The 57,671-nt window shown below is 53.6% G+C and carries 47 protein-coding genes, 4 tRNA genes and 3 rRNA genes (1 of these 54 cut by a window edge); 16 read left to right on the top strand and 38 right to left on the bottom strand.

Features of this window, described 5'->3' with window-relative positions; translation table 11 throughout:
* From SP99_RS04130 to dnaQ, 3 genes are all read right to left on the bottom strand, one after another.
* Positions 1 to 4,692 carry the start of an Ig-like domain-containing protein gene (locus SP99_RS04130; protein ID WP_047957796.1) on the bottom strand. Its footprint begins 8,394 nt before the window's first position, so 4,692 of the gene's 13,086 nt are visible here — the first part of the coding sequence; the start codon lies at positions 4,690 to 4,692; the stop codon falls past the left edge of the window.
* 478 nt (positions 4,693 to 5,170) lie between these two features.
* Positions 5,171 to 5,247, bottom strand: a tRNA-Asp gene (locus SP99_RS04125).
* A 132-nt stretch (positions 5,248 to 5,379) separates the two neighbouring features.
* A complete protein-coding gene (gene dnaQ / locus SP99_RS04120; RefSeq protein WP_045285097.1) occupies positions 5,380 to 6,111 on the bottom strand; it encodes a DNA polymerase III subunit epsilon in 732 nt (243 codons plus the stop codon).
* Between the two features lie 64 nt (positions 6,112 to 6,175).
* Between dnaQ and rnhA the strand changes: the two genes are divergently transcribed.
* A complete protein-coding gene (gene rnhA / locus SP99_RS04115) occupies positions 6,176 to 6,643 on the top strand; it encodes a ribonuclease HI (protein ID WP_025757603.1) in 468 nt (155 codons plus the stop codon).
* Here the strand turns inward: rnhA and SP99_RS04110 are convergent.
* A complete protein-coding gene (locus SP99_RS04110) occupies positions 6,628 to 7,359 on the bottom strand; it encodes a class I SAM-dependent methyltransferase (protein WP_025757605.1) in 732 nt (243 codons plus the stop codon). The genes rnhA and SP99_RS04110 overlap by 16 nt on opposite strands.
* A 32-nt stretch (positions 7,360 to 7,391) precedes the next feature.
* Between SP99_RS04110 and gloB the strand changes: the two genes are divergently transcribed.
* Both gloB and mltD read left to right on the top strand, forming a co-directional pair.
* Positions 7,392 to 8,150, top strand: coding sequence for a hydroxyacylglutathione hydrolase (gloB, locus tag SP99_RS04105; protein WP_047957795.1), 759 nt, complete (start codon positions 7,392 to 7,394; stop codon positions 8,148 to 8,150).
* 68 nt (positions 8,151 to 8,218) lie between these two features.
* Positions 8,219 to 9,583 carry a murein transglycosylase D gene (gene mltD, locus SP99_RS04100; RefSeq protein WP_032672480.1) on the top strand — a complete coding sequence of 455 codons (1,365 nt, stop codon included), beginning with the start codon at positions 8,219 to 8,221 and terminating at the stop codon, positions 9,581 to 9,583.
* A gap of 52 nt (positions 9,584 to 9,635) precedes the next feature.
* Here mltD and SP99_RS04095 read toward each other — a convergent pair whose 3' ends face one another.
* The 3 genes from SP99_RS04095 to SP99_RS04085 all read right to left on the bottom strand — a co-directional run bounded on the left by SP99_RS04095 (position 9,636) and on the right by SP99_RS04085 (position 12,597).
* Positions 9,636 to 10,409 (bottom strand): class I SAM-dependent methyltransferase, encoded by a 774-nt coding sequence (locus SP99_RS04095; RefSeq protein WP_047957794.1) that lies wholly within the window; start codon positions 10,407 to 10,409, stop codon positions 9,636 to 9,638.
* A gap of 75 nt (positions 10,410 to 10,484) precedes the next feature.
* A complete protein-coding gene (locus SP99_RS04090) occupies positions 10,485 to 11,285 on the bottom strand; it encodes an endonuclease/exonuclease/phosphatase family protein (RefSeq protein ID WP_024909448.1) in 801 nt (266 codons plus the stop codon).
* 136 nt (positions 11,286 to 11,421) lie between these two features.
* Positions 11,422 to 12,597, bottom strand: a complete 1,176-nt coding sequence (locus SP99_RS04085; RefSeq protein ID WP_047957793.1) for an MFS transporter — start codon at positions 12,595 to 12,597, stop codon at positions 11,422 to 11,424.
* Positions 12,598 to 12,701: 104 nt separating this feature from the next.
* Between SP99_RS04085 and yafC the strand changes: the two genes are divergently transcribed.
* On the top strand, positions 12,702 to 13,607 hold the full coding sequence (yafC, locus tag SP99_RS04080; protein WP_025757612.1) for a DNA-binding transcriptional regulator YafC: 906 nt from the start codon (positions 12,702 to 12,704) through the stop codon (positions 13,605 to 13,607).
* A 29-nt stretch (positions 13,608 to 13,636) separates the two neighbouring features.
* Here the strand turns inward: yafC and dkgB are convergent, their stop codons facing one another.
* From dkgB to gmhB, 8 genes are all read right to left on the bottom strand, one after another.
* On the bottom strand, positions 13,637 to 14,440 hold the full coding sequence (gene dkgB / locus SP99_RS04075) for a 2,5-didehydrogluconate reductase DkgB (RefSeq protein WP_047957792.1): 804 nt from the start codon (positions 14,438 to 14,440) through the stop codon (positions 13,637 to 13,639).
* Positions 14,441 to 14,602: 162 nt separating this feature from the next.
* A tRNA-Asp gene (locus SP99_RS04070) sits at positions 14,603 to 14,679 on the bottom strand.
* Between the two features lie 56 nt (positions 14,680 to 14,735).
* Positions 14,736 to 14,851 (bottom strand): 5S ribosomal RNA (gene rrf, locus SP99_RS04065).
* Positions 14,852 to 14,920: 69 nt separating this feature from the next.
* Positions 14,921 to 17,824 (bottom strand): 23S ribosomal RNA (locus SP99_RS04060).
* Between the two features lie 170 nt (positions 17,825 to 17,994).
* Positions 17,995 to 18,070, bottom strand: a tRNA-Ala gene (locus SP99_RS04055).
* A 36-nt stretch (positions 18,071 to 18,106) separates the two neighbouring features.
* Positions 18,107 to 18,183 (bottom strand) — tRNA-Ile (locus SP99_RS04050).
* A 70-nt stretch (positions 18,184 to 18,253) separates the two neighbouring features.
* Positions 18,254 to 19,793: ribosomal RNA gene (locus SP99_RS04045) — 16S ribosomal RNA — on the bottom strand.
* The 16S, 23S and 5S rRNA genes sit together here with 3 tRNA genes alongside, the layout of an rRNA operon.
* A 372-nt stretch (positions 19,794 to 20,165) precedes the next feature.
* Positions 20,166 to 20,732: a D-glycero-beta-D-manno-heptose 1,7-bisphosphate 7-phosphatase gene (gene gmhB, locus SP99_RS04040; RefSeq protein ID WP_025756838.1), complete on the bottom strand. Its 567-nt coding sequence runs from the start codon at positions 20,730 to 20,732 to the stop codon at positions 20,166 to 20,168.
* A 188-nt stretch (positions 20,733 to 20,920) separates the two neighbouring features.
* Here gmhB and metN point away from each other — a divergent pair, with 188 nt between their 5' ends.
* From metN to proS, 6 genes are all read left to right on the top strand, one after another.
* Positions 20,921 to 21,952, top strand: a complete 1,032-nt coding sequence (gene metN / locus SP99_RS04035; RefSeq protein WP_047957791.1) for a methionine ABC transporter ATP-binding protein MetN — start codon at positions 20,921 to 20,923, stop codon at positions 21,950 to 21,952.
* The gene (locus SP99_RS04030) at positions 21,945 to 22,598 is read left to right on the top strand and encodes a methionine ABC transporter permease MetI (protein WP_003856130.1); all 654 of its coding nucleotides are present in this window, start codon (positions 21,945 to 21,947) and stop codon (positions 22,596 to 22,598) included. The genes metN and SP99_RS04030 overlap by 8 nt, the downstream gene beginning before the upstream one ends.
* A gap of 40 nt (positions 22,599 to 22,638) precedes the next feature.
* Positions 22,639 to 23,454: a methionine ABC transporter substrate-binding lipoprotein MetQ gene (gene metQ, locus SP99_RS04025; RefSeq protein ID WP_025756836.1), complete on the top strand. Its 816-nt coding sequence runs from the start codon at positions 22,639 to 22,641 to the stop codon at positions 23,452 to 23,454.
* Between the two features lie 106 nt (positions 23,455 to 23,560).
* Entirely contained in the window at positions 23,561 to 23,965 is a 405-nt protein-coding gene (gene rcsF / locus SP99_RS04020) for an Rcs stress response system protein RcsF (RefSeq protein ID WP_025756835.1), read from the top strand.
* A complete protein-coding gene (gene tsaA / locus SP99_RS04015; RefSeq protein ID WP_025756834.1) occupies positions 23,962 to 24,669 on the top strand; it encodes a tRNA (N6-threonylcarbamoyladenosine(37)-N6)-methyltransferase TrmO in 708 nt (235 codons plus the stop codon). The genes rcsF and tsaA overlap by 4 nt, the downstream gene beginning before the upstream one ends.
* A 112-nt stretch (positions 24,670 to 24,781) precedes the next feature.
* On the top strand, positions 24,782 to 26,500 hold the full coding sequence (proS, locus tag SP99_RS04010) for a proline--tRNA ligase (protein ID WP_045285883.1): 1,719 nt from the start codon (positions 24,782 to 24,784) through the stop codon (positions 26,498 to 26,500).
* Between the two features lie 48 nt (positions 26,501 to 26,548).
* On the opposite strand, the gene nlpE is transcribed toward proS, so the two are convergent.
* The 3 genes from nlpE to SP99_RS03995 are packed head-to-tail and all read right to left on the bottom strand — an operon-like array spanning position 26,549 to position 28,246.
* Positions 26,549 to 27,247, bottom strand: a complete 699-nt coding sequence (gene nlpE, locus SP99_RS04005) for an envelope stress response activation lipoprotein NlpE (RefSeq protein WP_047957790.1) — start codon at positions 27,245 to 27,247, stop codon at positions 26,549 to 26,551.
* 34 nt (positions 27,248 to 27,281) lie between these two features.
* Positions 27,282 to 27,704 carry an alternative ribosome rescue aminoacyl-tRNA hydrolase ArfB gene (gene arfB, locus SP99_RS04000; RefSeq protein ID WP_047957789.1) on the bottom strand — a complete coding sequence of 141 codons (423 nt, stop codon included), beginning with the start codon at positions 27,702 to 27,704 and terminating at the stop codon, positions 27,282 to 27,284.
* The gene (locus SP99_RS03995; protein WP_025756831.1) at positions 27,701 to 28,246 is read right to left on the bottom strand and encodes a YaeQ family protein; all 546 of its coding nucleotides are present in this window, start codon (positions 28,244 to 28,246) and stop codon (positions 27,701 to 27,703) included. Before SP99_RS03995 ends, arfB begins: the two co-directional genes overlap by 4 nt.
* A 196-nt stretch (positions 28,247 to 28,442) precedes the next feature.
* On the opposite strand from SP99_RS03995, the gene SP99_RS23050 reads away from it, so the two are divergent.
* A complete protein-coding gene (locus SP99_RS23050; protein ID WP_008501889.1) occupies positions 28,443 to 28,643 on the top strand; it encodes a YaeP family protein in 201 nt (66 codons plus the stop codon).
* Entirely contained in the window at positions 28,630 to 28,890 is a 261-nt protein-coding gene (gene rof, locus SP99_RS03990) for a Rho-binding antiterminator (protein ID WP_047957788.1), read from the top strand. Before SP99_RS23050 ends, rof begins: the two co-directional genes overlap by 14 nt.
* A gap of 28 nt (positions 28,891 to 28,918) precedes the next feature.
* Here the strand turns inward: rof and tilS are convergent, their stop codons facing one another.
* The 20 genes from tilS to rpsB form a co-directional block, all read right to left on the bottom strand.
* Positions 28,919 to 30,208 (bottom strand): tRNA lysidine(34) synthetase TilS, encoded by a 1,290-nt coding sequence (gene tilS, locus SP99_RS03985; protein WP_047957787.1) that lies wholly within the window; start codon positions 30,206 to 30,208, stop codon positions 28,919 to 28,921.
* 58 nt (positions 30,209 to 30,266) lie between these two features.
* Positions 30,267 to 30,656: a VOC family protein gene (locus SP99_RS03980; protein WP_025756828.1), complete on the bottom strand. Its 390-nt coding sequence runs from the start codon at positions 30,654 to 30,656 to the stop codon at positions 30,267 to 30,269.
* Between the two features lie 65 nt (positions 30,657 to 30,721).
* A complete protein-coding gene (locus tag SP99_RS03975) occupies positions 30,722 to 32,854 on the bottom strand; it encodes a lysine decarboxylase LdcC (protein ID WP_047957786.1) in 2,133 nt (710 codons plus the stop codon).
* Positions 32,855 to 32,953: 99 nt separating this feature from the next.
* Positions 32,954 to 33,913, bottom strand: a complete 960-nt coding sequence (gene accA / locus SP99_RS03970) for an acetyl-CoA carboxylase carboxyl transferase subunit alpha (RefSeq protein ID WP_025756826.1) — start codon at positions 33,911 to 33,913, stop codon at positions 32,954 to 32,956.
* Positions 33,914 to 33,925: 12 nt separating this feature from the next.
* Entirely contained in the window at positions 33,926 to 37,408 is a 3,483-nt protein-coding gene (dnaE, locus tag SP99_RS03965) for a DNA polymerase III subunit alpha (protein WP_047957785.1), read from the bottom strand.
* Positions 37,409 to 37,446: 38 nt separating this feature from the next.
* Positions 37,447 to 38,043: a ribonuclease HII gene (rnhB, locus tag SP99_RS03960; protein ID WP_025756824.1), complete on the bottom strand. Its 597-nt coding sequence runs from the start codon at positions 38,041 to 38,043 to the stop codon at positions 37,447 to 37,449.
* Positions 38,040 to 39,188 carry a lipid-A-disaccharide synthase gene (gene lpxB / locus SP99_RS03955; RefSeq protein WP_045285879.1) on the bottom strand — a complete coding sequence of 383 codons (1,149 nt, stop codon included), beginning with the start codon at positions 39,186 to 39,188 and terminating at the stop codon, positions 38,040 to 38,042. The genes rnhB and lpxB overlap by 4 nt, the downstream gene beginning before the upstream one ends.
* The gene (gene lpxA / locus SP99_RS03950) at positions 39,188 to 39,976 is read right to left on the bottom strand and encodes an acyl-ACP--UDP-N-acetylglucosamine O-acyltransferase (protein WP_025756822.1); all 789 of its coding nucleotides are present in this window, start codon (positions 39,974 to 39,976) and stop codon (positions 39,188 to 39,190) included. Before lpxA ends, lpxB begins: the two co-directional genes overlap by 1 nt.
* Before the next feature lie 3 nt (positions 39,977 to 39,979).
* Positions 39,980 to 40,435 (bottom strand): 3-hydroxyacyl-ACP dehydratase FabZ, encoded by a 456-nt coding sequence (fabZ, locus tag SP99_RS03945; protein WP_010426706.1) that lies wholly within the window; start codon positions 40,433 to 40,435, stop codon positions 39,980 to 39,982.
* Positions 40,436 to 40,537: 102 nt separating this feature from the next.
* Positions 40,538 to 41,563: a UDP-3-O-(3-hydroxymyristoyl)glucosamine N-acyltransferase gene (gene lpxD / locus SP99_RS03940; RefSeq protein WP_047957784.1), complete on the bottom strand. Its 1,026-nt coding sequence runs from the start codon at positions 41,561 to 41,563 to the stop codon at positions 40,538 to 40,540.
* Between the two features lie 3 nt (positions 41,564 to 41,566).
* Positions 41,567 to 42,061, bottom strand: coding sequence for a molecular chaperone Skp (gene skp / locus SP99_RS03935; protein ID WP_023334576.1), 495 nt, complete (start codon positions 42,059 to 42,061; stop codon positions 41,567 to 41,569).
* Between the two features lie 121 nt (positions 42,062 to 42,182).
* Positions 42,183 to 44,600 (bottom strand): outer membrane protein assembly factor BamA, encoded by a 2,418-nt coding sequence (bamA, locus tag SP99_RS03930; RefSeq protein WP_045285877.1) that lies wholly within the window; start codon positions 44,598 to 44,600, stop codon positions 42,183 to 42,185.
* Between the two features lie 31 nt (positions 44,601 to 44,631).
* Positions 44,632 to 45,984, bottom strand: coding sequence for a sigma E protease regulator RseP (gene rseP, locus SP99_RS03925; RefSeq protein WP_025756819.1), 1,353 nt, complete (start codon positions 45,982 to 45,984; stop codon positions 44,632 to 44,634).
* A gap of 11 nt (positions 45,985 to 45,995) precedes the next feature.
* A complete protein-coding gene (gene cdsA, locus SP99_RS03920; RefSeq protein ID WP_025756818.1) occupies positions 45,996 to 46,853 on the bottom strand; it encodes a phosphatidate cytidylyltransferase in 858 nt (285 codons plus the stop codon).
* 12 nt (positions 46,854 to 46,865) lie between these two features.
* Positions 46,866 to 47,624 carry a (2E,6E)-farnesyl-diphosphate-specific ditrans,polycis-undecaprenyl-diphosphate synthase gene (ispU, locus tag SP99_RS03915; RefSeq protein ID WP_025756817.1) on the bottom strand — a complete coding sequence of 253 codons (759 nt, stop codon included), beginning with the start codon at positions 47,622 to 47,624 and terminating at the stop codon, positions 46,866 to 46,868.
* A gap of 186 nt (positions 47,625 to 47,810) precedes the next feature.
* Positions 47,811 to 49,010 carry a 1-deoxy-D-xylulose-5-phosphate reductoisomerase gene (gene ispC, locus SP99_RS03910; RefSeq protein ID WP_025756816.1) on the bottom strand — a complete coding sequence of 400 codons (1,200 nt, stop codon included), beginning with the start codon at positions 49,008 to 49,010 and terminating at the stop codon, positions 47,811 to 47,813.
* 95 nt (positions 49,011 to 49,105) lie between these two features.
* Positions 49,106 to 49,663, bottom strand: a complete 558-nt coding sequence (frr, locus tag SP99_RS03905; protein WP_008501909.1) for a ribosome recycling factor — start codon at positions 49,661 to 49,663, stop codon at positions 49,106 to 49,108.
* A 167-nt stretch (positions 49,664 to 49,830) separates the two neighbouring features.
* Positions 49,831 to 50,556: a UMP kinase gene (gene pyrH, locus SP99_RS03900; RefSeq protein WP_003856194.1), complete on the bottom strand. Its 726-nt coding sequence runs from the start codon at positions 50,554 to 50,556 to the stop codon at positions 49,831 to 49,833.
* A 151-nt stretch (positions 50,557 to 50,707) separates the two neighbouring features.
* A complete protein-coding gene (gene tsf, locus SP99_RS03895) occupies positions 50,708 to 51,559 on the bottom strand; it encodes a translation elongation factor Ts (protein WP_008501911.1) in 852 nt (283 codons plus the stop codon).
* A 117-nt stretch (positions 51,560 to 51,676) separates the two neighbouring features.
* Positions 51,677 to 52,402: a 30S ribosomal protein S2 gene (gene rpsB / locus SP99_RS03890; RefSeq protein ID WP_013095653.1), complete on the bottom strand. Its 726-nt coding sequence runs from the start codon at positions 52,400 to 52,402 to the stop codon at positions 51,677 to 51,679.
* Positions 52,403 to 52,723: 321 nt separating this feature from the next.
* Between rpsB and map the strand changes: the two genes are divergently transcribed.
* The 4 genes from map (at position 52,724) to SP99_RS03870 (ending at position 57,615) form a co-directional block, all read left to right on the top strand.
* The gene (gene map, locus SP99_RS03885) at positions 52,724 to 53,518 is read left to right on the top strand and encodes a type I methionyl aminopeptidase (protein ID WP_013095652.1); all 795 of its coding nucleotides are present in this window, start codon (positions 52,724 to 52,726) and stop codon (positions 53,516 to 53,518) included.
* Positions 53,519 to 53,581: 63 nt separating this feature from the next.
* Positions 53,582 to 56,257 carry a bifunctional uridylyltransferase/uridylyl-removing protein GlnD gene (glnD, locus tag SP99_RS03880; protein WP_025756815.1) on the top strand — a complete coding sequence of 892 codons (2,676 nt, stop codon included), beginning with the start codon at positions 53,582 to 53,584 and terminating at the stop codon, positions 56,255 to 56,257.
* Positions 56,258 to 56,289: 32 nt separating this feature from the next.
* The gene (dapD, locus tag SP99_RS03875; protein WP_008501915.1) at positions 56,290 to 57,114 is read left to right on the top strand and encodes a 2,3,4,5-tetrahydropyridine-2,6-dicarboxylate N-succinyltransferase; all 825 of its coding nucleotides are present in this window, start codon (positions 56,290 to 56,292) and stop codon (positions 57,112 to 57,114) included.
* 111 nt (positions 57,115 to 57,225) lie between these two features.
* Entirely contained in the window at positions 57,226 to 57,615 is a 390-nt protein-coding gene (locus SP99_RS03870) for a DUF3461 family protein (RefSeq protein ID WP_008501916.1), read from the top strand.
* Positions 57,616 to 57,671 lie beyond the last annotated feature (56 nt).

Raw genomic sequence — 57,671 nt, 5'->3', positions numbered from 1 at the left:
GCTCAGATCGCCACGGCTGGACCCGACATCATCCGTCGCAACACCTATCACCGGTTTTTCCGGTGCCACGGTATCGACAGAGATATCAAAGGACGGAGACGTGACGTCGTTACCCGCAGGATCGGTTGAAACTACGGTCAGGCTGTGATCGCCATCGGCCAGATCCTGTTCAGGGGTGAAGGTCCAGTTGCCGTCCGGATCCACCACGGTGGAGCCCAGTACATCGTCGCCATCCTTGATGGTCACAGTGCTGCCTGGCTTACCTTTACCGCTCAGTTCAGGACGCGCGTCATCGGTGACGGTGCCTGGTTTCAGGTTGCCCACGATCGGGCCCTGATCATCCACCACTTCACCCACGGTAACCTGGTTTGGATCCGGATCGACGGTGAAAGAGATCCCCGGAGACGGTTCACTGGTGTTGCCTGACGGATCGGTTACGGTTGTGGTGATTTCGTGATCGCCTTTGTCCAGCGGTTTCTCTGGCGTATAGGACCACTTGCCTTCGTCATCCACAATAACGGAACCAATCTTCTCGTCGTTATCGTAAATATCCACCGTGCTGCCCGGCTCGGCTTCGCCGCTCAGGGTTGGAGACTGATCGTCGGTGGTGTCGCCGGAACCTACCGGTCCCTGCTTGTCGCCCACGTTATCGTTGATAACGATATTTTCCGCCGGAGCCGGAGCCGCGGTGTCGATAACAATCGGGAAGCTGCCGCTGGTGCGCGCGTTGCCCGCTGCGTCAGTCGCAGTGACGGTGAAGGTGTGCTGACCATCCGCCAGCGCGGTATCCGGGGTGAACACCCACTTACCGCTGCTGTCCGCCTTGACGGTACCAATCACTTTCCCGTTGTCGAGGATAGACACAACGTCGCCCGGTGCAGCGCTGCCGCTCAGGGTTGGGGTGGTGTCGTTGGTGGTTTCGCCTTTCTGCATTGGGCCGACGTGCGGCTCGGCGTTGTCCACCACGCTGTTGATGGACGGCTCGGTGCTGACCGGGATCAGAACAGTGATATCGTAAGGCGGTGCTTCACCCGCGACGCGGTTGCCAACGCCATCCTGGGTTTCCAGCGTCAGCTGATTAAGCCCTTCCACCAGCGGGGTATCGAGCGCCAGCGTCCAGTTGCCTTCATTGTCGACCACAGCTGAGCCCAGCAGATGTTTGCCGTTAGCATCCGTGCTGTAAACAAAGACGGTGCTGCCCGCTTCACCAATACCATTGATAACCGGTTTGCTGTCATCGGTGATTTCACCGCTGGCGACATTGCCCTGACGACCGCCGACATCGTCCATTACGGAAGTAATGCTCAGCACATCGCTGGTTGCCACCGGTGGCGTGTAGTCAGTCACCAGCACAAAATCATCCGATTCCGGGCCGGTGTTGCCCGCTTCATCCGTTGCGGTGGTGGTGATATGGTGTTCACCCTCTGGCAGAGGTGTGGTTGGTGTGAACTGCCAGGCGCCTTTATCGTCCGCAATCGTCGAACCGATGTGCTCGCCGTTGTCATAAATATCGACACGGCTGCCCGGCTCTGCGGTACCGTTGAAGGTTGGGTTTGCATCATCAGTGGTACCGCCGTTGCTCAGATCGCCACGGATTGTACCCACATCATCCGTTGCCGAACCCAGCACAGGTTTTTCCGGCGCGGTCGCATCAACGGTAATATCAAAGGACGGAGAGGTCACCTCGTTTCCGGCCGGGTCTTTGGAAATCACGGTCAGGCTGTGATCGCCATCGGCCAGATCCTGTTCAGGGGTGAAGGTCCAGTTGCCGTCCGGATCCACTACGGTGGAGCCCAGCACATCGTCGCCATCCATGATGGTCACGGTGCTGCCTGGCTTACCTTTACCGCTCAGTTCAGGGCGAACATCATCGGTCACGGTGCCTGGCTTCAGGTTGCCTACGATCGGCCCCTGATCATCCACCACTTCACCCACGGTAACCTGGTTTGGATCCGGATCGACAGTGAAAGAGATCCCCGGAGACGGTTCACTGGTGTTGCCTGACGGATCGGTTACGGTTGTGGTGATTTCGTGATCGCCTTTGTCCAGCGGTTTCTCTGGCGTATAGGACCACTTGCCTTCGTCATCCACAATAACGGAACCAATCTTCTCGTCGTTATCGTAAATATCCACCGTGCTGCCCGGCTCGGCTTCGCCGCTCAGGGTTGGAGACTGATCGTCGGTGGTGTCGCCGGAACCTACCGGTCCCTGCTTGTCGCCCACGTTATCGTTGATAACGATATTTTCCGCCGGAGCCGGAGCCGCGGTGTCGATAACAATCGGGAAGCTGCCGCTGGTGCGCGCGTTGCCCGCTGCGTCAGTCGCGGTAACGGTGAAGGTGTGCTTGCCATCCGCCAGTGCGCTATCCGGGGTGAATGCCCACTTCCCGTTGCTGTCCGCCTTGACGGTGCCAATCACTTTCCCGTTATCGAGGATGGAGACGGTATCACCCGGCGCCGCGCTACCGCTCAGGGTCGGGGTGGTATCGTTGGTCGACTCGCCTTTCTGCAGCGGGCCAACATGTGGCTCTGCGTTGTCCACCACGCTGTTGATGGATGGCGCGGTACTGACCGGGATCATGAGGTTGATGTCGTAAGATGGCGCATCGCCCGCTACGTGGTTACCCGCCGGATCCTGTGTCTCCAGGGTCAGCTTGTTCAAACCTTCCGTCAATGGGGTGTCAGGCGTCAGGCTCCAGGTGCCATCGCTGCCCACAACCGCTGTACCAATCAGGTGTTTGCCGGAAGAGTCGGTAGTGTAGACAAAGACGGTGTTCCCTGCTTCACCGATACCGCTGATGAGCGGTTTGCTGTCATCGGTGATTTCACCATTGGCCACATTACCCTGACGATCGCCTACGTCGTCCACTACCGCGGTAATGTTCAGAACATCTGCTGAAGCATCAGGCGCGGTAGTGTCAACTTCAAACTCCAGCGCTTCCGAGGGATCGCTGGTGTTGCCTGCCTTATCCGTTTGCGTAACGGTGATGCTGTGATCGCCTTCACCCAGAGGTTTCTCTGGTTTCAGCGTCCAGTTGCCTTTATCGTCAATGACGGTTGTGCCAAGCACTTCGTCACCATCATAGATGGTCACGGTATCGCCAGGTTCGCCTTTACCGCTGAATACCGGACGGGTTTCGTCCGTGACGTCACCGCCTTTCAGCTGGCCCGTAATCGGCCCGGTATTATCCTGGGCATCGGCCATATCCGGTTTAGCCGGAGGTGTGGTATCGACAATAATCTGAATAGGGTCAGATGGATCACCGACATTACCCAGCGGATCTTCCTCAACGACGACGACATTATGTTCACCCTCGGCAAGTTCATCCTTAGGTGTAAATGACCACTTACCTTCGTCGTCGACGATAACCGAGCCAATCTCTTTATCATTATCTTTGATAACAATGGTATTACCCGGGGTTCCCTCGCCGCTGAAGGAAGGCTGACTGTCATCTGTCACATCACCCGGTTTAAGAGGGCCTGTTACTGGACCGGTATTGTCAATGACATCAGGCGTTTCGGCTTTTCCTGGAGGTTCGGTCAGAACCATAAATTCACGATCGTCCGAAGGCTTGCTGACGTTACCCGCTTTATCCGTCTGGCTGACCGTGATGCTATGGCTGCCATCCGCCAGGTTTTCGGAAGGTTTGAAATACCAACGACCATCGTCGTTAACGGTGGTTTCGCCAATCTTTTTACCGTTATCGTAAATGGTGATCGTCGCGCCCGCTTCACCGGTGCCGCTCATTTCCGGTTTTGGATCGTCGGTGTAGGCGTCTTCAAGGATCTCGCCGGTGACTTTACCCACTTTATCCATGATGTGTTCAATCGTCGGCGCCTTTGGCGCGATCGTATCGACGACGATGACAATCGGATCTGACGGAGGACTCGTGTTGCCGTCAGGATCTTTTTCTACCACGCTCAGCTCGTGCTCACCTTCACCCAGTGGCTTATCAGGCGTATAGCTCCACTCCCCTTCATCATCAACAATGACTGAACCAATTTCTTTGCCATTATCAATGATATGAATAGTATCACCAGGCTTTCCTTTACCGGTCAGCGTTGGCGTTGAATCATCAGTGACATCGCCTGATTTCAACGGTCCTTTGATTGAACCTTCATCATCCATAGCGTTGCCGATGCGCGGCTTATCAGGCGTGGAAGAGTTATCACCGTCGTCCTTATCCATCTCAGACAGCGCGAAAGCAGCCCCTACACCCGCAGCAGCAAGCGCAAACCATCCCAACATGCCAAACAGCATGTCGTTGTCGTCATCCGGCGCCGTCAGAAGCGGGCCACCCGCTCCCAGCGGTTCGCCCCCTAACGCCACAGGAGACATGCTGCCATCCGCCATCAGATAACCGGTGTCGTAGCTGTCACCAGACAGCGGGACATAGGCGTAGAGTAATCCATCTTCCGCCATGCCCATCAGCACCGGATTAGTTGGATCACCATTGAAGTAATCTTCAATAATTATGCTTGGCTGTGTATCGCCTTCCTGAATAATGTGCAGTGCTTTGTCTACGCGCTGCAGCGTAATATTTTCTGGTGCGAAGTCGTCGTTAATATTTTTCAATACATATTTATTGCCGGGGATAAGTTTCACCTTAACCGTCCGGCCTGCTTCTGCCGTCAACAACCGAGTTTTTCCGTCTCCGTTATTGACCGCTAAAATGACTTTATTATCCGTCATACTTAAAGTCCTTGGTAAATTTCACTCGCTAAATTAAGGATATATAAGCATTTTTACTGATACACCCTGCACTGCCTTACTTTGATGCCTTTCTGAATAATTCATGTCCATAGGGTCCATCGACATGATGCTTCAAAATATCATGTCTGGGTTCTTTATATGGTTAGGAATAAACTACGTAGCACTCTACGCAGCAATAGGAATAGTTAACATCAATGCAGGAGTTATTAAGAGAGTCAGGAAGAATGACAGAAGAGAATAATTTACCCTGAAGAACTTACACTAAAAGAATAATAAATCAAAATAAATATAGTCATAAAAATAGCAGAAGCGGATATTTTAATAAAAATGAACAGAATAGAGGTGCAGCCATTCGCCGCATGCGGACGACAACAAGACGGATAAAAGAGAGAAAAGCGAGACTGAGAAACGCAGAAATGAAAAAGGCCCACGTTATAAATAACGTGGGCCTGAATAGTGGCGGAACGGACGGGACTCGAACCCGCGACCCCCTGCGTGACAGGCAGGTATTCTAACCGACTGAACTACCGCTCCACTGTTCCCGTTTGGGGAACGAGGCGCATATTACGGTGTGCCTCCGATCCCGTCAATGCTTTTTCTCACGTTTTGAATCGTTTGCTGCAAAAATCGCCCGAACGATGATTTTACAGGCATTCTGGCGCTTTTTCAGGCGCGCCACATACAGCTTCCGCCTTTCTTCTGCACCAGATCCAGACGGGATTCGTGGTTAAGCAGCTCTTCATCGCTGGCTAAAACAACCCGCAACCGACTGGCCTGGCGAACGACGCGCTGAATACCCGCTTCGTCCTGCGTCTGCTGGGATTCGTTTTCCATGCTGAACTTCATTGACGTCTGGCCACCCGTCATCGCCAGATAGACATCAGCCAGGATCTGGGCATCGAGCAACGCCCCGTGCAGCGTTCGCTTGGTGTTGTCTATCTCATAGCGCGAACAGAGTGCGTCAAGGCTGTTACGCTTGCCGGGGAACATTTTCCTCGCCAGCGCCAGGCTATCGGTGACTTTGCAAAACGTATTCGTTTTCGGAATATCGCGCTGGAGCTTACTAAACTCATAGTCCATAAAGCCGATATCGAACGAGGCGTTGTGGATGATGAGCTCAGCGCCTTTGATATACTCCAGAAACTCGTCCGCCACCTCTGCAAAGGTCGGTTTATCCAGCAAGAACTCATCGGCAATACCGTGAACGCCGAACGCTTCGGGATCCACCAGCCGATCGGGTTTCAGGTAGACGTGGAAGTTGTTCCCCGTCAGACGACGGTTCACCACTTCAACGGCACCGATCTCGATGATCTTATGCCCTTCGTAGTGCGCGCCGATCTGGTTCATACCGGTGGTTTCGGTATCGAGGACAATCTGGCGAGTAATTGCAGTGCTCATAGCGGTCATTTATGTCAGACTTATCGTTTAACTGAACGTTTCAAATACAGGAAGTCTACCAGAGATGCGTAAACAGGTAGAAATTTTCACCGATGGATCTTGTCTCGGCAACCCAGGGCCTGGTGGCTACGGTGCGATTATGCGCTATCGCCAGCATGAAAAAACTTTTAGCGAAGGCTATTTCCTGACCACCAACAACCGGATGGAGTTGATGGCGGCCATTGTGGCGCTGGAGGCGCTAAAAGAGCATTGTGACGTGGTGTTAAGCACCGACAGCCAGTACGTGCGTCAGGGGATCACCCAGTGGATCCACAACTGGAAAAAACGCGGCTGGATGACCGCCGATAAGAAGCCGGTCAAGAATGTCGATCTCTGGAAACGGCTTGATGCCGCGCTGGGGCAGCATGAAATAAAGTGGGAGTGGGTGAAAGGCCACGCCGGCCATCCGGAAAACGAACGCTGCGACGAACTGGCGCGGGCGGCGGCGGCCAACCCCGCTCATGAAGATGCGGGCTATCAGCCCGACGCCTGATCGTTTTTTTTGTACTGTCGCGTGGCGCCCACGGTCTGGCGGATGGGCGTTTTCGATTTGCTCTGCTTCATCGGATTAAGCGTGAGGGGAATGGTTCGCTTACGCGCGACGATAAACTGCAAACAGCCCAGTGCAGGCAGATGGGTGCTCAACACGACGCCCCCCTGCCGCGCCCAGGGCAGCACCTGAAAACCACCGTAGCTGAGCACTTCAAAATTCAGCAGTGAAAGCCAGTCAAGCTGGCGCATCATGGTGAACATCCGGCTGTTGTAAGGTGGGGTGCGGCGCAGCACCGGCACCAGCTTACGCAGCCCCATCAGACTCAGCGGATTGAAGGCGCTAAGTACCAGCCAGCCGTCATCAATCAGCACGCGATCGGCTTCGCGAAGCAGACGATGCGGGTCGCTGCACCAGGGTAACGTGTGCGCGAGCAAACACGCATCAACGGATTTTTCGGCAAACGGCAGATGCAATGGGTCGGCCTTCACCTGAACCGGCGATCCGCCGAGAGAGACATTGACCTGATGCGAGATAGCGCAGCTTTCGGTATTGATTTCCGCGCTGAGATTGCCAATCTTAAGCAGGTGAAAGCCATACATTTTCGCGAGCCAGGGCCTGAGCTGCTGTTCTAACGCCTCGCGATAGTATTCACCCCAGGGCAATTCCGCCCAACGTTCCGGTGCTGCGACAGTCTGAGGTATCCTTGCCGGTTTCATCAACACACCCGCCACGCTATAAGAGGTAATGTATGAATCTTATCAGTATTCCTGCTTTTGAGGACAATTACATCTGGGTTTTGGTTGACGACCAACGTCGATGCGTCATTGTCGACCCCGGAGAGTCCGCCCCCGTTTTGTACGCTATTAAGGAAAATGGCTGGCAACCTGAAGCCATTCTGTTGACCCACCATCATCACGATCACACTGGCGGTGTTGGCGAGCTTCGCGCCCGTTTTCCGCATCTTGTGGTTTACGGACCGGCAGAGACACAAGATAAGGGAACCACGCACGTAGTCGAAGAGGGCAAAAATATCCTCATCGGCGAGTGGGAGTTTTCTGTATTTGCTACACCAGGTCACACTTCAGGACATCTGTGTTTCTACAGTAAACCTTATCTGTTTTGCGGCGACACGCTGTTCTCCGGAGGCTGCGGAAGACTCTTTGAAGGCACACCAGCCCAAATGTATCACTCTTTACAGAAGATTAGCGCCTTACCTGACGACACCATTATTTGTTGCGCGCATGAGTACACATTAGGAAATATGAAGTTTGCTGTTAGCCTGTTACCGGAGGATCGGGCGATTCAGGATTATTACCACAAAGTGAAGGAGTTACGTGCAAAAAACCAAAATACACTCCCCGTAATTCTGAAAAATGAGCGCCAGATTAATTTATTTTTACGAACAGATGATCTTGATTTAATTAATAAAATTAACCAAGAAACAAATTTGCAACAACCAGAAGAGCGATTTGCATGGTTAAGGTCAAAGAAAGATAACTTCAGATAATTGCGGGTTGCCTTTTCAAAAATTCGCCGTTATCATCGCTCGTCTTTTAAGCAACTATTGACACACACATGAAGGCAAAAGCGATATTACTCGCCTCTGTCCTGCTTGTAGGTTGCCAGTCGCAGAACGGCAGCAACGTACAACAGCACGCACAGAGCCTTTCTGCAGCTGGTCAAGGGGAAGCAGGGAAGTTTACAAGTGCAGCGCGCTGGATGGACGATGGGACATCTTTCGCGCAGGATCAAGACTTGTGGACCTCTATTGGCGACGAGCTAAAGATGGGAATTCCGGAAAACAGCCGGATTCGCGAACAGAAACAGAAGTATTTAAGAAATAAGAGCTATCTCCACGATGTAACGTTACGGGCAGAGCCGTATATGTACTGGATAGCCGGGCAAGTTAAAAAACGTAACATGCCTATGGAGCTGGTACTCCTACCCATAGTGGAGAGCGCTTTTGACCCACACGCAACGTCTGGCGCCAATGCCGCAGGCATTTGGCAGATCATTCCGAGCACCGGGCGAAACTATGGTCTGAAACAGACCCGCAACTATGATGCGCGTCGCGATGTTGTCGCTTCCACGACAGCCGCTCTCGACATGATGCAACGTCTGAACAAGATGTTTGACGGCGACTGGCTGTTAACGGTCGCAGCGTATAATAGTGGCGAAGGTCGTGTACTGAAGGCAATGAAAGCGAATAAAGCACGGGGTAAATCCACCGATTTTTGGTCGCTCTCACTGCCACAGGAAACAAAGATTTACGTACCGAAGATGCTGGCATTGAGTGATATTCTCAAGAACAGCAAGCGTTACGGTGTACAACTGCCAACACCAGACGAAAGTCGTGCACTGGCGCGCGTTCGCCTCAGCAACCCGGTTGATATTCAACAGGTCGCTGATATGACGGGTATGTCGGTCAGTAAATTGAAAACCTTTAATGCTGGCGTTAAAGGCTCAACCCTGGGGGCAAGTGGCCCACAGTATGTAATGGTTCCGCAGAAGCATGCTGAGCAATTACGCGAGTCTTTAGCTTCGGGTGAAATCGCCGCCGTTCAGTCAACGCTGATCGCGGATGCATCATCCGTCAACAGCCGCAGTTATAAGGTTCGTTCAGGTGATACGCTTTCGGGTATTGCATCACGTCTTGGCGTGACGGCAAGCGATCTGCAGCAGTGGAATAACCTGCGCAGTTCAGGCCTGAAAGTCGGTCAAACGCTGACGGTAGGTGCAGGGAGTAGCGCACAGCGTCTCGCCAGCAACAGCGATAGCATTACCTATCGCGTGCGCAAAGGCGATTCACTGTCCAGTATCGCAAAACGACACGGCGTGAACATCAAAGATGTGATGCGCTGGAACAATGATACTGACAACCTGAAACCAGGCGACCAACTGACGCTGTTTGTGAAGAACAGCGCTACGCCAGACTCCTGATGACACGATCGCAAGGTAAAAAGGCACCGATTCCCCTCGGTGCCTTTTTTGTTTATCCCGCTTTCTGGGCTTCAGCCATGATGGTATCGCTGGTGAATGAACCGTCATCCTGCAGTTCAAAGTACGCCTTCACTTCTGCGGACGCACTCTCCTGATACAGCCTGATCGCCTGGCTCAATGCTTCCGGGGTGCGCATACGCGCGATCCACGAGCTGAACTCCAGCGGCAAACGGTCTGTTATTAACGCGCGCGTAATCAGGCCCGCTTCAGTGATAAAGGTTAACCACTCTCCGGCAGAGTAGTTTTGCACATGGGAGGTGTCGCGCAGCGCTTCCACCGTCTGCAGCCAGATATTGCGTACCGGATGCCCGGGCGACATGACATCCATAATAATGAAGATGCCACCTGGCTTCAGAACGCGTTTGACTTCGCGTAATGCCTGGCCGACATCATGCCAGTGGTGCGCGGAATAACGGCTGATCACCACCTCAAATGACGCATCGTCAAACGGTAAGGATTCGGCATACCCCTGGCGCGTAGCAATGTTCTGCAGCCCTTTCGCTTTTGCCGCTTCAGCAACCACTTCCAGCATCTGGCCGGATAAGTCATATGCGGTGACCTGCGCCACCTGCTGCGCAGCCGTAAAGCTGGCATGCCCCGCGCCGCAGCCTAAATCCAGCACGTGGGCCTGCGGGAATGCCGCCAGGCGTTCACCGAGACGCACCAGATCGCGGCCATAAGCGTGTACGGCGCTGCTCAGATAAGCATTTGCCTGAGAACCGAACTGTTTTTCTACGTTGTCATGATGGGAGTGTGTTGTTGTCATCGTACTGTCCTTTGTGAGTTTAAAATAAAGGGCAGCACCCGCACAGGCCTGCCCCACGGCAGACCTGACACACCATTATTTATCAGGTTTGCCGGGACTGAATTCGACGAGTAGAGGATTGTGATCGGAGGCACGCGTGACCAGAACAGAGGCGTCGTGCACGCTCAAACCACGATAGAAGACAAAATCGAGAGGACGACCAAAGGCTTTTTTGCGCTGGTCATCGCTAAAACGAACTTCACGCAGCGACATTTCGCGCGCAAAGCGGTACAGCGCATTCATGCGCGGGCGGCTCCAGGCATTGAAATCACCGGCCATGATGATCGGCCCACTGTGATGCGCAATCTGATCGCCAATAGGGAGTAACTGCTTACTATACACATCCACGCCGAGGCTGAAATTGACCGCGTGGATATTCACGACCATCAGCATTCGGGTATCCGGCAGCGGGTAGACCGTCACCAGCGCCGATTTCGCCAGACGCAGGATAGGCTCGCGTTCGCGTAAGGGGCAACAGTAGACCGGATGCGCCGCAGACAGCGTCATTACACCGGAGGGATGTTGAGGCAAAACAAATGCTGGCACCTGGTCGGCGGCGAGATAGTTAGTGGTCGCAAACCTGACCAGTTCAGGGGTGGTTTGCGCCTCCTGGAGCAGAACCAGGTGGGCATCTTTTCCAAAGTTCTTGAGGACCGATAACCACTCGGCGCGCTGCTGCTTAAAGATATTCCACACCAGCACGCGAATTTTTTCATCGCTACTTAACGGAGTACCGGCGGGCAATGCCTGGCTGATGCTCGCAAACGACCCCGGAGGCAAGATCCTCTCCGCGGGCATTCCGGCAACATAACGCATGGCATAGGTATTTTTTCGCACTTTTGGAAACAGCCTCTGTAACGTGAACCAGCCCGGAAAACGGACTGGTTCTAATGTTATAGGGACTTTAGGTCATACTTTCAACGCAATTTCTGAGAAACCGCTTTCCAGTTTTGTAAGCAAGCACTTACTCATGTCATCCCAGAGCCACACGGGCAGGTTTATCCATACGTCCGCTCAGACCAATCAGCAGGAAGGCCACCAGGACAATCACCGCGCCGATCCAGGGCGTCTGAGTTAATCCAACATGCGCGACGGTTTGTCCGCCAATGATGGAGCCCAGCGCGATACCAATATTAAATGCGGCAATGTTCAGACCTGATGCCACATCCACCGCATTTGGAGTGTAGAGCTCAGCTTTTTGTACAACGTAAACCTGAAGCCCGGGCACATTGCCAAAAGCAAAGATCCCCATGACGAGTACCGTAACCAGCGCAGCGTAGTGTATCGAAGCCGTGAACTGGAAAATCAGCAGCAGCACGACCAGGGCAGCGAAGATGAATTTCAGTGCCGGGACCGCGCCATGCTTATCTGCCAGCTTGCCACCCCAGATATTGCCAATCGCAACGGAGATACCGTATCCCAGCAAAATCCAGCTCACGGCATTGGGAGAGAAACCGGCCAGATCCTGCATCATCGGTGCCAGGAAGGTGAAGGCGGTGAATACCCCACCATAGCCCAGGGCGGTAACCGCATAGATGATCAGTAAACGTGGGTGCGTAAGCACTCTCAGTTGATCGCGCAGGCTGGCGCTCGCCCGGCCGGGAATATTCGACGGAACCAGCAGCAGGCTGGCCACCAGGGCGATGACCCCCAGTAAAGAGACGGCCAGGAAAGTTTCACGCCAGCCGAAATGCTGTCCGATAAACGTCCCCAACGGTACGCCCGTGACCAGGGCGACGGTCAGCCCACCAAACATGATTGCAATGGCTGAAGCCGCTTTCTCTTTAGGTACCAGGCTGGTTGCAATGGTGGAACCAATCGAGAAGAACACACCGTGTGCGAGGCCAGTCAACAGGCGGGCAATCACCAGCGTTGTGTAGTCCGGCGCTTGCCAGGCCAGAATGTTGCCGGCGGTAAACAGCACCATCAGCGCGACTAACAGCTGTTTACGTGGGAAACGTCCGGTCAGGGCCGTCAGCACTGGCGCACCGACAGCAACGCCCAGGGCGTAGATTGAGACCAACAGCCCGGCGGAGGGCAACGAGATCGCAAGCTGGTGAGCAATGGTAGGAACCAGTCCTACGATAACAAATTCGGTCGTGCCGATTGCAAAGGCACTGATCGTCAGGGCAAGTAGCGCCAGTGGCATAAAATACTCCGTATCATCAGGATTAAGATGACAGGCAGTATGCGCCAGTGGTTAAATAACAAAAATGGTCAAAATCTCAATAGAATTTTGCAGGTGGTGCAACAATGAAAGCTACGTCGGAAGAGCTGACTATCTTTGTCGCCGTCGTCGAAAGCGGCAGTTTTAGCCGTGCGGCGGAACAGCTGGGGCAAGCTAACTCAGCCATTAGCCGCGCGGTAAAAAAACTGGAGATGAAGCTTGGGGTGAGTTTGCTCAACCGGACGACACGGCAGCTCAGCCTGACCGAGGAAGGTGAGCGCTATTTCCGCCGCGTACAGTCGGTCCTGCAGGAGATGGCGGCAGCGGAGACGGAGATCATGGAAACACGCAGCACGCCGCGTGGGTTGCTGCGCATTGATGCGGCTACACCGGTGGTTCTGCACTTTCTGATGCCGCTGATCAAACCTTTTCGTGAGCGTTATCCGGAAATGACACTCTCTTTGGTCTCCTCCGAGACCTTTATCAACCTTATCGAACGTAAAGTGGATGTGGCGATCCGGGCGGGAACACTGACGGATTCAAGTCTGCGTGCGCGTCCTTTGTTTGCCAGCTACCGTAAAATTATCGCCTCGCCGCAATACATCGCTGAACATGGCAAACCTGAAACGGTTGAAGAGTTGAAACAGCATCTGTGTCTGGGCTTTACGGAACCCGTGTCGCTGAATACCTGGCCTGTCGCCTGCCCTGACGGTCAGTTGCATGAGATCACCTGCGGGTTGTCGTCTAACAGCGGGGAGACGCTGAAGCAATTGTGTCTTGAAGGCAACGGGATCGCCTGTTTGTCTGACTACATGATTGATAAGGAAATAGCGCGTGGTGAACTTGTGGAACTGATGGCGGATAAACGTCTGCCGGTCGAAATGCCTTTTAGCGCAGTGTATTACAGCGACAGAGCGGTGAGTACACGCATTCGTGCCTTTATTGATTTTCTGAGTGAGCATATAAAAACAGCTCCCGGAGGAGCTGTGTGAGGGTTAAGTGTACAGAGGGTGGGTCAAACTTAATCCCAGTTTGGCGCTAAACCTTCAGGGCTGACCAGGCGGTCGTTGCACTCCAGAGCAGCGATCGCTTTTTTGTCGTCAGCATCCAGTTGAAGATCCACGGCTAACAGGTTGCTGGCCAGATTTTCACGTTTAGTTGATGATGGGATCACCGCATACCCTTCACCCATCGCCCATGCCAGGATCACCTGCGCAGCCGTCGCATTATGTTTCTCAGCGATACGCATAATCACTTCATCTTTCAGCGCCTTACCGTAAGCCAGCGTCATGTAAGAAGTGATGTGGATGCCGTGCTGTTTGGCCCAGTCCACCACTTTGCGGTTTTGCAGATAAGGAGAGAGTTCAATCTGGTTGGTCGCAATGTTGTCTGCGCCAACGGCGGCAATGGCTTTTTCCATCAACGGAATGGTGAAGTTGGAAATGCCAATTTCACGCGTCAGGCCCTGCTCTTTCGCTTCCAGAAGTGCCTGCATGAATTCTTCCACAGAGACGGCATCGTTTGGTGATGGCCAGTGGATCAGCGTCAGATCCACATAGTCGGTGCGCAACTTCTTCAGGCTCTCTTTCAGGCTCGGGATCAGCTTGTCTTTGCTGAGGTTTTCAATCCAGATTTTGGTGGTAATAAACAGTTCGCTACGCGGCACGCCACTTTCTTCAATGGCCTGACCCACGGCAGCTTCGTTTTCATAGATCTGTGCCGTATCAATTGCACGATAACCGAGTTCGAGTGCGGTTTTTACAGATGCGATAACAACGTCGTCTTTCAGGCGGAAAGTGCCCAGGCCAAATGCAGGGAGAGTCATATAATCCTCGTTATTCATAATGTTTGTTAACTGAGGAGAATTATCGCTACAGCGGTTATGAAGAAAAAGATCGTAAAACGCAGAGGATTTTTGCTTGTTTAGCAATAATTGGGCGACAGATAAGAAAAAAGCCCTGAGCGTTAACTCAGGGCTTTTAATAAGTGGCGGAACGGACGGGACTCGAACCCGCGACCCCCTGCGTGACAGGCAGGTATTCTAACCGACTGAACTACCGCTCCACCGAAGACTGCTTGTAACCACCGGATTAATGCACCGGCTTACTACTAAATTTGATGCCTGGCAGTTCCCTACTCTCACATGGGGAGACCCCACACTACCATCGGCGCTACGGCGTTTCACTTCTGAGTTCGGCATGGGGTCAGGTGGGACCACCGCGCTAAAGCCGCCAGGCAAATTCTGTTAATCTGTATCAAAGCTGAATCTTGTGTCGTCTCTTCGCCAAAACACCTTCGGCGTTGTAAGGTTAAGCCTCACGGTTCATTAGTATCGGTTAGCTCAACGCATCGCTGCGCTTACACACCCGACCTATCAACGTCGTCGTCTTCAACGTTCCTTCAGGAGACTTAAAGTCTCAGGGAGAACTCATCTCGGGGCAAGTTTCGTGCTTAGATGCTTTCAGCACTTATCTCTTCCGCATTTAGCTACCGGGCAGTGCCATTGGCATGACAACCCGAACACCAGTGATGCGTCCACTCCGGTCCTCTCGTACTAGGAGCAGCCCCCCTCAATTCTCCAGCGCCCACGGCAGATAGGGACCGAACTGTCTCACGACGTTCTAAACCCAGCTCGCGTACCACTTTAAATGGCGAACAGCCATACCCTTGGGACCTACTTCAGCCCCAGGATGTGATGAGCCGACATCGAGGTGCCAAACACCGCCGTCGATATGAACTCTTGGGCGGTATCAGCCTGTTATCCCCGGAGTACCTTTTATCCGTTGAGCGATGGCCCTTCCATTCAGAACCACCGGATCACTATGACCTGCTTTCGCACCTGCTCGAGCCGTCACTCTCGCAGTCAAGCTAGCTTATGCCATTGCACTAACCTCCTGATGTCCGACCAGGATTAGCTAACCTTCGTGCTCCTCCGTTACTCTTTGGGAGGAGACCGCCCCAGTCAAACTACCCACCAGACACTGTCCGCAACCCGGATTACGGGTCTACGTTAGAACACCAGCCATTAAAGGGTGGTATTTCAAGGACGGCTCCATGCAGACTGGCGTCCACACTTCAAAGCCTCCCACCTATCCTACACATCAAGGACCAGTGTTCAGTGTCAAGCTATAGTAAAGGTTCACGGGGTCTTTCCGTCTTGCCGCGGGTACACTGCATCTTCACAGCGAGTTCAATTTCACTGAGTCTCGGGTGGAGACAGCCTGGCCATCATTACGCCATTCGTGCAGGTCGGAACTTACCCGACAAGGAATTTCGCTACCTTAGGACCGTTATAGTTACGGCCGCCGTTTACCGGGGCTTCGATCAAGAGCTTCGCGTTGCCGCTAACCCCATCAATTAACCTTCCGGCACCGGGCAGGCGTCACACCGTATACGTCCACTTTCGTGTTTGCACAGTGCTGTGTTTTTAATAAACAGTTGCAGCCAGCTGGTATCTTCGACTGATTTCAGCTCCACCCGCAGGGGCTTCACCTACATATCAGCGTGCCTTCTCCCGAAGTTACGGCACCATTTTGCCTAGTTCCTTCACCCGAGTTCTCTCAAGCGCCTTGGTATTCTCTACCTGACCACCTGTGTCGGTTTGGGGTACGATTTGATGTTACCTGATGCTTAGAGGCTTTTCCTGGAAGCAGGGCATTTGTTACTTCAGCACCGTAGTGCCTCGTCATCACACCTCAGCGTTAAAAAACGACCGGATTTACCTAATCGTTCCGCCTACATGCTTAAACCGGGACAACCGTCGCCCGGCTAACATAGCCTTCTCCGTCCCCCCTTCGCAGTAACACCAAGTACAGGAATATTAACCTGTTTCCCATCGACTACGCCTTTCGGCCTCGCCTTAGGGGTCGACTCACCCTGCCCCGATTAACGTTGGACAGGAACCCTTGGTCTTCCGGCGAGCGGGCTTTTCACCCGCTTTATCGTTACTTATGTCAGCATTCGCACTTCTGATACCTCCAGCAACCCTCACAGGCCACCTTCAACGGCTTACAGAACGCTCCCCTACCCAACAACACATAGTGTCGCTGCCGCAGCTTCGGTGCATGGTTTAGCCCCGTTACATCTTCCGCGCAGGCCGACTCGACCAGTGAGCTATTACGCTTTCTTTAAATGATGGCTGCTTCTAAGCCAACATCCTGGCTGTCTGTGCCTTCCCACATCGTTTCCCACTTAACCATGACTTTGGGACCTTAGCTGGCGGTCTGGGTTGTTTCCCTCTTCACGACGGACGTTAGCACCCGCCGTGTGTCTCCCGTGATAACATTCTTCGGTATTCGTAGTTTGCATCGGGTTGGTAAGCCGGGATGGCCCCCTAGCCGAAACAGTGCTCTACCCCCGAAGATGAGTTCACGAGGCGCTACCTAAATAGCTTTCGGGGAGAACCAGCTATCTCCCGGTTTGATTGGCCTTTCACCCCCAGCCACAAGTCATCCGCTAATTTTTCAACATTAGTCGGTTCGGTCCTCCAGTTAGTGTTACCCAACCTTCAACCTGCCCATGGCTAGATCACCGGGTTTCGGGTCTATACCCTGCAACTTAACGCCCAGTTAAGACTCGGTTTCCCTTCGGCTCCCCTATACGGTTAACCTTGCTACAGAATATAAGTCGCTGACCCATTATACAAAAGGTACGCAGTCACACCCGAAGGTGCTCCCACTGCTTGTACGTACACGGTTTCAGGTTCTTTTTCACTCCCCTCGCCGGGGTTCTTTTCGCCTTTCCCTCACGGTACTGGTTCACTATCGGTCAGTCAGGAGTATTTAGCCTTGGAGGATGGTCCCCCCATATTCAGACAGGATACCACGTGTCCCGCCCTACTCTTCGAGTTCACAGCCTGTGCATTTTCGTGTACGGGACTATCACCCTGTACCGTCGGACTTTCCAGACCGTTCCACTAACACACAAGCTGATTCAGACTCTGGGCTGCTCCCCGTTCGCTCGCCGCTACTGGGGGAATCTCGGTTGATTTCTTTTCCTCGGGGTACTTAGATGTTTCAGTTCCCCCGGTTCGCCTCGTTAACCTATGTATTCAGTTAACGATAGTGTGTCGGAACACACTGGGTTTCCCCATTCGGACATCGCCGGGTCAAAGGTTCATATCACCTCGCCGGCGCTTTTCGCAGATTAGCACGTCCTTCATCGCCTCTGACTGCCAGGGCATCCACCGTGTACGCTTAGTCGCTTAACCTCACAACCCGAAGATGTTTCACTTCTGATTGCGAAAATTTGAGAGACTCGAACACACATTAACTGTGTGTCGTTTCAATTTTCAGCTTGATCCAGATTTTTAAAGAGCAAAACTTCGCAGTGCACCTTTTCAGGTTCACTCTGAAGTTTTCTTGTGTTCGCAGTAAAAGATGGTGGAGCTATGCGGGATCGAACCGCAGACCTCCTGCGTGCAAAGCAGGCGCTCTCCCAGCTGAGCTATAGCCCCATCGTTGACAACCTCTTCAAATTTGCTTCGCAAATTTGGTAGGCCTGAGTGGACTTGAACCACCGACCTCACCCTTATCAGGGGTGCGCTCTAACCACCTGAGCTACAAGCCTGTAGAGGTTTTTTACTGCTGTTTTTCATCAGACAATCTGTGTGAGCACTGCAAAGGCAGGTTCTTTAAGGTAAGGAGGTGATCCAACCGCAGGTTCCCCTACGGTTACCTTGTTACGACTTCACCCCAGTCATGAATCACAAAGTGGTAAGCGCCCTCCCGAAGGTTAAGCTACCTACTTCTTTTGCAACCCACTCCCATGGTGTGACGGGCGGTGTGTACAAGGCCCGGGAACGTATTCACCGTAGCATTCTGATCTACGATTACTAGCGATTCCGACTTCATGGAGTCGAGTTGCAGACTCCAATCCGGACTACGACGCACTTTATGAGGTCCGCTTGCTCTCGCGAGGTCGCTTCTCTTTGTATGCGCCATTGTAGCACGTGTGTAGCCCTACTCGTAAGGGCCATGATGACTTGACGTCATCCCCACCTTCCTCCAGTTTATCACTGGCAGTCTCCTTTGAGTTCCCGGCCTAACCGCTGGCAACAAAGGATAAGGGTTGCGCTCGTTGCGGGACTTAACCCAACATTTCACAACACGAGCTGACGACAGCCATGCAGCACCTGTCTCAGAGTTCCCGAAGGCACCAAAGCATCTCTGCTAAGTTCTCTGGATGTCAAGAGTAGGTAAGGTTCTTCGCGTTGCATCGAATTAAACCACATGCTCCACCGCTTGTGCGGGCCCCCGTCAATTCATTTGAGTTTTAACCTTGCGGCCGTACTCCCCAGGCGGTCGACTTAACGCGTTAGCTCCGGAAGCCACGCCTCAAGGGCACAACCTCCAAGTCGACATCGTTTACGGCGTGGACTACCAGGGTATCTAATCCTGTTTGCTCCCCACGCTTTCGCACCTGAGCGTCAGTCTTTGTCCAGGGGGCCGCCTTCGCCACCGGTATTCCTCCAGATCTCTACGCATTTCACCGCTACACCTGGAATTCTACCCCCCTCTACAAGACTCTAGCCTGCCAGTTTCGAATGCAGTTCCCAGGTTGAGCCCGGGGATTTCACATCCGACTTGACAGACCGCCTGCGTGCGCTTTACGCCCAGTAATTCCGATTAACGCTTGCACCCTCCGTATTACCGCGGCTGCTGGCACGGAGTTAGCCGGTGCTTCTTCTGCGGGTAACGTCAATTGCTGAGGTTATTAACCTCAACACCTTCCTCCCCGCTGAAAGTACTTTACAACCCGAAGGCCTTCTTCATACACGCGGCATGGCTGCATCAGGCTTGCGCCCATTGTGCAATATTCCCCACTGCTGCCTCCCGTAGGAGTCTGGACCGTGTCTCAGTTCCAGTGTGGCTGGTCATCCTCTCAGACCAGCTAGGGATCGTCGCCTAGGTGAGCCGTTACCCCACCTACTAGCTAATCCCATCTGGGCACATCTGATGGCAAGAGGCCCGAAGGTCCCCCTCTTTGGTCTTGCGACATTATGCGGTATTAGCTACCGTTTCCAGTAGTTATCCCCCTCCATCAGGCAGTTTCCCAGACATTACTCACCCGTCCGCCACTCGTCACCCGAGAGCAAGCTCTCTGTGCTACCGTTCGACTTGCATGTGTTAGGCCTGCCGCCAGCGTTCAATCTGAGCCATGATCAAACTCTTCAATTTAAAAGTTTGATGCTCATTGAATTAAACTTCGTAATGAATTACGTGTTCACTCGTTGAGACTTGGTATTCATTTTTCGTCCGAGGACGTTAAGAATCCATGTCACTTTGAGTGCCCACACAGATTGTCTGATAAATTGTTAAAGAGCAGTTGCAACGCGGCTTTCGCTCACCGTTGCGAGGTGGCGTATATTACGCTTTCCTCTTTCAGAGTCAACCCGTTATTTCAGGATTTTTTCTCTTCAACCGACCGGGCTGTTTGTGAAGTGATTCACATCCGCCGTGTCGATGGAGGCGCATTATAGGGGGCTGCCGAGGAATGACAAGCGGAAAAATGCATTTTTATTTCAACCGCTCATCTTTTCACCAAAAAGACTAGTTTTGGTGCTTTTTAATTTCTTTTGGCAGGTCCGCCAGACTATTAATCACCCAATCCGCCGCTTTCTCCGCTTCTGGCGTGACTGGCTTACCGGTGCGAACCAATATTTTGGTGCCCACGCCCGCAGCCGCTGCTGCCTGCATATCTTCCAGTTTATCGCCCACCATATAAGAAGCAGCCATATCAATGTGCAGGAACTCTTGCGCAGAGATGAACATCCCCGGATGCGGCTTACGGCAGTCACAGGTCTGACGATACTCTTCTACACTCCCCTGTGGGTGGTGCGGACAATAATAGATACCATCAAGATCCACCCCACGGTCAGCCAGGGACCAGTCCATCCATTCGGTCAGCGTCTCGAATTGCGCTTCGGTGAATTTACCCCGCGCAATACCGGACTGGTTCGTTACCACCACCAGCGCATAACCCATCTCTTTCAGCTGGCGCATTGCCTCTATTACGCCCTCGATAAACTCAAACTCATCAATCTCATGAACATAACCGTGATCCACATTAATAGTGCCGTCACGGTCGAGAAAAATTGCGGGTACTGATTTTGCCACCGGTTTGCTCCTGAAAAAGGCATGTTCAGCTAGTATCTCATGAATCGCAGCGCAATAAAGTGCCCATCGCACAGAGTTGGATTGATTTAGACGTCTGGATGCCTTAACATCCGTTTTGTTTACGGTCATCACCCGTATCTGGCAGAAGAAAATGCCACGGCTAACTTACATACGATAAAAATAATCTAATGATTAAACTTTCCAATATCACCAAAGTGTTCCAGCAGGGGAACCGAACCATTCAGGCGCTGAACAACGTCAGCCTGCATGTTCCTGCTGGTCAGATTTATGGCGTCATTGGCGCATCGGGTGCAGGTAAAAGCACGCTGATCCGTTGTGTTAACCTGCTTGAGCGCCCAACCCAGGGTAGTGTAGAAGTTGGCGGGCAAGAGCTTACCGCGCTTTCAGAGAAAGAACTCACTAAAGCGCGTCGTCAGATTGGCATGATTTTCCAGCACTTTAATCTGCTGGCATCCCGCACCGTTTTCGGCAACGTCGCCCTGCCGCTTGAGCTGGATAACACGCCGAAAGAAGAAGTGAAGCGTCGCGTCACCGAACTGCTCGACCTTGTCGGTCTGGGCGACAAACAGGATAGTTACCCGGCAAATCTGTCTGGTGGGCAAAAGCAACGTGTGGCCATTGCCCGCGCGCTGGCCAGCAATCCTAAAGTATTGCTGTGCGATGAAGCCACCAGCGCATTAGACCCGGCCACCACGCGTTCTATTCTGGAACTGCTGAAGGACATTAACCGTCGCCTGGGCCTGACGATCCTTCTGATTACCCATGAAATGGACGTCGTGAAACGCATCTGTGATTGCGTCGCGGTGATCAGCAACGGCGAACTGATTGAGCAGGACACGGTAAGCGAAGTGTTCTCCCATCCGAAAACCCCGCTCGCGCAGCAGTTCATCCAGTCCACGCTGCACCTGGATATTCCGGAAGATTATCTGGAACGGTTGAAAACAGAACCGACAGCTGACAGCGTTCCGATGCTGCGCATGGAGTTTACCGGTCAGTCCGTTGATGCACCCCTGCTTTCCGAAACCGCGCGTCGCTTTAACGTGAACAACAACATCATCAGCGCGCAGATGGATTACGCCGGTGGCGTGAAGTTCGGCATCATGTTGACAGAAATGCACGGCACACAAGAAGAAACCCAGGCAGCCATTGCCTGGCTGCAAGAACATCACGTAAAAGTAGAGGTACTGGGTTATGTCTGAGCCGATGATGTGGCTACTGGTTCGCGGCGTTTGGGAAACGCTGGCAATGACCTTTGTCTCTGGCTTTTTTGGTTTTGTCATTGGCCTGCCGGTCGGCGTGCTGCTGTACGTGACGCGTCCGGGTCAAATCATTGAGAACGCGAAGCTGTACCGCACGCTCTCTGCGCTGGTAAACATCTTCCGTTCTATCCCGTTCATTATTTTGCTGGTGTGGATGATTCCATTTACCCGCGTGATCGTCGGGACCTCTATCGGACTGCAGGCGGCCATCGTTCCGCTGACCGTCGGTGCCGCGCCGTTTATCGCTCGTATGGTGGAAAACGCCCTGCTGGAGATTCCAACCGGTTTGATCGAAGCGTCCCGCGCGATGGGTGCCACGCCAATGCAGATCGTTCGCAAAGTCCTGCTCCCTGAAGCACTGCCGGGCCTGGTGAATGCCGCTACCATTACGCTTATCACCCTGGTGGGGTATTCCGCGATGGGTGGTGCCGTCGGTGCCGGTGGTTTAGGTCAGATTGGTTACCAGTACGGCTATATTGGATATAACGCTACCGTGATGAATACCGTTCTGGTATTGCTGGTTGTTCTGGTTTATTTAATCCAGTTCTCTGGCGATCGCATCGTCCGGGCCGTTACGCACAAATAACGTTACACACAACACAAACTCGACGAGTTAAGGATAAAACATGGCGTTTAAATTAAAGACCTTTGCAGCAGTAGGCGCGCTAATCGGCTCTCTGGCACTGGTGGGTTGCGGTCAGGACGAAAAAGATCCGAACCACATTAAAGTGGGCGTTATCGTGGGTGCAGAACAGCAGGTCGCGGAAGTCGCGCAGAAAGTGGCAAAAGAGAAGTATGGCCTGGACGTTGAGCTGGTGACCTTTAACGATTATGTTCTGCCGAACGAAGCGCTGAGCAAAGGCGATATCGATGCGAACGCCTTCCAGCATAAGCCTTACCTGGATCAGCAGATCAAAGATCGTGGCTATAAACTGGTGGCAGTAGGCAACACCTTCGTGTATCCAATCGCCGGTTACTCCAAAAAAATTAAATCGCTGGACGAGCTGCAGCCAGGCTCTCAGGTTGCCGTGCCAAACGACCCAACCAACCTCGGCCGTTCCCTGCTTCTCCTGCAGAAAGTGGGCCTGATCAAACTGAAAGACGGTGTGGGCCTGCTGCCGACCGTTCTGGATGTAACCGAGAACCCGAAAAATCTGAAAATTGTGGAACTGGAAGCGCCTCAGCTGCCACGTTCCCTGGATGATGCGCAGATTGCGCTGGCCGTTATCAACACCACCTACGCCAGCCAGATTGGCCTGACGCCAGCGAAAGACGGTATCTTCGTTGAGGATAAAGACTCCCCATACGTAAACCTGATCGTGACTCGCGAAGACAACAAAGACGCGGAAAACGTGAAAAAGTTCGTTCAGGCCTATCAGTCTGAAGAAGTTTACCAGGAAGCCAACAAAGTGTTTAACGGCGGCGCGGTTAAAGGCTGGTAATCTCACCTCAGTGTAATATCATCAGGACGGGCTTATGCCCGTCTTGTCATTTGTGCAGGCAACTGATTCAATATCTGACGTTTTGATTATCCATTGAGGAAATATTATGCGTGCTTTACCGATCTGTCTTTTAGCACTCATGCTGAGCGGCTGTTCTATGCTAAGCAGATCTCCCGTTGAACCTGTTCAAAGCACGGCAACCCCGCCAAAAACCGAGCCTGCGAAACCGAAAGTGGTTCGCGCTGCGCCAGTTCGCATCATCACGAAGGCGGACGAACTCGTTGGTAAACCGTTCCGTGAGCTGGGTGAAGTGAGCGGTGAATCTTGTCAGGCGACCAATCAGGACTCACCACCGAATATTCCGACCGCGCGTAAACGTATGCAGATTAACGCGGCAAAAATGAAAGCCAATGCAGTCCTGCTGCACAGCTGCGAAGTGACCAGTGGCACTCCAGGCTGCTACCGTCAGGCGGTCTGCATCGGATCTGCGCTGAACATTACGGCGAAATGAGTGCATTTCAGTTCGAGCAGATAGGCATCATCCACTCTCCTTATAAAGAGAAGTTCGCCGTGCCCCGCCAGCCCGGTCTTGTTACCAGCGGCAGCGGCGAGCTTCACCTGATAGCCCCTTACAATCAGGCTGATGCGGTGCGCGGGCTCGATGCCTTTAGCCATCTCTGGGTGGTGTTCGTGTTTCACCAGACGATGGAAGGCGGCTGGCGTCCTACCGTGCGTCCTCCTCGTCTTGGCGGAAATGCGAGAATGGGCGTGTTTGCGACTCGCTCGACTTTCCGTCCAAACCCGGTTGGCATGTCGCTGGTTGAGCTGAAAGGCATACGTTGCCAGAAAGATCAGGTGGTACTCGAGTTGGGTAGCCTGGATCTGGTCGACGGCACGCCGGTTATCGACATCAAACCCTATTTGCCTTTTGCCGAAGCCCTCCCGAACGCGCGCGCAAGTTATGCTCAGGATGCTCCCCAGGCGGATATGCCGGTCTGGTTTACCCCTGAGATAGACTCGCAGCTCAGTCAGCTGGAGAAACGCTATCCTCGTTTGCGGAATTTCATCACCGAAGTGCTGGCGCAGGACCCCCGTCCGGCCTACCGTAAAGAAGAGGAAGCAGGAAAAACGTACGCCGTCTGGCTGCTCGATTTTAACGTTCGCTGGCGCGTCACCGGGGCAGGTTTTGAAGTGTTTGCTCTTGAACCCAGGTAATTTTGTTCTCCTCTCTTTTGGCATCTTTGCCACACTGGTAAACTAAACCACTTTTTTTGTGTCAGGCTGGTGTTTCAGCCTGTTCCAATCGTCGAAATGGAACCGTAACAACATGCGTACTAGCCAATATCTGCTCTCCACTCTGAAGGAGACGCCTGCCGACGCCGAAGTGATCAGCCATCAGCTGATGCTGCGCGCCGGGATGATCCGCAAGCTGGCCTCCGGGTTATACACCTGGCTGCCGACCGGCGTGCGCGTCCTGAAAAAAGTCGAAAACATCGTGCGTGAAGAGATGAACAACGCCGGTGCTATCGAGGTGTCCATGCCTGTGGTTCAGCCCGCTGACCTGTGGCAGGAGAGCGGTCGTTGGGAACAGTATGGTCCTGAACTGCTGCGCTTTGTCGATCGTGGCGAGCGTCCGTTCGTTCTCGGCCCAACGCATGAAGAAGTCATCACCGACCTGATTCGCAATGAGCTGAGCTCTTACAAACAGCTGCCGCTGAACTTCTTCCAGATCCAGACCAAATTCCGTGACGAAGTTCGCCCACGTTTCGGCGTAATGCGCTCTCGCGAATTCCTGATGAAAGACGCCTACTCTTTCCATACCTCTCAGGAATCCCTGCAAGAGACCTACGACAAAATGTACGAGGCATACAGCAAAATCTTCTCCCGCATGGGACTGGATTTCCGTGCTGTGCAGGCCGATACCGGCTCCATCGGCGGTAGCGCATCCCATGAATTCCAGGTGCTGGCACAGAGCGGTGAAGACGATGTGATCTTCTCTGACTCCTCTGATTACGCGGCGAATATCGAGTTTGCAGAAGCACTGGCACCAAAAGAACCTCGTGCTGCAGCAACGCAGGAAATGACGCTGGTAGATACGCCGAACGCGAAAACCATTGCCGAGCTGGTTGAGCAGTTCAACCTGCCTGTCGAAAAAACCGTGAAAACGCTGCTGGTGAAATCCACCGAAGGAAGCGCTTACCCGCTGGTAGCCCTGCTGGTACGTGGCGATCACGAGCTGAACGAAGTGAAAGCAGAGAAGCTGCCGCAGGTCGCCAGCCCGCTGACCTTCGCAACGGAAGCGGAAATCCGTGCCGTGGTAAATGCAGGTCCAGGCTCGCTGGGTCCGGTGAATATGCCAGTACCTGTGGTTATTGACCGCACGGTAGCCGCGATGAGCGATTTCTCCGCGGGCGCGAACATCGACGGCAAACACTACTTCGGCATCAACTGGGATCGCGACGTCGCAACCCCTGAAGTGGCAGACATCCGTAACGTGGTCGCAGGCGATCCAAGCCCGGATGGCCAGGGTACTCTGATGATCAAACGCGGTATCGAAGTCGGTCACATCTTCCAGTTGGGGGATAAATACTCTCGTGCACTGAACGCCGCGGTTCAGGGTGAAGATGGCCGTAACCAGATCCTGACCATGGGTTGCTACGGTATCGGGGTGACGCGTGTGGTGGCTGCGGCGATTGAGCAGAACTACGACGAGCGTGGCATCGTCTGGCCGGACAACATCGCGCCGTTCCAGGTGGCTATTCTGCCAATGAACATGCACAAATCTTACCGTGTGCAGGAGCTGGCCGAGAAACTGTACGCCGAGCTGCGCGCTCAGGGTATCGAAGTGCTGATGGACGACCGTAAAGAGCGTCCAGGCGTGATGTTTGCCGATATGGAACTGATCGGTATTCCGCACACTGTCGTCATCGGCGACCGTAACCTCGACAGCGACGAGATTGAATACAAATACCGTCGCAGCGGCGAAAAACAGATGATCAAGACCGGCGACATTCTTGATTACCTGGTTAAAGCCATCAAGGGCTAAACAAAAAAACCCCGCTCAGGCGGGGTTTTTTAATGGCTCAACGTCAGCTTATTTGCTGTTACAGTCTTTGCCCGCGACAAACTTCGCGTCTTTATCTGCCACCAGCGTTTTCACCATCTCTCCGCTATCCGGGTTGGGCTCCAGCGTAAAGTGACCGTCAACCGTCAGTAATACCGGCTTGCTGTCATTGCCGCGCGCCACGGCATAATCGCGTTCAAGCTGCGCATTGTTTGCCACGCTGACTTTCCTGCCGGTTGCGCAGTCGGTGAATATCGCCGCATCCGCCATGTAGAAATACATTCCCCGCATTGCCATTGGCGTCGCAGGCAGGGCCGCTTTTACCGGCGCCAGCGTATAGTTGAACTGGGATTCGATTGGATTGCCTTCGCGATCCAACATCTCCATCCCCTCGCCTTTGGCGCGGAAATACGTTTTCTCGCCGGCGGTATCCGTCAGAACCAGCTTCTCCGCCGTTCGCGCCCATGTCCCGTAAGAGGCAAATGACGAAGGTTCTTTCGCGCCCTGATAGTGCTGATTCATCACCCAGGTTCCGTCTTTTTGCAGGAACAGAGAGGTTTCAATGCCCTCACAGTCTGCGCAAGGCAATACACCGCGCCAGCTCTGCTGCATCGGCTTTAACTCTTCATTCTGTGCAGGCTGCAAAACCTGCGTTTCAGAACGGTTGTTACACCCAAAAAGCGCAAACAGCGTACTCACCGCCAGCGCTGACAATAATGCTTTTTTCACAATGAATTCCTTATGAAAATTGTGTTCCCTTTCGTCACTCTGTCGGGCGACGAACTTTACCGCGTAGTGCTTTCACTGTGGATTTCTGAGCCTTCGAGGACAGCCGGCGCTCTTTCGATGCGCGGGTTGGCCGCGTGGCCCGACGGCTTTTTTGTACCGTCGTTAATTCTTTGATGACCGCCACCAGCCTGGCTATTGCCGCTTCCCGGTTTAACTCCTGGCTGCGGTATTCCTGAGCTTTAATCACCATCACACCATCGCTGGTAATGAGATGATGGCTGACGGCGAGCAGGCTTTCTTTGTAATACTCTGGCAGGCTTGAGGCCCGAATGTCAAAACGCAAATGGATAGCCGTCGACGCCTTGTTGACGTGCTGCCCGCCAGCCCCCTGCGCACGAATGGCGGTGATCTCCAGCTCGCTGTCAGGGATGCTGACGCTTCGGGACAAGACGATCATGACGCGGGCTGCCACGCCGTTAAATGAATTTCCAGATTATTCTGAGAATCAGAGAGCCAGATGGCGCCATCCTGAATCGTCGCCTGCAAAACCATGGTCCGGCCAGCGAATTCGCTCAGCTGCGCCAGCTGCTCATCATCCAGATACCAGACCGTAAGATTTTTAAACTGTGCGCACTTGCTCTTGTTTTGCTGCCACCAAATCTCCGCAGCGCGCTGATTATATGCGAATAAGGCCACTTCTGCGGATTGCGTGCAGGCCTTCTTCATTCTGCGTTCATCCGGCAGACCGAGTTCGATCCACAAATCGATACCCAGATGATCGTTGCGCAGCCAGGCTTCAGGCTCATCTTCAGCGCTTAGCCCACGGGTAAATTGCAGCCGCTCGTCGGCGTACTTAATCCACGCCAGCAGGCGCAGCATCATGCGCTCCTGGGTTTCGGAAGGGTGGCGAGCCAGGGTCAGCGACGCATCCAGAAACTGGTTGCGATCAAGATCGGCCACATTGACCACTGCTTTATAAATTGTCGCTTTCAGCGCCATGAGAGAACTCCATTCGATTCAGGCGCACATTGTAGCGAAAACAGCGGCAAAAGGCTGTTACGGGGTGATAAATACACCGCTATCAAGGCTCTGATATTGCTTAAATGAGTATGGTATAGTCACCTTGCTAAACCGAGTTTATCTTCGTAGGCTTAATGAGATCTCACAGTAAGTCAGTGCGCTGGCGGGAGGGGATGTGAACAATTATTGTGAGTTAATTCGCAAACGGTATGCGGAAATCGCCAGCGGAGATCTGGGGTATGTCCCGGACGCGTTGGGCTGTGTATTGAAAGTGCTTAATGAAGTGGCCTCTGATGAGAGCCTTTCAGAGTCGGTCAGGGAAAAAGCAGCGTATGCTGCGGCGAATTTACTGGTGAGCGATTATGTCGATGAATGATACCTATCAACCCATCAATTGTGATGATTATGACAACCTCGAACTCGCCTGCCAGCATCATTTAATACTGACGCTGGAGCTAAAAGATGGCGAAGTGTTGAAGGCGAAAGCCAGCGATCTGGTTTCACGTAAGAATGTGGAATATCTGATAGTGGAAGATGGCGGGGCGACGCGTGAGCTGCGTCTGGATAAAATTGCCAGCTTCAGCCACCCGCAAATCGGCACCGTCGTGGTGAGCGAATCCTGATGAGACTAACGGGCAGCCTGGCTGCCCGTTACGCTTTCTGCCACTCAAAACTGACACCCTCTTCCGACCACCCCGCTTCCGTGATGAACACACCTGCAGCAGCAATCAGCGTTTCACCGTAAAACAGCAGCGGCGTGGTGTCGCGCAGCCACGGCGGCACGTTGCACTCCTGCCAGATCTTCTTAAGCTTGCGTCCCCCGTTACGCCCGACGATATGCAGCATGCCGCCAGCCTTAAAGCGAACGGTTACCGGCTCTCCTGACGCAGGCAGTCGCACATGCCCAGACGGCACCAGAGTTACACGCCCGATCTCACAGGGCAATATCAGCGGTGCGTCAGGGGAAGACCAGTCGAGCACCACATCAGTGAGTGAAGGCATCGATTTTACCCACCAGAGCTCACCTTTAAAGCGTCTTACGTCAAAACCGTTCAGGTGTACGCAAGGAGCAGCATCTTCCCGCGCCAGGGCGACTTCGTCCCAGATGCGGCTCAGCATTGCCCGCGACGGCATCACCGCGTGATGCGAGGCCAGCCAGCGTCGTAACAGTGCGGCGCGACGTACCGGGCTCCTCCCTTGCAGCGGTGCAATTGCCAGCGCCCCATTTTCAGAGATCAGTTCAGCCAGCTCTTCACTTAACAGCTCATCGAGCAATGATTCCTGTTCTGCGCACAGTATGGCGCTTCTTGCTGTCGCATCGGCAAAATGCGGCCAGCGCTCGCGTAAAAGCGGGAGAACGCGCAAACGCAGAAAGTTACGGTCATAGCCGTCATCCTGGTTGCTCTCATCGTCAATCCAGTTCAGCTGATGTTCTCGTGCCCAGGCTTCCAGCGACGCACGCGTTTCGCCAAGCAGTGGGCGCAGTAATTGCGTCCCGGCAAACTCAGCCCGCTCCGGCATGGCTGAAAGCCCCGCCGGCCCGCTGCCCCGCTTAAGCGCCAGCAAAAAGGTTTCGCACTGGTCATCCAGATGCTGGGCCGTGACCATCACTTCGCCGGGCCGTAGCGCGCCGGCAAACGCAGCATAGCGGGCTTTACGCGCCTGCGCCTCAACGCCCAGTCCCTCATCCTTAAGCGTGACGCGCTCCACAAGCAGTGGGATTGCCCAGGCTGCACACAAGGCTTCACAGTGCGCCACCCACGCCTCTGCGTGAGGGCTTAATCCATGATGAATATGCATTGCCCGAAGCTCGACATCGGGTTCCTGGTCGCGCCAGCATTTAAGACGATGGAGCAGAACGGTGGAATCCAGGCCGCCGCTAAACCCCACCAGCAGCTGGCGGTTAGGTGAAACGGCTTGTGCGATTGCGGGTAAGGTCATAGGAAATTACACATAAAAAATGCCCGAACGGAGCGGGCATTATCACACAGGACAAACATTACTGCTGGTAAAGCTCCAGCGGCAAACCGTCCGGATCGTTGAAAAAGGTAAAACGCTTGTCGGTGAACGGATCGACGCGAATCGCCTCGCACGCGACGCCGTGCGCTTCCAGATGTTTGACTGCGTTATCCAGGTCATCAACGCTAAAGGCCAGATGACGCAGCCCACAGGCCTCCGGGCGGGACGGACGCGCAGGCGGAAAAGGAAAAGAGAACAGCTCAATCACATATTGCCCGTTCAACGCCAGATCGCCCTTCCAGGAGTCACGCTCCTCACGGTACGCCTCGCTCATCAGCGTAAAACCGAGGATATCGCAGTAGAAGGCCTTACTTTTCGCGTAATCGGTCGCAATGATCGCAATATGGTGAACCTGTTTTAAACCCAGCATAGCTTCTCCTTTTTATGATGCCTGAACGTTACAACCGAAAACCCGCACCTGGCAAGCAGTCACCTTTATTTTAGGACTCGCACCCAGTAAACACCGTTTTCATCGCGCTTCGCACCGTGAATATCCGTCTCAAAACCCGGGTAGTGACGTCCTACTGAACAGAGCATCAGCAGGAAATCGAGCACGGCCCGGCTCGCTTCGGTAATCATCTCTCCTGGCATCAGGAGCGGTACGCCCGGCGGGTAAGGCAGGATCATGTTAGCCGATACGCGTCCGACCAGGTTTTCCAGCTCGACGGTTTCAACCTCCCCTTTCACCTGGCGCTGCCAGGCTTTGTGCGGCGTGAGTTTCATCTCGGGCAAGACATCAAAAGCCTGAAGCATGAGGCGCGGCAGATCGTGCTGACGGATCAGCCTGTGGATCCCCTGGGCCAGATCCTGAATGCGCATATTGCGATAGAAATCAGGATCCTCCGCGTAGAGATCCGGCAGCATATTCTTCACCCGCAGGTTGAGATCGTAGGCGCGCTTAAACTCCATCAGGCCGCGTAACAGCCCCATCGCCCGGGTCTTATCAATCCCAATGCTGAAGAGGAACAGGAGGTTATAGGGGCCAGTTTTTTCTACCACCACGCCCCGTTCATCAAGGAACTTCGCCACCAGCGCGGCCGGGATCCCTTCATCGCTCATCTTGCCCTGTTCATCCATGCCCGGCGTCAGGATCGTCACTTTTACCGGGTCGAGGAACATGTGATCGCCATCAGCATCCCGGAAGCCATGCCAGCCTTCACCGGGCGAAACTGGCCAGCACGCCGCCTCATCAATTTCTTCCGGCTGCCAGATATCAAAGAACCAGCCGTCGGCTTCCTCTTTTAACCGCTGAACTTCTTTGCGGAAATGCAGTGCCCGCTCCACCGAACGATTAATAAGACGTTTGCCCGGATTACCACGTAGCATCGCCGCCGCCGTTTCAATGGAAGCCACCAGCGGATAGCTCGGTGAGGTAGTGGTGTGCATCATAAAGGCTTCGTTAAAGGTCTCTTCGTCGTACTCGCCTTTGATATGAATAAGCGAAGCCTGAGAAAACGCCGCCAGCATTTTGTGCGTCGACTGCGTTTCGAAGAACACTTTGCCCGGTACGCGTTCACCGCTCATGCCGCTTTTCCCTGCGTAAATCGGGTGGAAATTGGTGTACGGTACCCATGCGGAATCGAAGTGGATCGACGGCACGTCCAGCGTCTTTTTGATCCAGTCGGTGTTGTACAGCAGACCGTCATAGGTTGAATTGGTGATCACCGCATGGACAGGCCAGCTTGCGCCGGGGATGGCCGCAACCTTGCTTTCAATGGCGTCATGCGTAAACTCGCGCCGCGGAATACCGCCAAGAATACCCAGCGCGTTTCGCGTGGGCGACAGCCAGAGCGGTACGACGTCGCTCATCATGAGCAAGTGTGCCAGCGATTTATGGCAGTTACGGTCAATCAGCAGAGTGCTGCCAGCAGGTGCAGCGTACATCCCGACGATTTTGTTCGAGGTCGAAGTACCGTTGGTGACCATATAGCTCTGCTCAGCACCAAAGGTGCGGGCGATGTACTCTTCGGCTTCAAGATGCGGGCCGGTGTGATCGAGCAGAGAGCCCAGTTCAGTGACTGAAATGGATACGTCCGCTTTCAGCGTGTTGCCACCGAAGAAGTCGTAGAACAGGCAGCCCACCGGGCTCTTTTGATAGGCTGTCCCCGCCATATGGCCTGGCGTACAGAAGGTATATTTGCCCTCCTTCACGTAGGTGAAGAGCGCGCGGGTAAACGGCGGGGTAATATTTTCGAGATATTCACCGGTATATTGCTGAATACGGGTCGCAATATCTTCCGCAACGCCGAGCGAATATTCAAAGAACCACAGCGCCATACGCATATCATTGGCGCTGACGTCCATGGTCGAGTGGGTATTAATAAATGCGTATAGCGGGAGGTATTCGTTCAGCTTGTTGATATCGCTGCACAGTTCGAGATCATATTCATCCCAGTCGAAGATCACCCCACAGATACGTGGGTTGTGCTCGATGAACTTCAGCAGGTCAGCGCTGTTGTGCGGCCAGATCAGCTGATACCCGCGCGCCTGCAGGGCCTGCTCCAGCTCCTTGATGGGCTCGTCTTTATAGAAGACGCCGTGCGGCCCCATAATGGCAATGATGTTCACGGTTACCTCCTTGAAAAACATTAGCTAAGCATAGTTAAGGTAAACGGCAGGTATAAAAAAAGCCGCAACATTGTGCGGCTTTTCAGATAATTGTGAAGCTTACGCGTAACCGTAGGTCATCAGACGCTGGTAACGACGATTGAGGAGATCCTCTGTGCTCAGCACATCAAGATCCGCCAGGTCAGCCAGCAGCTGCGCTTTCAGGGAAGCCGCCATCGCTTCCGGCTTACGATGCGCACCACCCAGCGGTTCCGGAATGATGGAATCAATAAGCTTCAGCTCTTTCAGGCGTGGCGCAATGATGCCCATCGCTTCTGCAGCCAGAGGCGCTTTGTCGGCACTTTTCCACAGAATGGACGCACAGCCTTCCGGGGAGATAACGGAATAGGTGCTGTACTGCAGCATATTCACTTTATCGCCCACGCCAATCGCCAGCGCACCGCCGGAACCGCCTTCACCAATAACGGTACAGATGACCGGTACCTTCAGACGGGACATTTCACGCAGGTTACGTGCGATAGCTTCAGACTGACCGCGCTCTTCCGCGCCCACGCCAGGGTATGCGCCCGGGGTGTCAATAAAGGTGATGATTGGCATATTAAAACGCTCAGCCATCTCCATCAGACGCAGGGCTTTACGGTAACCTTCCGGTGCTGGCATACCAAAGTTACGACGGATTTTCTCTTTGGTTTCACGACCTTTCTGATGACCAATGATCATCACCGGGCGTCCGTCCAGACGCGCGATACCGCCAACGATAGCTTTGTCGTCAGCGTATGCGCGATCGCCTGCCAGTTCGTCAAATTCGTCAAACGCCAGGCGGACATAATCCAGGGTGTACGGACGCTGCGGGTGGCGTGCCAGCTGGGCTACCTGCCATGCGCCGAGATCGGCAAAGATTTTGCGCGTCAGCTCTACGCTTTTTTCGCGCAGACGATGCACTTCTTCGTCGATGTTAATATCCAGTTTTTCATCCTGACGGCTTACCGCTGTCAGAGAATCGATTTTCGCTTCCAGCTCAGCAATCGGCTGTTCGAAATCAAGGAAATTCAGACTCATAGTATTCCTGTATTAGTCAAACTCCAGTTCCACCTGCTCCGAACCAATGAGGCCACGGAGATCGTTCAGTAAACGATCGCTCGGAGAGACACGCCACGTTGCACCAAAGCGCAACCGCGCACGTGCATCCGCCCTCTGATAGTAGAGATGTACTGGAATTGTCCCCGAGCGGTGGGGTTCCAGAGACTGACGGAGTCGGTTTAAAAGCTGGTCATCAATTTGCCTGTCCGTCAGCGAGATAGCAAGCCCGCGAGCATATTTTTCCCGGGCTTCGTCAATGTCCATCACTTCACGGGCGGTCATTTTAAGCCCCCCACTGAAGTCATCAAAGCTGACCTGTCCGCTGACGATAAGTATGCGGTCTTTTTCCAGCAATTGCTGGTATTTATCCAGCGCGTCGGTGAACAACATCACCTCCAGACGCCCGGAACGGTCATCCAACGTACAGATGCCGATACGATTGCCGCGCTTGGTGACCATAACCCTTGCAGCAATCACGAGCCCCGCAGCCGTGGTGATTTTACCACGTTCTGTCGGATGCATGTCTTTCAGCCGATAGCCTCCGACATAGCGCTCAATTTCTTTAATGTACTGGTTGATCGGGTGACCCGTCAGGTACAAGCCCAGCGTTTCACGTTCACCGTCCAGCACCACCTGTTCTGGCCACGGCAGACAGTTGGCATAAGACTGTTCGATCTGCTCCGGCTCTTCCGCCAGCACGCCGAACATATCCGCCTGGCCAATGGCTTCCGCTTTAGCGTGCTGATCCGCCGCTTTCAGGGCGTCCCCGAGGGAATTCATCAGCGCCGCGCGGTGCGGCCCCAGCCTGTCGAACGCGCCGGACATGATCAGTTTTTCCAGCACGCGGCGGTTCAGTTTTTTGGTATCGGTACGGGCGCACAGGTCGAACAGCTCGCGGAAGTAACCGCCGTTGTTACGCGCTTCGATGATCGCCTCGATCGGCCCTTCACCTACACCTTTGATCGCACCGATCCCGTAGACAATTTCCCCGTGATCGTTAACGTGGAAATGGTAAAGGCCTGAGTTGATATCCGGCGGCAGGATCTTCAGCCCCATGCGCCAGCATTCGTCCACCAGCCCCACGACCTTCTCGGTGTTGTCCATATCGGCGGTCATTACCGCCGCCATAAACTCAGCGGGATAGTGCGCTTTCAGCCACAGCGTCTGATACGAAACCAAAGCATAGGCGGCGGAGTGGGATTTGTTAAATCCGTACCCGGCGAATTTCTCCACCAGGTCGAAGATTTTCATCGCCAGTTCGCCGTCAATGCCGTTTTTCTTCGCGCCGTCTTCGAAGATGGACCGCTGCTTGGCCATCTCCTCCGGCTTTTTCTTACCCATCGCACGACGCAGCATGTCCGCGCCGCCGAGCGTATAGCCTGAGAGCACCTGGGCAATCTGCATAACCTGTTCCTGATACAGGATGATGCCGTATGTTGGCTCCAGTACCGGCTTCAGGCTTTCATGCTGCCACTGCACGTCCGGGTAGGAAATCTCTTCGCGCCCGTGCTTACGGTCGATAAAGTTATCCACCATCCCCGACTGCAGCGGGCCCGGACGGAACAGCGCCACCAGTGCGATCATATCTTCGAAGCAGTCAGGCTGCAGACGCTTAATCAGATCTTTCATGCCGCGGGATTCAAGCTGGAAGACCGCGGTGGTCTCCGAGCGCTGCAGCATGTCGAAACTTTTCTTGTCATCCAGCGGGATAGCGGCGATATCCAGCGGCGGTTCGCCGTTCTTTTCGCGGCGGGCGTTGATCATCTCCAGCGCCCAGTTGATGATGGTGAGCGTACGCAGACCGAGGAAGTCGAACTTCACCAGCCCGGCGTATTCCACGTCGTTCTTATCAAACTGGGTTACCGGATGCTGGCCCGCTTCATCGCAGTAGAGCGGCGCAAAATCGGTGATTTTGGTAGGGGCGATAACCACACCACCCGCATGCTTACCGGCGTTACGCGTCACGCCTTCCAGCTTACGCGCCATGTCGATCAGCGCTTTGACTTCTTCGTCCGCTTCGTAGATTTCCGGCAGCTGCGGCTCGGCTTCGAAGGCTTTCGCCAGCGTCATGCCCGGATCGGGCGGCACCAGTTTAGAGATGCGATCGACGAAACCATACGGATGCCCCAGCACGCGGCCCACGTCGCGGATAACCGCTTTTGCCGCCATCGTACCGAAGGTAATAATCTGCGATACCGCGTCACGGCCATACATGTCAGCCACGTGCTCAATAACCTGGTCACGTTTTTCCATGCAGAAGTCGACGTCGAAGTCGGGCATCGAAACACGTTCCGGGTTAAGAAAACGTTCGAACAGCAGGTCAAATTCCAGCGGATCGAGGTCGGTGATTTTAAGCGCATAGGCCACCAGCGAGCCTGCACCGGAGCCACGGCCCGGTCCGACCGGTACGCCGTTATCCTTCGACCACTGGATAAACTCCATCACGATCAGGAAGTAGCCCGGGAACCCCATCTGGTTAATCACCTGGAGTTCAATATCCAGGCGTTCGTCATACTCCGGGCGACGTTTTTTACGTTCTTCTTCATCCGGGAAGAGGAATGCCAGACGCTCTTCCAGACCTTCTTTTGATTTCATGACCAGGAAGTCTTCCGTGGTCATATCTCCCGTCGGGAACTGCGGCAGGAAGTATTCGCCGAGGCGAACGGTAACGTTACAACGCTTGGCTATCTCAACGCTGTTTTCCAGCGCTTCCGGGATATCGGAGAAGAGTTCGCACATCTCCTCCTCGCTGCGCATATACTGCTGCGACGAGTAATTGCGCGGACGTTTGGGATCGTCAAGGGTGAAGCCATCATGGATCGCTACGCGAATTTCGTGGGCGTCAAAATCACCGGCCTCAAGGAAGCGCACATCGTTGGTGGCAACCACAGGCAACCCACGCTCTTCAGCCAGCGCCACGGCGGCATGGAGATAGCGCTCTTCATCCGGACGACCGGTACGGATCAATTCCAGATAATAACGATCCGGGAAGTGCTCTTCATAGAACGACACACACTGATCCACCAGCGCCATATTGCCACGCAACAGGGATTTGCCGACGTCACCCATACGGCCGCCTGAGATTAGCAGCAGCCCTTCGTTCAGCTCCGCCAGCCAGTCGCGATCGATCCACGGCCCTAACGCGCCATAACCGCGCTGATAGGCTTTTGAGATAAGCAGCGTGAGGTTTTGATATCCCGTGTTGTTCATCGCCAGCACGGAGATTTGCGTCATTTCATCGCCGATGAGATCGCTCTGCACGTGAAAATCAGCGCCGACGATCGGCTTCATCCCCGCGCCATGCGCCGTTCCGTAGAACTTCACCAGGCCACACAGGTTGGTAAAATCGGTGATCGCCAGCGCAGGCATGCCAAGAGAGGCCGCCTTTTTTACCAGCGGCCCGGTCTTCGCCAGCCCATCGATCATGGAGTAGTCGCTATGCACCCGCAGGTGTACGAAACGTGGTTCAGCCATCTTCAGATTCCGCGTTACTTAATTGCTTGCGTATTGATTCAGGACACCCGTCCCAGCGCGCGTTTCACCGGGCCAAAACTGCGCCGGTGATGTTCGGTTGCGCCATGTTCAGCCAGTCTTTCCAGATGGAAAGCCGTAGGATAGCCCTTATGCTGGGCGAAGCCATACTGAGGGTAAGTAAGATCCAGCGCGGCCATTTCGGCGTCGCGTGTCACTTTGGCAATAATAGAAGCTGCGCTGATTTCCGCGACCCGGCTATCGCCTTTGACAACCGCCATGGAAGGCATGGGCAATGCCGGACAGCGGTTGCCGTCAATCAGGACATATTCAGGCGCAATTTTCAGACCCGCGACCGCACGCTGCATCGCCAGCATCGTGGCATGCAGAATATTCAGCTCGTCTATTTCATGCGGCTCAGCACGTCCCAGGCTCCAGGCCAGCGCCTTCTCCTGAATCTCACTAAACAGCGCCAGTCGCCGCTTTTCGGACAATTTTTTAGAGTCGTTCAGCCCGATAATCGGACGGGCCGGATCGAGGATCACCGCAGCGGTCACTACAGCCCCCACTAACGGACCACGGCCGACTTCGTCCACACCCGCCACAAGGTGGGTGTGAGGATAAACAAATTCCATCATTTTGCTAACTCCAGCACCGCATCAGCCGCTTGCTCATCGGCATTACAGCGGATCTGCTGATGCAGTTCGCGGAACGTATCATGCATCTGGTGGCTGGTCTTACCGTTGGCGAGCAGCGGTAACAACGCATCGGCCAACGCCTGAGGCTGACACTCATCCTGCAGCAGTTCTTTCACTAGCTCGCGCCCGGCAAGCAGGTTTGGCAGGGAGACATACTCCGTTTTCACCAGACGTTTTGCCAGCCAGAACGTGAACGGCTTCATGCGATAGCCTACCACCATCGGGCATTTTGCCAGCATGCACTCCAGGGCTGCCGTACCGGAGGCCAGCAGCGCGGCATCGCTCGCAACCATCGCCTCACGGCCTTTTCCATCCAACAGATGGATGTGGAGATCCGGTGCAACCTCGGCTTTAATACGCTCAAACTGCTCCCGGCGTTTAGCATTCACCAGCGGCACAACCACTTCGAGATCGGGATACGTATTGCGCAGAATTTGCGCGGTTTTCAGGAAGTCCGCGCTAAGCATCTCCACTTCTGCGCCACGACTGCCCGGCAGCAGTGCCAGACAGTGCGCATCATGCGGGATCCCCAACACGTCACGCGCCGCGTTTTTATCCGGATCCAGCGGCATCGCATCCGCCATGGTATGTCCGATAAAACGGCACGGAACATTGAATTTATCGTAAAACGCTTTTTCGAAAGGCAGGAAAGCCAGCACCAGGTTGGTGGACCGCCCAATTTTGAAAACACGTTTCTGTCGCCACGCCCAGACGGACGGACTGACGTAGTGAATGGTTTTAATGCCCTGCTTTTTCAGATTCCCTTCGAGGGTAATGTTGAAATCAGGCGCATCAATACCGACAAAGACATCGGGTTTGAGCTCGGTAAAGCGGCGGGTGAGATCGGCACGAATATGCAGTAAACGGCGTAACCGCCCCAGCACCTCAACGATGCCCATCACGGCCAGCTCTTCCATTTCGTACCAGGCTTCACAGCCTTCGGCCTGCATCAGCGGGCCAGCAACGCCCACAAAGCGTGCGTCAGGGACACGCGCCTTCAGCGCGCGGATGAGACCTGCACCAAGAATATCGCCGGAGGTTTCTCCGGCGACCAGGGCTATCGTAAGCGGACGACTGTCGACCATTAACGAATCAGACCCCTCGTGGAACGGTCAAAGAATTCCATGAACGCGTTCACCTCCGGGTGCTTTTTCGCCAGTTCGGCAATTTCCGGCTTCGCCTCTTCCAGCGTTTTACCGCTACGGTACAGCAGTTTGTACGCGTTGCGGATGGCAGTAATCGCTTCGCGGCTAAAACCACGACGCTTGAGGCCTTCGATGTTCACGCCAAACGGCGTGGCATGGTTGCCCTGCGCAATCACATAAGGTGGGACGTCCTGCGCCACACCGGAGCATCCACCGACCATCACGTGCGCACCAATGATGCAGAACTGATGGACTGCGGTCATGCCGCCAATAATTGCGAAGTCATCAACCGATACGTGTCCTGCCAGCGTGGCATTGTTGGCAAGAATACAGCGGTCACCCACGGTACAGTCGTGCGCGATATGCGCATTAACCATAAACAGGTTATCGCTGCCCACCTTCGTCAACCCACCACCCTGTACTGTTCCACGATGAATGGTGACGCTTTCGCGAATACGGTTACGATCGCCGATTTCCACACGGGTCGACTCACCAGCATATTTAAGATCCTGGTTAACTTCGCCGATGGAGGCGAACTGATAGATCTCGTTATTGCAGCCGATGGTCGTGTGACCATTCACCACAACGTGAGATTTCAGTACTGTACCCTCACCAATTTCGACATGGGGTCCAACAATACAAAACGGGCCAATGTGGGCGTTAGCGCCAATGATGGCACCCACTTCCACAATGGCGGTAGGATGAATAAAGGCGGATTTATCAATCACGTATCAGGACTCCCGGCTACGAGCACACATCATTGTCGCTTCGCAAACAACTTTGCCGTCAACCAGCGCTACGCCTTTGAAGCGAGTCAGGCCACGACGCGTTTTTTCAAAAGTGACTTCCATGATCATCTGATCACCAGGCACGACAGGACGCTTAAAGCGTGCTTCATCGATACCCGCGAAGTAATACAGTTCACCTGGCTCCAGTTTACCAACGCTTTTAAACGCCAGAATACCGGTAGCCTGTGCCATGGCTTCGAGGATCAACACGCCCGGGAAGATGGGTTTCCCCGGGAAGTGTCCCTGGAAGAACGGCTCATTCACGGAAACATTTTTCACTGCGCGCAGAAAACGACCTTCTTCAAAGTCCAGCACACGGTCTACCAGCAGAAACGGGTAGCGGTGCGGCAGAAGTTCTAAAATCTCTTCAATATGCAGAGTATGAGTGTCAGTAGTCAAAATACTCTTCCTGTCAAAATGTACTGATAACAATAATAACACGGCCTGCCGGTTTATTAGAAAGCCGACAGGCCGGGAAAAATAGCGTTAAACGGATGACGCTTAGTCTTGTTGATCGATCTTGCGCTCAAGGGACTTGAGGCGCTTGCTCATATCATCAATGTTCATCACCAGAGCTGCTGTTTTACGCCATACCTTGTTGGGTTGCAGCGGAATGCCTGAGGAATAGACGCCAGGTTCAGTGATGGGACGCATTACCATGCCCATCCCCGTCACCGTCACCTTGTCGCATATTTCCATGTGGCCATTAATCACGCTTGCGCCGCCAATCATACAATAACGGCCAATTTTCAGGCTGCCGGCCATGATGACGCCCCCCGCAACCGCGGTATTGTCGCCAATCACAACGTTATGCGCAATCTGACACTGGTTATCGATGATAACACCATTGCCGATGATGGTATCGTCCAGCGCGCCACGGTCAATGGTGGTACAGGCGCCGATCTCCACGCGATCGCCAATGATAACGCGACCCAGTTGTGGGATCTTAACCCAATTACCCCGATCGTTAGCGTAACCAAAGCCATCAGAACCAATCACGGTGCTGGACTGGACGAGGCAATTTTCGCCAATTTCAACTTCATGATAAACGGACACATTGGCCCATAAACGGGTCCCCGCGCCGATTTTCGTATTTTTCCCAACGAAGCAACCCGGGCCAATGACGACGTTATCGCCCAGCACGACGCCGGACTCAATAACCGCATTGGCGCCCACGGCGACGTTGTTACCCAGCTGCGCCGTCGGATCAATCGCTGCACTGGCAGCAATGTCCTGGGCCGGCTGCGGCGTGGTATCAAGAATTTGAGCCATGCGTGCATACGTCAGGTAGGGATTTTTCACTACCAGTGCCGCGCTAGTGGCAAACGGAAGATCGTCCTGCGTCAGAACAACAGCTGACGCCTGGCATTGAGCCAGTTGCTCACGGTACTTAGGGCTTACCATGAAGGTAATCGTGCCAGCTTTAGCAGATTGCATGGACGCAACAGCGGTGATGACGATATCGCCATCACCGTGTAATTCTGCATCCAACTGCTGAGCTAAATCAGCCAGTCGAATTGAAGGCATTACTTATTTAACCTGTTTCAGAACATCAGCGGTGATGTCTTTAACATCGCTGCTGTTGAAAGCAACGGCGTTCGCATCAACAACCAGATCGATGCTCTGATCGGCAGCCACTGCTTTAACAGCGGTCTGAATGCGAGTCACCAGCTTGCCACGTTCTTCGTTAGAACGACGCTGACGATCCTGCTCGAAAGCCTGCGCTTTCTGGGAGAACGCCTGGCGCTGAGCCATTACGTCTTTTTCCAGTTTGCTGCGGTCGCTTGCTTTCATGGTAGAACCATCACGCTGCAGACGCTGCATTTTGGACTGAAGATCGTTTTCCATACCCTGCAGTTCGCTTGCACGGCCTTTGAATTCGTTTTCCAGAGTCGCAGAAACACCAGTTTTCTGTGCAACCTGCTGGAACAAATTACCCATGTTGACGATTGCAATTTTGTCTGCTGCCTGAGCAGAAGTTGCCATCGCTAAACCGAGACCTGCAGCTAATAACCACTTTTTCACAATTAACTCCTTACCATCCCATTGGCACCAGAAGGTACCGTTCTTTGCGTGGCAAGGCGACCGTTTACCGATCGCCAGTTGTCAGCGCTACACTGCCAACGCATTCCTTTGCCGCGGATTATTACCAGGTTTTACCAATGTTAAACTGGAATTGCTCCGACTTATCTCCATCATATTTCTTAAACGGCTGGGCGTAAGAGAAAACCAACGGCCCCAGCGGTGACATCCATTGTAATGCGATACCGGCAGACATGCGAATATTGCTCGGATCGCTGTAGTCTGGAACACCTGCCGCACGCATCTGGGCCGTATTCTCCCAGTTGGTATCCCACACCGTACCGGCATCCCAGAAGAAGGACGTACGGACGGAGTTCGCGTATTTATCACTGATAAACGGCGTTGGGGTGATGAACTCCAGGCTGGCAACGGCCATCGCGTTACCGCCCACCGCATCATCAGAACTACAGACTTCAGATGAGGAGGACTTATCGCAGTTATCTTTGTCGTTCCCGCCGTAGTAAACCGCTTTCGGACCAATGTTGTTGGACTGGAAGCCACGAACGGTGCTGGAACCACCCGCATAGAAGTTTTCATAGAATGGCAGTTCTTTGCCACCTAAGCCATCACCATAGCCCCAACGGGTACGACCCAGAACCACCCACTTATGATCGTCATCGATCGGGAAGTAGGACGCGGTATCCAGAGTGACCTTATAGAACTCGTTATCGGAACCCGGCACGGTAACTTTACCATTCAGGTTGACGCGAGAACCTTCCGTCGGGAAGTAACCACGGTCGAGACGGTTATAAGTCCAGCCATAGTTGAAGGTGAAGTCATCCGCCGCAAAACCGTTGTTATCGCTGTTTTTGCTCGCTGACTGGCCAATAGAATCCAGGTAACGCCACATGGCCACCTGCGGTTGCATATTGGACAGGTCGTTATGCACGTAGCCTAAGCCCGCACGCAGGGTGTTGTATTCGTTAACCGGGAAGCCAAGCGTACCGTCCACACCGTAACTCTTGTTGGTGTACGAAGACAGATCCGCATCGTCCGCTTTAAAGTCGTTATAGAAGATACGACCGCCCAGGCTCACACCGTCAACGGTGAAGTATGGGTTAGTGACAGAGAACTCCGAATAGGTCTGGTAGTCGTTTTTGGTACCGTTAATACCCACAGAGTAACCCGTACCCAGCCAGTTATCCTGCTGTACACCGACCTGGAAGCTCACGCCGCTTTCAGTACCGTAGCCCACACCGAAGTTGAAGCTACCGGTATTACGCTCTTTCACTTTATAAACGACATCAACCTGGTCCGGGCTGCCCGGTACGCGCTGGGTATCGGTATCAACCGTTTCAAAATAGCCCAGACGGTTCAGACGCTCTTTACCCTGATCAACGAGATCGCTACCTAACCATGCGCCTTCCATCTGACGCATTTCGCGACGCAGAACGGAGTCTTTGGAGGTGTCGTTACCGACGAAGCGGATCTTACGCACGTAGAAACGGTTGCCCGCATCAACGTTAACGTGCAGCTTAACGGTTTTATCCGCATCGTTGATTTCCGGCTGCGTTTGTACGCGCGGATAGGCATAACCATAACGGCCGAGCAGCTTCTTAATGCTGTCTTCCATTTTGGTGACTTTGGAGCCGCTATAGAGATCGCCTGGCTGAATTTTGGTCAGCGATTCGATTTCAGCAGAATGCCCCGCCAGGTTACCACTCACTTCAACACCCGAAAGCTTGTACTGATCGCCTTCAGTGATGTTAATCGTAATGTAGATACCTTTCTTATCCGGCGTCAGGCTGACCTGAGTCGAGTCAATGTTGAAACGCGCATAGCCACGATCCAGATAGTAGCTGCGCAGAGTTTCAAGATCGCCCGCCAGTTTCTGTTTCTGGTATTTGCGATCGCCCACCACGTTCCACCACGGCACTTCGTCACGCAGCTGGAAAGTAGAGATCAGTTCGTCGGTGCTGAACGCGTGGTTACCGACAATGTTGATCTGCTGGATCTTCGCTGAAACACCTTCCTGGAAGACCAGTTTCAGGTCAACGCGGTTACGTGGCAGTGGCGTCACCACCGCTTTCACGCTGGCGCTGTATTTACCGACGCTGTAGTAGAAGTCTTCCAGACCTTTTTCAATGTCTGAAAGGGTTGTGCGGTCCAGAGATTCCCCCACACGAACACCGGATGCTTCAAGGTTTTGCTTGAGCATGTCATCTTTCACCGACTTGTTACCGGAGAAAGTGATACTGGCGATCGTTGGACGTTCTTTTACCTGTACCAGCAGGGTATCACCATCGCGCAGGACGCGGACATCCTCGAAGTTGCCGGTGGCAAACAGAGCACGGATGGTGTTACTGATGTCATCATCATTAACCGTATCGCCGGGGCGCACAGGCATACTGAGGAGGGCCGCACCAACGGCGACACGCTGAAGGCCTTCGAAATGAATGTCTTTCACTACGAACCCGTCAGCACCGTATACGGTGGCGCTGCTAAACAGCAGCGACGCTATGAGCAACTTTTTCATCGCCATCGTTATTATGCGTTCTTCCTAACTAACTCTCTTACAACCGAGAGAAATCATTGAAAAGTGCAAGCCCCATTAACAGCACCAGCAAAATCGAGCCAATGCGATAACTAAAGTCTTGAACTCGCTCGGATACCGGTCCGCCTTTTAGCTTTTCAATCGCTAAAAACAGCAGATGCCCCCCGTCTAAAACGGGAAGCGGGAACAGGTTGATTATCCCAAGGTTCACGCTAATGAGCGCGAGGAACATGAGATAGTAAATCACCCCGAATTCCGCTGACATCCCAGCCCCCTGGGCAATCGAAATTGGCCCACTGAGGTTGTTCAGTTTCACGTCACCGGTTATCAATTTCCCCAACATGTTGACCGTCAGTTTCATCAGTTGCCATGTTTTATCCGTGGCTTCAAGGATGGCACTGAACGGCCCATACTGGCGTATTGTCTTGTACTCATCTGGCAGCGGGATCACTTTTGGCACTACGCCTGCAAACCCTTCTGCCTTTTTGCCGACCGACTTCGTATCCGGGATCAGCGTCAGCGAAAGCGGACTGCCTTGCCTTTCAACTTCCAGCGCGAGAGACGTTCCCGGATTATCGCGCACCAGAGTAACAAAGGTCATCCACTCTGTTAATGGTTGACCATCGACTTTAACGATCCTGTCGCCTGCTTGCAAACCTGCTTTGCTCGCGGCCGAATTTGCCTGTACTTCGGCTAACACCGGCTCGATCTGTGCACCACGTGGACGAATGCCCAGCGCAGCGACGGGATCCTCTTTGTCTGGCTCGAAACGCCAGTGACGTAAATCGAGCACTTTGTCCTGGCGCGTGTCTGAACCAAACGGCGATACGCTGATGGTGGTCTGCGGATCGCCAATTTTGGCTACCAGCTGCAGTCGCACGGCATCCCAATCAGGGGTTTCGATGCCATCAATCGCTTTAAGTTCCATCCCGGATGTAATTTGCGCACTCGCCGCAATGGAGTTGGGCGCTATTTCACCCACTACCGGACGCACGCCGGGGACGCCGATGATAAACACCAGCCAGTAAGCGAAAACAGCAAAGATGAAGTTAGCTACCGGTCCGGCAGCAATGATGGCGGCGCGTTGTCCAACTGTTTTATTATTGAAGGCGCTGTGTCGCAGCTCAGGGGCGACAGGCTCAACGCGTTCGTCGAGCATTTTGACGTAGCCGCCCAGCGGGATGAGGGCGATGACAAACTCCGTACCGTGACGGTCGGTGCGCGTCCAGAGCGATTTGCCAAAACCGATGGAAAACCGCTCTACCCGCACACCGCAACGGCGAGCAACCCAGAAATGGCCAAATTCATGCACGGTAATCAGCACACCCAGTGCAACAATGAACGCCGCCAGATTCCAGAGAATGCTCAGCATAAAACCTTCCGTTAAATCGTCCCGAATACCAGTAAAAGCAAGCAAGCAAACACTGGAACAGCCGCTGTCAGGCTATCAATGCGATCCAGTATACCGCCATGCCCTGGAATCAGGTGTCCGCTGTCCTTAATCCCTGCTTCACGCTTGAACATACTTTCGGTTAAATCGCCGAGCACCGAGGCAAGCGCAGCAAAAATCGAGCACACCAGCAGTATTGACGGTGCCACTTCCAGATTCGCCCAGACGCCGTAGCCCCAGGAGATAATTGCTGCCGTAAACAAGCCGCCGATGAAGCCTTGCCAGGTTTTGCCCGGAGAAACCTTCGGCGCCAGTTTATGTTTGCCAAACAGTTTACCAAACATATAGGCCCCTGAGTCAGCCCCCCAGACGAGAATCATCACATAAAGCAGCCAGATCGCACCGCTGTAGTGGTTTTCGTCGTAGTGCCAGGCGCGCAGCGCGACCATCCCCCAGAAGAAGGGAATAATGGTGAGCAAGCCAAAAATCAGTCGCAGCACTTTTGAATTACGCCATAGCGCCGCAGAGCCAGGATAAAACAGCACCAGCAGTAGCGCTGCAACCCACCAGGCCAGGGATATCCACAAGGAGCCGGCAACCAACGGTTGATGGATATCATGGTGATATTCAGGCAACGTAAACAGCATTATGGCCAGAATGAAGCCACAGAGTACCGCAAGCCATACTCGCTGACTGCGCGAAGTAAAGCCGCTAAACTGTCCCCATTCCCACGCGGCGAGCATGCACACCACCAGCGTAACAATAGCGAATCCCACTGGGGGCAGTAAAAACAGCGCCGCAATGACAATGGGTATTAATACAAAAGCGGAAATCAGGCGATACTTCAGCAAAAGCTACCCCCATCAGGCTTTGTCGCCACCAGGCTCGGTGCCGCCGAAACGACGCTCTCGATTGGCAAAGGCATGCAGCGCACCTTCAAAGTCTTGTTCATCAAAATCGGGCCAAAGAACATCTGTAAAGTAAAGTTCGGCATAGGCAATTTGCCATATCAAAAAGTTACTTATGCGATGTTCTCCCCCTGTCCTAATTACCAAATCCACAGGCGCCTGTTCATTCATGCAGATTTGCTTGCTCAGCGCCTCTTCATCAATTTGGTCGGGTCTCAACAGCCCTTCCTGAACCTGCTCGGCCAGATGCCGAACGCCCTGGATAATATCCCAGCGTCCGCCGTAATTCGCCGCAATATTCAGCGTCAGACCGGTATTATTTTCAGTCAGCGCTTCAGCCTTACGAATTCGTTCCTGCAAACGTGAGTTAAAACGACTGGTATCGCCAATGATACGCAGGCGGACATTGTGGCGGTGCAGGCTTTTTACTTCGCTGTCTAGCGCCCACACAAACAATTCCATCAACGCGGTCACTTCCTGCTGCGGTCGATTCCAGTTTTCACTGCTAAAAGCATAGAGCGTTAACGCATCAATGCCGTTATTGGCGGCAAAAGAAACGGCGCGGCGAACCGATTTCGCCCCAGCTTTATGCCCAAAGGCTCGTATCTTCCCTTGTCTTTTCGCCCAGCGGCCATTGCCATCCATAATGATTGCTACATGACGGCAGCCATGAGCTGGCAAGTTTTCGCTTATTGGTTGATTCGCAGACAACATAACGCGTTTTTTGTCCCTGAAAAGGATTTAACGGTACTCAGGAATACTGAAGCCTATACATAAAAAAGCCGTGTCAAACCACGGCTTACCTGACCACTTAAAGTCAAATACCTGCGATCAGGTGGCGCAGACTATATCACTGAAGCCCAACGCTAACAAATAGCACGACGACTAGTGCTTGCTTTATCACCAGCTTGCGAGACGTGTCACCTGGTGGCGCGCAATATCACGTGCAGCTGCATCCACCGCCAGCACCTCTTCCACGCTTTGTGGTTCGCGCAAATCCATCTTCTCCAGTACCGATAAATTTAACGACGCGATATCGGTAAAACGGATCTGTTGATTCAGGAATGCTTCAACAGTAATTTCATTGGCTGCGTTCAGTGCCGTCGTCGCCGCCTGCCCCTGGTCAAAGGCATTCATCGCAAGCTTCAGACAAGGATAGCGGTCATAGTCTGGTTCACTGAATGTCAGGGAACTAAGCTTGCAGAAATCAAGCGGTTTCACACCGGATTTCACCCGATTCGGCCACGCCATGGAATGCGCGATAGGCGTACGCATATCCGGCTCGCCCAACTGGGCCAGCACGCTGCCATCCTGATAACGTACCATCGAGTGAATTACCGATTGCGGGTGAATCAGTACTTCCATCTGTTTCGCTGACGCATTAAACAACCAGCGCGCTTCAATGTATTCCAGACCTTTGTTCATCATGGTGGCAGAGTCAACGGAGATTTTACGCCCCATCGACCAGTTCGGATGGCGGCACGCCTGATCCGGCGTCATTGCACGCAGTTCAGACAGTGGCGTTTCACGGAACGGGCCACCAGACCCGGTAAGCAGAATAGATACCACACCATTCTGCTCAAGGTCAGCGTACCCCAGGTTCTGTTGAAAAGGTTGCGGTAAACTCTGAAAAATCGCGTTGTGCTCGCTGTCGACGGGCAAAAGACGCGCGCCGCGCTGCTTCACTGCGTCCATAAACAGGCGTCCGCAGGTGACCAGCGACTCTTTATTGGCCAGCAATACGTCTTTACCGGCATCAATCGCGGCAAGCGTCGGCAGCAGTCCGGCCGCGCCGACAATGGCCGCCATGACCTGATCAACATCACCCAGCGCAGCCATCTCGCAGGCGGCCTGTTGGCCGCTCAGGACCTCGGTACGACCGCCCTTCTCCTGTAGCAGTGCCTTTACCTGGCGGGCACTCTCTTCATCATCCATCACTGCATAACGGGGCGTAAACTCCAGACACTGCTCGACCATTCGCTGCACATTCTTACCGGCCACCAGTGCTGTCACGGTGTAAAGTTCAGGATTATGGCGAACAACGTCGAGAGTGCTGCAACCAATAGATCCGGTTGAGCCGAGGAGAGTTAAATGCTTCATGAGATGCCCGAAAAAAGTTAGACCAGATAAAAGCAAAACGCCGCCAGCAAGACCCGAAGTCCCTCTGAACGGCGTTTATCAGTGTACGACAGAAATCAGAACTGCATCAGTTCCGCTTCTTTATCTGCCAGCGCCGCATCAATTTTCTTGATGGCAGCGTCAGTCATTTTCTGAATATCGTCCTGGGAACGACGATCGTCATCTTCACTGATCTCTTTTTCTTTCAGCAGCGCTTTAACTTTATCGTTAGCGTCGCGACGCACGTTACGGACGGAAACACGACCCTGCTCAGCTTCACCACGCACCACTTTGATCAGGTCTTTACGACGCTCTTCGGTCAGCGGAGGCAGCGGAACGCGGATGTCAGCGCCTGCAGAGCTTGGGTTCAGACCGAGGTCAGACGCCATGATCGCTTTCTCAACCGCCGGGCCCATAGAACGATCAAATACGTTGATTTTCAGCGTACGGGTATCTTCTACGGTAACGCTCGCCAGCTGGCGCAGCGGGGTTGGCGTACCGTAGTACTCTACGATGATGCCATCCAGCAGGCTTGGGGAAGCACGGCCAGTACGGATTTTGCTGATTTGGGTTTTGAACGCTTCTACGCATTTTTCCATGCGTACTTCAGCATCTTTTCTGATGTCGTTAATCACGTTACGAATCCTTGAAAACTTGTCTCAGGCAGACTATCCGCCAGCACAGCGCTACAGGTGTGCTAAGTATAGTCGCGTTTAATTCATGACAACGCCAAAGGCGCGTCCGGGTAAGATACCACTACAAAATAAAGCGGAATCTTACCTGTATTTATCGTCAACGGAAATTATTCCGTGATCAAAGTGCCTTCTTTTTCGCCCATGACCACGCGACGCAGTGCGCCAGGTTTGTTCATGTTGAAGACACGGATCGGCAGTTTGTGGTCGCGAGCCAGCGTGAAGGCGGCAAGATCCATCACTTTCAGCTCTTTTTCCAGTACTTCGCTGTAGCTCAGCTGATCGTACATGGTGGCAGAAGGATCTTTTGCCGGGTCGGCAGTAAACACGCCATCGACTTTGGTCGCTTTCAGTACCACATCGGCTTCAATCTCGATACCGCGCAGGCAGGCAGCGGAATCGGTCGTAAAGAACGGGTTACCCGTACCGGCGGAGAGGATCACCACGCGGTTGTTGCGCAGCAGGCTGATGGCTTCTGCCCAGCTGTAATTATCGCACACGCCATTCAGTGGAATCGCGGACATCAGGCGGGCATTCACATAGGCACGATGCAGTGCATCACGCATTGCCAGACCATTCATGACGGTTGCCAGCATACCCATGTGGTCGCCTACAACGCGGTTCATCCCCGCTTTCGCCAGACCAGCACCACGGAAGAGGTTGCCACCGCCAATGACCACGCCAACCTGGATACCCAGTTCGACCAGTTCTTTGATTTCCTGTGCCATGCGATCAAGGATGCTTGCATCAATACCGAAGCCTTCCGATCCCTGCAGTGCTTCGCCACTCAGCTTAAGCAGAATGCGTTTGTACACGGGTTTTGCATTGGTAGCCATGTTTCTTTCCTGAGACTGTCAACGATTAAGATGGGGGTTAATTCTGGCGACATAGTATGTCGCATATCAGCACAGCGATACGGGATCCTGTCTGATTTTCGTCTGACGGGTGACAAAAAGAAGCCGCCCTCAGGCGGCTCCTTTTCAATCATTAAGACTGCTTGGACATTGCAGCAACTTCTGCTGCGAAGTCAGTCTCAACTTTCTCGATGCCTTCGCCCACTTCGAAGCGGATGAAGCCAGTCACGTCAGCGTTGTGCTCTTTCAGCAGCTGAGCAACAGACTTGCTTGGATCCATAACGAATGGCTGGCCAGTCAGAGAAACTTCGCCGGTGAATTTCTTCATGCGGCCTTCAACCATTTTCTCTGCGATTTCTTTTGGTTTACCAGACTGCATCGCGATGTCCAGCTGAACCTGGTACTCTTTTTCTACCACTTCAGCAGACACGTCTTCTGGCTTAACGAATTCTGGTTTGCTTGCAGCGATGTGCATAGCCAGCTGTTTAACCAGCTCTTCGTCAGCGCCTTTAGCCGCAACCAGAACACCGATACGTGCACCGTGCTGGTAAGAGCCCAGAACGTCGCCTTCCAGAGAAGCAACGCGACGGATGTTGATGTTCTCACCGATTTTAGCAACCAGCGCAACACGCTCTTCTTCGAACTGTGCTTTCAGAACTTCAACGTCAGTGATTTTGCCTGCAACAGCAGCGTCCAGAACTTTGTTAGCAAATGCCTGGAAACCACCATCTTTAGCCACGAAGTCAGTCTGGCAGTTAACTTCCAGAATGATACCGTAGTTGCCGTCGATCTTAGTGATGATCACGCCGTCAGCAGCAACGTTGCCTGCTTTTTTAGCTGCTTTGATCGCACCGGATTTACGCATGTTTTCGATTGCCAGCTCGATGTCGCCGTTCGCTTCAGTCAGCGCTTTTTTGCAATCCATCATGCCTGCGCCAGTACGCTCGCGCAGCTCTTTTACCAGGGATGCGGTAATTTCAGCCATTCTTAAATCCTCGGGAGATGTGAACTGCCCGGCCGGGGGCCAAACAGTGTAAATTGAAAAAAGGGGCCGGTAATGGGCCCCTATTCATACACGGTACTAATAAGGGGTAAAACCTTATTATTCAGCTTCTACGAAGCTTTCTTCCGCCTGAGAAGCCAGATCCTGGGAACGGCCTTCACGAACGGTAGCAGCAACAGCGCTCAGGTACAGGCTAACAGCACGGATTGCGTCGTCGTTACCCGGGATAACGAAGTCAACACCGTCCGGATCGGAGTTGGTATCAACGATAGCGAATACCGGGATACCCAGGTTGTTAGCTTCTTTGATTGCGATGTGCTCGTGGTCTGCATCGATTACGAACAGCGCGTCTGGCAGGCCGCCCATATCTTTGATACCGCCCAGGCTGTTTTCCAGCTTGTCCAGTTCACGAGTGCGCATCAGCGCTTCTTTCTTAGTCAGCTTGTCGAAAGTACCGTCCTGAGACTGGGTTTCCAGATCTTTCAGGCGTTTGATGGACTGACGAACAGTTTTCCAGTTAGTCAGCATGCCGCCCAACCAGCGATGGTTCACGAAGAACTGGTCGCAGCTGTTAGCAGCATCTTTCACAGCTTCGCTTGCAGCGCGCTTAGTACCAACGAACAGAATCTTACCTTTACGGGAAGCAATCTTGTTCAGCTCAGCCAGGGCTTCGTTGAACATTGGTACAGTTTTCTCAAGGTTGATGATGTGAACTTTGTTACGAGCGCCGAAGATGAAAGGCTTCATTTTCGGGTTCCAGTAACGGGTCTGGTGACCAAAGTGAACACCAGCCTTGAGCATGTCGCGCATGGAAACAGTTGCCATGTTTAAAACCTCTATATTAAAAGTTGGGGTTATGCCTCCACGTATCCCATATTACCGACCCCAAAGGGCACCCCGGAATATGTGCCGATACGTGTGTGTTGTTACACAAAGTGAGATTTGTCGCTTCCGTCCAGCCTGTGTATCTGAAATGGATCGGAAGTCCGGCGCGCTTTATACCACAAAACGCCGCCATAAACCAACAGTTGTTGGCGGAGTGTGCTGTTAATGATTCTCAATTTGGCACGGGGTGTGCCTGACTGATACCATTGACAACACTTAGACTAGTATTGTCGAAAAAATCGACACCGATGGACAGATTACATGGCTATCTCTATTAAGACCCCTGAAGAAATTGAAAAGATGCGCGTCGCCGGTCGTCTGGCCGCGGAAGTGCTGGAAATGATCGAGCCGTTCGTGAAGCCGGGCGTCAGCACCGGTGAGCTGGACCGCATCTGTAATGACTATATCGTGAACGAGCAGCACGCGGTTTCCGCCTGCCTCGGCTACCACGGTTTCCCGAAATCCGTCTGCATCTCCATTAATGAAGTGGTGTGCCACGGTATCCCGGACGACGAAAAACTGCTGAAAGATGGCGACATCGTCAACATCGACGTCACCGTCATCAAAGATGACTACCACGGTGATACCTCAAAAATGTTCATCGTGGGCAAACCAACGATTCTTGGCGAGCGTCTGTGTAAAGTGACGCAAGAGAGCCTCTACCTGGCGCTGAAAATGGTGAAACCGGGCATTCGCCTGCGTACCATCGGTGCGGCAATTCAGAAATTTGTCGAGGCAGAAGGTTTCTCCGTGGTGCGTGAATACTGCGGACACGGCATTGGTCGCGTCTTCCATGAAGAGCCGCAGGTTCTGCATTATGATGCGGATGACGGCGGCGTAGTGCTGCAAAAAGGCATGACCTTTACCATCGAACCGATGGTCAACGCCGGTGATTACCGCATCCGTACCATGAAAGACGGCTGGACGGTGAAAACCAAAGACAGAAGCTTGTCTGCACAGTACGAGCATACTATTGTGGTAACAGACAACGGCTGCGAAATTATGACGTTGCGCAAGGATGACACCATCCCGGCGATACTGACGCACGATGAATGATAAAAAAGCCGGCAAATGCCGGCTTTTTTAATGGCTATAGTTTTTTCTTATGGGTGGCGCACGATGAGTAATCTTTTACCCGAACAGTATGCTAACACAGCACTTCCCACCCTCCCCGACCAGCCCGACAACCCGGGCGTCTGGCCGCAGCACGAGTTGAACTGCGCCGGCATTAAAGCCCATATGGATGTCTTCCAGCGCTGGCTGGGCAGCGCGTTTGATGCCGGTATCTCCGCCGAGCAACTGATCGAAGCGCGTACCGAATTTATCGATCAGCTGCTGCAGCGTCTGTGGATCGATTACGGATTTGGGCAAATCAGTGATGTGGCGCTGGTTGCCGTCGGGGGCTATGGCCGCGGAGAGCTGCACCCGCTTTCCGATATCGATCTCCTGATCTTAAGCCGTAAAAAGCTGCCGGACGAACAGGCGCAAAAGATTGGCGAACTGCTGACCCTGCTCTGGGACGTCAAACTGGAAGTCGGCCACAGCGTGCGCACCCTGGAAGAGTGTCTGCTGGAAGGGTTATCAGACCTGACCGTGGCCACTAACCTGATTGAAACCCGTCTGCTGATTGGCGACGTCGCGCTGTTCCTGGAGCTGCAAAAACACATCTTCAGCGACGGCTTCTGGCCGTCAGAAAAGTTCTTCGCGGCGAAGGTCGAGGAGCAAAACCAGCGCCACCAGCGCTACCACGGCACCAGCTATAACCTTGAGCCGGACATTAAAAGCAGCCCTGGCGGCCTGCGCGACATCCACACCTTACAGTGGGTCGCCCGGCGCCACTTTGGCGCCACCTCGCTGGATGAAATGGTGGGCTTTGGCTTCTTAACCGAGGCTGAACGTAACGAGCTCAACGAGTGTCTGCACCTGCTGTGGCGCATTCGCTTCGCCCTGCATCTGGAAGTCACCCGCTACGATAACCGTCTGCTGTTTGACCGTCAGCTCAGCGTTGCCCAGCGCCTCAACTACAGCGGTGAAGGAAACGAGCCGGTTGAGCACATGATGAAGGATTTCTTCCGCGTCACCCGCCGCGTCACCGAGCTCAACCAGATGCTGCTGCAGCTGTTCGACGAGGCCATCCTGGCGCTGACGGCGGACGAAAAACCGCGCCCGATTGATGACGAATTCCAGCTGCGCGGCACGCTTATCGATCTGCGCGACGAAACGCTGTTTATTCGCGAGCCGGAAGCGATCCTGCGGATGTTCTACACCATGGTTCGCAACAGCACCATCACCGGGATCTACTCCACCACTCTGCGTCATCTGCGCCATGCGCGCCGTCATTTGACGGAGCCGCTGTGCTATATCCCGGAAGCCCGATCGCTGTTCCTGAGCATGCTTCGCCACCCGGGCGCCGTCAGCCGCGGTCTGCTGCCGATGCACCGCCACAGCGTGCTGTGGGCCTATATGCCGCAGTGGTCGCACATTGTCGGGCAGATGCAATTCGATCTGTTCCACGCCTACACGGTGGATGAACATACCATTCGCGTTATGCTCAAGCTGGAGAGCTTTGCGAAAGAAGAGACGCGCTCCCGTCACCCGCTGTGCGTGGAATTATGGCCGCGCCTTACTCATCCAGAACTGATCCTGATTGCCGCCCTCTTCCACGACATCGCCAAAGGTCGTGGCGGTGACCATTCGGTCCTGGGCGCGCAGGATGTGCTGAAATTTGCCGAACTGCATGGCCTGAACTCACGCGAAACACAGCTGGTTGCCTGGCTGGTGCGCCATCACCTGCTGATGTCTGTCACCGCCCAGCGTCGTGATATTCAGGATCCAGAGGTCATCAAGCAGTTTGCGGAGGAGGTTCAGACGGAAAACCGTCTGCGCTATCTGGTCTGCTTGACGGTGGCCGATATCTGCGCCACCAACGAAACGCTGTGGAACAGCTGGAAGCAGAGCCTGCTGCGTGAGCTCTACTTTGCGACGGAAAAACAGCTGCGTCGCGGGATGCAAAATACCCCGGACATGCGCGAGCGTGTACGCCACCATCAGCTGCAGGCCCTGGCGCTGCTGCGTATGGACAACATTGATGAAGAGGCGTTACACCAGATTTGGGCCCGCTGTCGCGCTAACTACTTTGTCCGCCATAGCCCAAACCAGCTTGCGTGGCATGCGCGGCACCTGCTCCGGCATGACTTGTCACAGCCGATGATCCTGCTCAGCCCACAGGCCACGCGCGGTGGGACGGAGATTTTCATCTGGAGCCCGGACCGGCCCTATCTGTTTGCTGCGGTGTGCGCCGAGCTGGACAGGCGTAATCTGAGCGTTCACGATGCGCAGATTTTCACGACCCGCGACGGCATGGCGATGGATACCTTTATTGTACTGGAACCGGACGGCAGCCCGCTATCGTCTGACAGACATGAAGGAATACGCTTTGGTCTGGAACAGGCGATTACCCAGCGCAGCTGGCAGCCGCCGCAGCCGCGTCGCCAGCCGGCGAAGCTGCGCCACTTTACCGTCGATACCGAGGTCAATTTCCTGCCGACCCACACCGACCGTAAATCGTTCCTGGAGCTGATTGCGCTCGACCAGCCTGGGCTACTTGCCCGCGTCGGCCAGGTTTTTGCCGATCTGGGAATTTCGCTTCATGGGGCAAGAATTACAACCATTGGCGAGCGAGTAGAAGATTTATTTATAATCGCCACAGCGGACCGGCGTGCCCTTAATAATGACCTGCAACTTGAAGTGCAACAACGGTTGACAGCAGCCCTCAATCCAAACGATAAAGGGTGACGTGTTTTTTAGTGAAATGGAAAGAGTAAACCATGCAGCAGTTACAGAACGTTATTGAGTCCGCCTTTGAGCGTCGCGCCGAGATTACCCCGGCAAATGTGGATACCGTGACCCGTGAAGCGGTAAACCAGGTGATTTCCCTGCTGGATTCCGGCGCCCTGCGCGTGGCAGAAAAAATCGACGGTCAGTGGGTCACTCATCAATGGCTGAAAAAAGCCGTGCTGCTCTCTTTCCGTATCAACGATAACCAGGTTATCGACGGAGCTGAAAGCCGCTATTTCGATAAAGTGCCGATGAAATTCGCTGACTACGACGAAGCGCGTTTCCAGAAAGAAGGCTTCCGCGTGGTACCGCCAGCGGCGGTACGTCAGGGGGCATTCATCGCACGCAATACCGTGCTGATGCCATCCTACGTGAACATCGGTGCCTACGTTGACGAAGGTACGATGGTAGACACCTGGGCGACGGTCGGTTCCTGCGCGCAGATCGGTAAAAACGTTCACCTGTCCGGCGGCGTGGGCATTGGTGGTGTTCTGGAGCCACTGCAGGCTAACCCGACCATCATCGAAGACAACTGCTTCATCGGCGCGCGTTCTGAAGTAGTAGAAGGCGTGATCGTTGAAGAAGGCTCCGTGATCTCCATGGGCGTTTACATCGGTCAGAGCACCCGTATTTACGACCGCGAAACCGGCGAAGTGCATTACGGCCGCGTTCCGGCAGGCTCTGTGGTGGTCTCCGGCAACCTGCCGTCTAAAGATGGTAAATACAGCCTGTACTGTGCGGTTATCGTGAAGAAAGTGGATGCGAAAACCCGCGGTAAAGTCGGCATCAATGAGTTGCTGCGTACCATCGATTAATCGGGTATAACAAAAAGCGGGGGCAACCCCGCTTTTTTTGTATCTGAGGGTGGCGAAAGTAGATTTTTTCGTTAATTATTCAAAGGTTATGTTGAGATCAAGGGTACCGCTATGTACGATAATCTGAAAAGTCTGGGCATTACCAATCCTGATGAAATTGATCGTTACAGCCTCCGTCAGGAAGCCAATAACGATATTTTGAAAATCTATTTTCACAAGGATAAAGGCGAGTTTTTCGCCAAAAGCGTGAAGTTTAAATATCCACGCCAGCGTAAGACCGTCGTTGCTGACGGCGTAGGACAGGGTTACAAAGAAGTACAGGAAATCAGCCCTAACCTGCGTTATGTGATCGATGAACTCGATCAGATCTGCCAGCGCGACCGTACTGAAGTTGATCTCAAGCGTAAGATCCTTGACGATCTGCGTCATCTGGAAAGCGTTGTCACTAACAAGATCAGCGAGATTGAAGCGGATCTTGAGAAATTAACTCGCAACAAATAAGTTGGGTGCGGCCTGATGCCCTCATCCCGGCCCTCTCCCACAGGGAGAGGGCGAAA

Source organism: Enterobacter sp. BIDMC92 (assembly GCF_001030225.1).
In the GTDB taxonomy this organism is placed as follows: Bacteria; Pseudomonadota; Gammaproteobacteria; order Enterobacterales; family Enterobacteriaceae; genus Enterobacter; species Enterobacter sichuanensis.
Note: the sequence above shows the minus strand (reverse complement) of the source record. Positions and strands in the feature narration are given on the sequence as shown.

What these genes read in the sequence shown, in the direction of transcription:
- SP99_RS03980 (WP_025756828.1), bottom strand. Translation starts at nt 30,656, where the DNA reads ATGCTGGGTTTAAAACAGGTTCACCATATTGCGATCATTGCGACCGAT.
- mltD (WP_032672480.1), top strand. Translation starts at nt 8,219, where the DNA reads ATGAAGGCAAAAGCGATATTACTCGCCTCTGTCCTGCTTGTAGGTTGC.
- rseP (WP_025756819.1), bottom strand. Translation starts at nt 45,984, where the DNA reads ATGCTGAGCATTCTCTGGAATCTGGCGGCGTTCATTGTTGCACTGGGT.
- rnhB (WP_025756824.1), bottom strand. Translation starts at nt 38,043, where the DNA reads ATGATGGAATTTGTTTATCCTCACACCCACCTTGTGGCGGGTGTGGAC.
- glnD (WP_025756815.1), top strand. Translation starts at nt 53,582, where the DNA reads ATGAGTAATCTTTTACCCGAACAGTATGCTAACACAGCACTTCCCACC.
- tilS (WP_047957787.1), bottom strand. Translation starts at nt 30,208, where the DNA reads ATGACCTTACCCGCAATCGCACAAGCCGTTTCACCTAACCGCCAGCTG.
- SP99_RS03870 (WP_008501916.1), top strand. Translation starts at nt 57,226, where the DNA reads ATGTACGATAATCTGAAAAGTCTGGGCATTACCAATCCTGATGAAATT.
- accA (WP_025756826.1), bottom strand. Translation starts at nt 33,913, where the DNA reads ATGAGTCTGAATTTCCTTGATTTCGAACAGCCGATTGCTGAGCTGGAA.
- tsf (WP_008501911.1), bottom strand. Translation starts at nt 51,559, where the DNA reads ATGGCTGAAATTACCGCATCCCTGGTAAAAGAGCTGCGCGAGCGTACT.
- rcsF (WP_025756835.1), top strand. Translation starts at nt 23,561, where the DNA reads ATGCGTGCTTTACCGATCTGTCTTTTAGCACTCATGCTGAGCGGCTGT.
- metQ (WP_025756836.1), top strand. Translation starts at nt 22,639, where the DNA reads ATGGCGTTTAAATTAAAGACCTTTGCAGCAGTAGGCGCGCTAATCGGC.
- ispU (WP_025756817.1), bottom strand. Translation starts at nt 47,624, where the DNA reads ATGTTGTCTGCGAATCAACCAATAAGCGAAAACTTGCCAGCTCATGGC.
- SP99_RS03995 (WP_025756831.1), bottom strand. Translation starts at nt 28,246, where the DNA reads ATGGCGCTGAAAGCGACAATTTATAAAGCAGTGGTCAATGTGGCCGAT.
- rof (WP_047957788.1), top strand. Translation starts at nt 28,630, where the DNA reads ATGTCGATGAATGATACCTATCAACCCATCAATTGTGATGATTATGAC.
- tsaA (WP_025756834.1), top strand. Translation starts at nt 23,962, where the DNA reads ATGAGTGCATTTCAGTTCGAGCAGATAGGCATCATCCACTCTCCTTAT.
- pyrH (WP_003856194.1), bottom strand. Translation starts at nt 50,556, where the DNA reads ATGGCTACCAATGCAAAACCCGTGTACAAACGCATTCTGCTTAAGCTG.
- map (WP_013095652.1), top strand. Translation starts at nt 52,724, where the DNA reads ATGGCTATCTCTATTAAGACCCCTGAAGAAATTGAAAAGATGCGCGTC.
- arfB (WP_047957789.1), bottom strand. Translation starts at nt 27,704, where the DNA reads ATGATCGTCTTGTCCCGAAGCGTCAGCATCCCTGACAGCGAGCTGGAG.
- rnhA (WP_025757603.1), top strand. Translation starts at nt 6,176, where the DNA reads ATGCGTAAACAGGTAGAAATTTTCACCGATGGATCTTGTCTCGGCAAC.
- yafC (WP_025757612.1), top strand. Translation starts at nt 12,702, where the DNA reads ATGAAAGCTACGTCGGAAGAGCTGACTATCTTTGTCGCCGTCGTCGAA.
- rpsB (WP_013095653.1), bottom strand. Translation starts at nt 52,402, where the DNA reads ATGGCAACTGTTTCCATGCGCGACATGCTCAAGGCTGGTGTTCACTTT.
- SP99_RS04095 (WP_047957794.1), bottom strand. Translation starts at nt 10,409, where the DNA reads ATGACAACAACACACTCCCATCATGACAACGTAGAAAAACAGTTCGGT.
- SP99_RS04110 (WP_025757605.1), bottom strand. Translation starts at nt 7,359, where the DNA reads ATGAAACCGGCAAGGATACCTCAGACTGTCGCAGCACCGGAACGTTGG.
- SP99_RS04030 (WP_003856130.1), top strand. Translation starts at nt 21,945, where the DNA reads ATGTCTGAGCCGATGATGTGGCTACTGGTTCGCGGCGTTTGGGAAACG.
- proS (WP_045285883.1), top strand. Translation starts at nt 24,782, where the DNA reads ATGCGTACTAGCCAATATCTGCTCTCCACTCTGAAGGAGACGCCTGCC.
- dnaE (WP_047957785.1), bottom strand. Translation starts at nt 37,408, where the DNA reads ATGGCTGAACCACGTTTCGTACACCTGCGGGTGCATAGCGACTACTCC.
- dapD (WP_008501915.1), top strand. Translation starts at nt 56,290, where the DNA reads ATGCAGCAGTTACAGAACGTTATTGAGTCCGCCTTTGAGCGTCGCGCC.
- dkgB (WP_047957792.1), bottom strand. Translation starts at nt 14,440, where the DNA reads ATGACTCTCCCTGCATTTGGCCTGGGCACTTTCCGCCTGAAAGACGAC.
- lpxD (WP_047957784.1), bottom strand. Translation starts at nt 41,563, where the DNA reads ATGCCTTCAATTCGACTGGCTGATTTAGCTCAGCAGTTGGATGCAGAA.
- bamA (WP_045285877.1), bottom strand. Translation starts at nt 44,600, where the DNA reads ATGGCGATGAAAAAGTTGCTCATAGCGTCGCTGCTGTTTAGCAGCGCC.
- lpxB (WP_045285879.1), bottom strand. Translation starts at nt 39,188, where the DNA reads ATGGTCGACAGTCGTCCGCTTACGATAGCCCTGGTCGCCGGAGAAACC.
- ispC (WP_025756816.1), bottom strand. Translation starts at nt 49,010, where the DNA reads ATGAAGCATTTAACTCTCCTCGGCTCAACCGGATCTATTGGTTGCAGC.
- SP99_RS04085 (WP_047957793.1), bottom strand. Translation starts at nt 12,597, where the DNA reads ATGCCACTGGCGCTACTTGCCCTGACGATCAGTGCCTTTGCAATCGGC.
- dnaQ (WP_045285097.1), bottom strand. Translation starts at nt 6,111, where the DNA reads ATGAGCACTGCAATTACTCGCCAGATTGTCCTCGATACCGAAACCACC.
- gloB (WP_047957795.1), top strand. Translation starts at nt 7,392, where the DNA reads ATGAATCTTATCAGTATTCCTGCTTTTGAGGACAATTACATCTGGGTT.
- metN (WP_047957791.1), top strand. Translation starts at nt 20,921, where the DNA reads ATGATTAAACTTTCCAATATCACCAAAGTGTTCCAGCAGGGGAACCGA.